Genomic DNA, 42,670 nt, shown 5'->3' with positions numbered 1-42,670 from the left:
CAACCCCTTTTTTACGTTTTTTTTTCGTTTGCTCAGATTACCATCAAATTTGGCTTAAATCACCAGTTTTTGTAGCCTATTGAACCCTTCGGCGGCTAATACAGGTTGTAATGCTAAAGCGGTATCATTCATTAAAAGGCAATATGCAAAGTCTTTTTCTTGACTATCAATCACTTCTTCTGCTTGATTATTAATCAGCCAAACCGCACGTCTCGCGATCGCCGCCCCTGAATCAACAAATCTTGTGCCATCTGGTAGCACTTGTTCGAGTTCTTCTATTAATAGAGGGAAATGCGTACAACCCAAGATCACCGTATCAGGAGGTTCAGGCATTCTTAACCATGGCTTCACTGCATTGGCAATTTCATCTAGCGGAATTTGTTCGCCATGTAATTTTCTTTCCGCTAGTTGAACAAGGTCGGCAGAACCCAGCGAGAGCACTTTGCAATCTGTTGCAAACCGTTCAATTAGCTCTTTAGTATATTCGCGATTCACCGTTCCTTTGGTCGCAAGCAATCCAACAACACCATTTCGCGTTAATTTAGTCGCAGGTTTAATTGCTGGCACGACACCAACCACTGGGAAACGAAAATGGGCTCTAAGGTTCGGTAAGCTCACGGTACTAGCTGTATTACAGGCAATAATTGCTATCGTTAAAGGGTGTTTTTTCGCAATAGCATCAACGAGTTGATACACCCTATCGATAATAAATTCTTCACTCTTTTCGCCATAGGGGAAGGCTTCATTATCGAATGCATATATATAATGTGCGTTAGGGAGTAATTTTTTGACTTCCCGATATACAGATAGCCCCCCCACCCCTGAATCAAACACAAGGATGGTCGGGCGAATAGATAGGTTGTGATTAGAAGTTGTAGCTTCCTGTAAGGAAATATTCTCTTCCAGCGGTGCGATAACCATACGCGGTCTCATAGTCTTTATCGAACATATTAGCTATTTTACCACGAATTGTGAGCTGTGAAGTGATTGGATATGCCGCCGTGAGATCCCAAAGGCTAACCCCCCCTTGTTTTAGACGTTTTGATGGTGATTGGGAAAAGTCATTATCATAACGCGAACCTATATAGTGATAAGTTAGCCCCATATCTACCTCAGCAATATTCCAATCTAATTGGTATTTCACTTGTTGCTTAGCTCGGCGCTCCAATACTTTGTTCGTCTTTTTATTTCTGGGATCGACATATTGGTATGTTAATTGATGATGTAAAAAGCCAGTGCTAAATTCACCAACCCACTCGATACCTTTAATTTCTGCTTTTCCAATATTTTCATATGTATTGATAAAATTGCCATATTTATATTCAATCAGGTTATCAATATCATTATGATAAGCATTAATTTGCCAGAATAGCGGTCCCGTTATTCCTTCAACACCAATTTCCCACTGCTTACTTTCTTCTGGTTTTAAGTTCGGATTACCTTTTGTTGTTCCCCAATTTGATGAAGAATATGCGTACAGTTGACTTAGATTAGGTGCTTTATATGCTGTTGCGTATGATCCAACCAGTTTATACCCATCATAAAATTCCCAACTCAGCCCTGATTGCCATGATGTATGCCAATTAAATTCTGAATGATGATCCGTGCGAACGGCGGCTTCAGCTATAACAGAATCAACAAACGAGTATTGCCCCGTCAAATAGAGCCCCGTGTTATTCATGGTTTCTTTTTTAGTTATTAAAGCATAGCCGTTAGGCTCTATGCTTTGGCGCTGATAATCTATACCCGCACTAATATTACCTTTATCTAAACGATAATTGTTACCCCACTGAATATTATACTGCTTTGATTCATCTAGATTAGAAGAGCTAGCATACTGCCCTTGCCTTGGATCAAAATTGTAATCTTTAACGTAACTATAGCTTCCGGATAGTGAGGTTGAGTATTGGTTTTGATGATATTTAACCCCAGTTTCATATGTACGGCTATAAAGTTTACGGGTATCTACCCGCACACCTGAGTATTCAGAGGCATCATAACGAGTTCTATTATCATATCCATATGCTCTCGCATAAGCTGATATTTCAGATGATAACTGATGCTCCACACCTAGCCATAATGATTTATTAAGAAAACCATCTTTATCGTAGTCACGTGGACTAACGTCCTTAGGTGCTAGATCAAATCCTTTTGTATAGGTATAAGCTGCGGCAGCGGTTACTGTTGTATTTTCACCGATTTTCTGTTGAGTTGAGCCGTTATAATTCTGATAACCATAAGAACCAATACCCGCATTTAATGTGGTTCCTACATTATCTCGGCGAGTAATAATATTAACAACACCACCAATTGCATCCGAGCCATAAACAGCCGATCTTGCTCCACGAATATATTCGATTCGCTGAACTAAAGAGATAGGAATTTGGCTCATATCTGATGAGCCAGAAATACCCGCTTGGTTTAAACGAACACCATCAATTAATACCAATACATGGCGAGACTCTGAGCCTCTAATAAAGAGGGAGCTCTGCTGTCCTATACCACCATACTGCGCAATATCCACACCCGGTAGCCGCCTTAATACATCAATCACAGTATTAGACTGCCAATGATCAATGTCTTCACGCGTAACGACCGTCACAGGGGCCAGTATTGATGAAATGGGCTGCTCAAAGCGATTCGCTGACACCACCATTTCATCTGATTTATTGTTTGCGCTTGCTAAAGAAGAAATACCACACAACACTGCCATAGCAGCAACCGATAGCGGTAGTAACTTACTCTTATTCATTATAATAAATCCGGAATATCAATGAGATTAAAATTCCGCGAGGCCGAATATCAGATCCGCGCTAATATCCAACAAAGCGATTAAACTATGGCAGGTCTTCGGACTGAGAAGTCATACCCATCTGGGTAAAAATTAACTATAGAGGCAACTTCCCATTAATTAATAACAGTGTTGTATCTCTTTTTTCCTTCATCACCGCTGCGCGTCAGTCTCGGACTTACACCGAGTTCCCTATTTACTCTTTACGACCATAGTCGCATTATCCTAAATGGATTGAAGGTATGTGTCTATGCGATGTGGAATCAAAAACTGGACATCTGCCCCACTTGCCCTACAATTTCGCCCCTGATGTTATTTTTTTACTGTTTTCTATGAATAGGGCCACACTAATGAATACTGAACACTATGAACTGCAACTTGCAGAAAAAGTAGAACGTCTGAAAACGATGATGGCCCCCTATACGGCAATGGAACCTGAGATATTTACCTCACCAGAATCTCATTATCGTATGCGCGCAGAATTTCGAGTATGGCATGATGGTGATGACTTATTTCACATCATGTTTGATAAAGAGACTAAAGAGCGTGTGCGTATCGATCAATTTCCTGTAGCAAGCCAACTGATCAACAATATCATGGCTGAAATTTTGCCACTGATAAAAGAAAATGCGCTTTTACGCCATAAACTTTTCCAAATTGATTATCTCTCGACGCTGAGTAATAAATTAATTGTCTCTTTGCTTTACCATAAAAAACTCACTGAAGAGTGGATTGAAGCAGCCAAACAATTAAAAACAACGTTAATCAATAAAGGTTTTGATTTACAGCTTATCGGCCGCGCTTCAAAAACCAAAATCATGTTAGACAACGATTATGTTGATGAAATTTTGCCGGTGAATGGCAAAAATATGATTTATCGCCAAGTAGAAAATAGCTTTACTCAGCCAAACGCTCAAGTAAACATTAAAATGTTGGAATGGGCGATTGATGCCACTCAAGGGGCAACTGGCGATCTACTGGAGCTTTATTGTGGAAATGGCAACTTTTCACTGGCTTTAGCACAAAACTTTGAACGAGTCTTAGCCACTGAAATAGCCAAGCCATCGGTAGCAGCCGCGCAATATAATATTGCGGCAAACCAAATCGATAATGTACAAATTATTCGCATGTCAGCAGAAGACTTTACACAAGCCATGCGAGGAGTGCGTGAATTTAAAAGACTCGATGGCATTAACCTAGCAGATTACCAATGCAACACCATATTTGTTGACCCACCAAGAAGCGGGTTAGATGATAAAACCGTTCAGCTTGTGCAAGAATATGACAATATTCTCTATATTTCCTGTAATCCGGAAACCCTATGCGATAATTTGTCTGTCCTGAATGCGACCCATAAAATCAAAAAACTCGCTCTATTTGACCAATTCCCATATACCCATCATATGGAAAGTGGTGTGCTGCTGACACGCCGCTAAATCTTACTTGCCACCTGTTGTTTTTATTCATTAAGTCAGGTGGCAACCTTGCTATTTTTAATATACACCGTAGCTAACTGGCGATTATTTTATTGCGAGTGGAAGATGAAAATTTGGTTAAGAAATTATTCGTGTTTTGCTCCCATAAAATACACAAACGCCGCAATGTTGGCATAGCGGCGTTATTGGTTAGAGCGGTTTGGAAACGCGATTAAACTTCAGCTTCGTTTTCTTCTGCAAGCTCTTTTTGTTCTTGTTTACGTGCCTTCCAACTTGTGTACATCCACAACGCGAGCGCGACAATAATGATTGAAGGAATAAAACTCGAACCTACGTCAGGATGTTGTACTCGTAAGATAGCTGCATAAGCAAATAGCCCTAAGAAAAAGTTACCTACAACAAACTTAGGTAGACCGATAGGCATCGCATGATGCAAATAACGTTGATGTAAACAATAAATTGCGACGATTAAACTAATAACAGGGAAAATAGAAAACTCTACTAAGGAGTTAAACAGAGCAGAGAAAGTTCCGTGAGTTGATAAGCCAATCACTAATGCTAATAGTAACGTGCTTTTCTCATTGCGATTGTGTTCCGTCATTGATTCTCCTTATATTATTTAGTGAGATCGGGGTCAGTTTGATTTTGTTTTTCTTGTTCACGGCGATACCAGTAATACGCACCTTTTGCGATCATGCGTAACTGAAGTACAAGCCGTTCTTCCAGATGACGCCTTTTTTCTTCATCGATATCAAGCGCTTCTGCACCCGCGCTAAACACGATGGTCACCATAGACTCTGCTTGTAGCTCTGTAAAATAGCGTGGCATATGGCTTTCTTGTTCAAGGTAATCTGCTAATTCAGCAATAAAATGTTGGATTTCCCGTGCAACTGCAGCACGAAACTCAGCAGAAGTACCAGAGCGCTCTCGCAATAATAACCTAAAGGCATTGGGGTTATTACCGATAAATTCCATAAAAGTTGAGATTGACGTTCGGATCACACTACCGCCCTTCGCGATACGTTGCCTTGCTTGTCGCATAAGCTGGCGTAACATCAAACCACTTTCATCAACCATAGTCAGCCCTAACTCATCAACGTCTTTGAAATGACGATAAAATGAAGTGGGTGCAATACCTGCCTCACGCGCAACTTCGCGTAAGCTAAGGCTTGTAAAACTACGTTCTGCACTTAATTGGCTAAATGCGGCTTCAATGAGCGAACGACGAGTTTTTTCTTTCTGTTTTGCTCTAACGCCAATATGATTGCTCACGGTGATCCTGATTTCTATGTCATTAAACAGCCATTAATATACCAAAATATGAAAACTTGGGTGTGACCACCTCTCTAGCATACCTCAAATTTATTAGGCTGTTTGAGGGAAAAAGCGATTAAGTGTACAGATTACCGCTTTTCAGAATTTCACTAAATCATTTTTCAATAGGTGAAGGGGCTTTTTATTCGTAGAACCGTGCTTAATTTCCCGTCATTTGGTTAGAGAACTCGCTAAGCAATAAAAAAGCTTTTTTGTGAATACGCTTCAAAATAAAAACATTAAATAAAGCCATTAATTAAAAGTACATGAGTAAAGCGGGTAAATAATCGGCGGATATGCTAACATCATGTTGTCATTTTGTTTTAGAGCAGGTCTTACCTCATGCAACACATCCATTTTGATGCAATTGTCATTGGTTCCGGGCCGGGTGGAGAAGGCGCCGCCATGGGACTGGTGAAGCAAGGAAAAAACGTCGCCGTCATAGAACGTTATGATAGTGTCGGCGGTGGCTGTACCCACTGGGGAACCATTCCCTCCAAAGCCCTCCGCCATGCAGTTAGCCGAATTATCGAATTTAACCAAAATCCACTCTACAGCGATAATTCTCGCTCCTTACGCTCCTCTTTCTCTGAAATCCTCAAGCATGCTGAAAGCGTGATCAGTCAACAAACTCGTATGCGCCAAGGTTTTTATGAGCGTAATGGCTGCCAAATGTTCTCTGGTGAAGCCACTTTTATTGATGAACGCCATGTGAGTGTTCGCTATTCCGACGGTAGTTGCGATGTTCTCAGTGCAGATAATATCGTAATTGCGACAGGGTCGCGTCCTTATTGCCCATCCGATGTCGATTTTAACCACTCTCGTATTTACAACAGTGATACCATCCTAAATCTAACCCATGAACCACGCCACGTGATTATTTATGGTGCAGGGGTGATTGGTTGTGAATATGCGTCTATCTTTCGCGGGTTAGGTGTCAAAGTTGATTTAATCAACACACGCGATCACTTACTTGCCTTTTTAGATCAAGAAATGTCAGATGCACTTTCTTATCACTTCTGGAATAGCGGTATCGTTATTCGTCATAATGAAGAGTATGAAAAAATTGAAGGTGTTCCTGATGGCGTGATTGTCCATCTTAAATCAGGTAAAAAAGTCAAAGCAGACTGTTTACTGTATGCGAATGGTCGCACGGGGAATACGGATAAGTTAGGTTTAGCGAATGTGGGTATTGAAGCAGATAACCGTGGCTTGATTAAAGTCGATAGCGCTTACCGCACTTCTAATGAACATATTTATGCTGTTGGTGATGTTATTGGCTATCCAAGCCTTGCATCTGCTGCCTATGACCAAGGTCGTATTGCCGCTCGAGCTATAGCAGAAGACTTAGGTAATGCACACTTAGTTGAAGATATTCCTACCGGCATCTATACCATCCCTGAAATTAGTTCTGTTGGTAAAACAGAGCAAGAATTGACAGCGATGAAGATCCCCTATGAAGTCGGACGTGCTCAATTTAAACATTTAGCACGCGCCCAAATTGCAGGTATGAACGTGGGCAGTCTGAAGATCTTATTCCACCGTGAAACATTGCAAATTTTAGGCATCCACTGTTTCGGGGAAAGAGCCGCTGAAATTATTCATATCGGTCAGGCTATTATGGAACAGAAAGGGGAAGGAAATACCATCGAGTATTTTGTGAATACGACCTTCAACTATCCTACGATGGCAGAAGCATTCCGCGTTGCCGCATTAAATGGCTTAAACCGCCTGTTTTAAGCTATTAAGTGATTGCCGAACCTAATACGGCAATCACTTCTCTAGCCACACCCTACTTATTAGCGCGCTTTATTACTGTAATAGCTACTCATCAAATTATAAATAGCCTCAGCAAGCTGTTCATAGCGACCACGTAACGGTGAGCCTGGGCGATAAACTAATACTACTGTACGTTTCGGCTCTGGATGAATACAGTTCAGATAGCAAATACCATCACGGCAGGATTCATGAGGCACGGCCAAATCAGGCAATAATGTAATTCCACTTCCTGCTGCCACCATATTTCTCAGCGTTTCTAGGCTTGTTGCTCGGAAATGTGTATCTTCTTTAGCCCCCGCTTGAAAACAAAAGCCCATCGCTTGGTCACGTAAGCAGTGGCCATCTTCCAACATTAATAATTTCTCGCCAGATAGCTCATTCATCTCGATAGTGTCACGCCCCTGCCATGAGTGACCTTCATAGATGGCGAGCTTCATTGGCTCTTCAAACAAGGGTACAACAATAAAAGGATCTGTTTCTTTCACTTGCGCCAAAATAGCACAATCTAATTTACCGCTATCCAACTGAGCCAACAGTTGCTGTGTCTGTTCTTCATGTAGGTAAATTTCAAGTTTAGGGAAGAGCTTGTGCAATTCAGGAATGATAAGGGGCAAAAGATAAGGCGCGATCGTTGGGATCAACCCTATATGTAAAGGGCCAGACATGCTTTCCCCCTGTAGAGCCGCCATTTCCTGTAATACTTTAATTTCGCGTAAAATCGTCCTTGCTTGTTCAACAAGTAGCAATCCTTGTTGAGTAAATAAAACCTTGCGGCTAGTCCTTTCTAGTAACATAACCCCAAGTTCTTCTTCTAGCTTACGTATTTGGCCACTCAATGTTGGTTGACTCACATGACAAGAGTCTGCTGCACGACTAAAATGCTTATGCTCAGCTAATGCCACTAAATATTCCAGATCGCGAATGTTCATTTTGTCGCCCTTCTTAATATAAACTGCCAATCAGTATACCAGATATCTAATGCTTTTAACTATCAATTAGAATTGACATGTTCAATAATTCTTCATCATTTGCAACGTGACATTTTGTCTCGCTCACTCAATTTATATCAAAATGTAAATTTACGTGACTAATTATGAATTAAAAAAATAGGGATAAAATAATATAATTAATTGAAATAATTATTATTTTTTATATTTTGCATGAAATAAAATTTCACTCTAAATGCAAAAAATAGAAACAATTATTCATCATATAGCAACACATTATTTACATTATTGTTTTTGATTTAGTTACTCAGGCTACGCTCAAAAAAACACCACAAGTGATAAAATATCAAACTAAATTATTAAAAATAAATGAAATTTAACTCCGCAAAAACATCATCAAAGTAATTATTTCCAATATTTTACGCCAATATTTTGCAACATATTATTAACCTAAAAGGACTTTAAATTTATCAAATAGAGCTATATTTATGTAAACAAGAAGGAGAAAAATAGAGACACAAAAGGAAAAGGAAGGTTGACGTTAATGGAATAGTGATTTTCTTGAATGCTGAACACCTGATGTGGGTATAGCTAAAGGAGAAACGCTATGAAAAGCATACAACGTACCTTGAGCCATCAACTAAACCCACTCACATTCATTTATCGAGTGAGTAGATTTCAAACGCCTTGCTCACGACAGAATTACTCGATAAACAACGCATTCATCGTTTTGGGCAACGATTATCTGCCCTAATGATATCTCTCTTAGTCACAAATAGAAAAGCAAACCAAGTTCGATGATTGATGCTATCACTTTCATGATGAGATACACCGCTATGCTAAGAACATGACATCATGCAAAACAAGATAGTGTAAGTATGCAGGCCAACACCGACACATAAACCGTTTAATACAAAAAAGTAGGCCAATTTCATTTTAGTCAGTCAATTTTTATCGAATAGGTATAACGCTATCGTTATATAAAGAAGCTTCATCTAACAATTAAAAAATAAAACAATTAATCGCAATATGCGTATTTCAATCTGTCACCGTTTGATTACGGTGAAAACAGAATAAATCGTAGATAGCGTAATTTAATAATTCACTTACTCGATGAAATATTTAGATACATTATGTTTATTTTTATCATTGTTTTATTAATTTCCATTAAAAAATAAATAAAAAATCATTGCAATTTACTTTATATTTTTAATTAAAAAGACAACCAAAACCACCTCCACACCAACAGATAAAACCATCAAAAAGGAGACAAAAAGAAGCATATAAAGCCAAATACCTACAATGAGTCATTACACACAGAATTAAACTCTAATTAACTAAATTGGGAGGGAATGCGTACAATCAATATTATTAATCAATTTCAAATATATTTACTCACATTTGCTTTTTAAAATTAACACCCAAAGCAAACTTTAATCTATATAATTCGCTTCATCCAAACTTGTGGAAACAATATAAGCGAATTAAGTTACTTAAATATATATCGAGGACTAATACCATGATTAAGAATACAATCAAAACAGCGTTATCTTTTGCTCTGATCGCAACTGCTTTATTTACAACTAACGTTCAAGCAAAAACTAATAGCACAACAATTACATTTAAAGCAATGATTGTATATCCTCCTTGCAACTATTCTTTTAATAACAACAATGCTCAATTAAATTGTTATAATAGTGAAGAGAATAAAGTAAAAACATCAAGTTTTAATTATACAAAGCAATCACCATCTAGCGAATGGAAGAAAACTGAAGACAACCGCAGCATTTATCAATTTAATTGGACTAATAAAGAAAAAGGCTTAGCTATGGTTTCAGTTAAATACCTCTAATATAGTAAAAGGCAATAAAAAACAGTTAGTTATAAACCATAATTCAGCAATAGGTTTTAAGTATGAAAGCGTTACACTTAAATCTGAAAAGAGTCTTATTTGCTCATTAATGGTATTATTACTCGCCCTGCATTCAGCGTTGCTGATACAGGTTCAATAAAATAAGCATACATTAGAGTGACTGTTCTGACAGGCTCTATCCTGTACGAATGGCTCTTGAAATAGATAGTTAATATTTAATTGCTTAAATGACAAAGCAAATATGACCCAAGAAAGATGAGATCTTAAGGAACAATGAGATTCTAAAAATTGGGAAATAATTAACGATGGTCTAGGAGCTTATATTTATAACGGGATTGGCGAAAGGATACTGTTAGGCCTTTTAACAATTAACTATATTTAAGTATTAAACTTTTAATCGCATGTACGGGGTAGTTACCTACCCCGCCATTTTATCCCACTTTAAACACTATCTTGCAAATTCAATGAGTTAAACCCCTAAACGTGCTTTAGCCTCCGTAATTGCCTTAGCGACTTGTTCCTTTGAAACTCCGCCTTTTGCTAAACGCTTATCTAGACAAGATTGCAATGAGAGGATCTGATACACATCGAGTTGGATAGTATCACTGAATTTTTGCAAATCACTTAATGCCATCTCTTCCAATGCTTTCCCTTGGCTAATCGCAGCAACCACCGCCTCGCCGACAATATGGTGAGCTTCACGGAAAGGAACGCCTTTAGCAACAAGGTAATCCGCCAGCTCAGTAGCATTGGCATAGCCTTGTTTTGCGGCTTCTTCACAACGATTTCGACGAATTTGAATACCATCAAGCACCAGAGCCGCCATATGGAGACAGTCTAACCAAGTATCAAGAGCGTCGAACAACCCTTCTTTGTCCTCTTGCATATCTTTATTGTAGGCTAGCGGTAATCCTTTTAAGGTCATCATCATTCCTGTTAATGCCCCTTGTACACGACCACACTTACCACGGATCAACTCAAGTGCATCAGGATTTTTCTTTTGTGGCATTAATGAAGAGCCTGAAGTGACTTTATCTGAAAGTTCAACAAACCCCGCTTCACCACTGTTAAAGAAAATAAGATCCTCTGCAAAACGGGATAAATGCACCATACCAATACTTGCATCGGATAATAATTCGAGAACATGATCCCTATCTGAAACTGTATCAAGGCTATTACGCGTTGCCGATGAGAAACCTAGCCATGATGCCAGTTGCTCACGGTCGATATCATAAGCAGTTCCCGCTAAAGCCCCACAACCTAGCGGACTAACATCTAAACGTTTTAATGTATCTTTTAGACGACTTTCATCACGCGCTAACATTTCACTATACGCTAAACACCAATGAGCAAAAGTCACTGGTTGTGCACGTTGCAAGTGGGTATAACCGGGCATGACCGCATCTTGGTTATTTTCCGCGGTGATCACTAACGCTTTTTGCAGTTCCACCACAGCTTCTAACAATAGCGCGACTTGATCTTTACACCATAATTTTAAATCGGTGGCAACTTGGTCGTTACGACTACGTCCAGTGTGCAGTTTTTTACCTAAATCACCTACTTTATCAATCAGTTTACCTTCAACCCAGCTATGAATATCCTCGGCATCGCTCTGTAAAATGCGCTCAGGATCATCTTGCACCTCTTTTAATAAGGCATTTAGCGCTTGCTCAAGAGATTGCTGCTCTGCCTCTGATAGCACCCCAACAGTGACCAACGCTTTTGACCATGCAACCGAACCAATAATGTCTTGCTGCGCTAAGCGATAATCGAAACGCAATGAATCATTAAATTGTTTAAACCGCTGATCGGCTTCTTGACTAAAACGTCCACCCCAAAGTGCCATAACTGATCCCTATCTGATTGATAAAATAAATGTGATACCCGACAGCAAATGGCTGTCGGGAAGTGTACATCAATAAAACTATTTCGCTTTGTTCTGCCCTTTTAGCGCACGAATACGCGACGAAAGAGAGTACAAACGGATAAAGCCACCAGCATGGCTGTGATCATAAACTTCATCTTCACCAAATGTTGCGAACTCCTCAGAATATAAGCTGTTATCTGCTTTTTTCTGGATAGCAGTTACTTGGCCTTTATACAATTTCAGAACCACTTCACCAGTAACGTCTTGCGCTAAAGATTCTGCTGCTGCTTGCAGTGAATGACGCAAAGGCGCAAACCAACGACCATCATAAACCACGTAGGACATTTCTAAGCCTAGTTGCTCACGCCATTTAAAGCTGTCGCGATCGAGAACGAGTTGCTCAATGCCACGTAAAGCAGCCATCATGATGGTGCCTCCTGGGGTTTCGTAACAGCCACGAGACTTCATACCAACTAAACGGTTTTCAACAATATCAATACGGCCGACGCCATGTTTAGCACCGAGGACGTTTAAAGCTTCAAGACATCCCAGCGGAGATAATGTTTGGCCGTTAACAGAAACCACTTCCCCTTGTTTCACACCGACAGTCACTAGCTCTGCTTCATCTGGTGCATCTTTCGGATCGACCGTCCAGACCCAGCAATCTTGGTTTGCCGCATTCCATGTGCTTTCTAATACGCCGCCTTCGGTAGAAATATGCCATGCGTTTTCATCACGACTATAAATTTTTTCTAAACTGGCTGTCGTTGGAATATGACGCTCTTTCAGGTAATCCAATAGGGCTTCACGCGAACGCAAATCCCACTCACGCCATGGCGCAACAACTTTTAGCTGTGGCGCAAGTGCGCTATAAGTGCTTTCAAAACGCACTTGGTCATTTCCTTTACCTGTTGCGCCATGCGCTACCGCGTCGGCACCAACTTTCAGAGCCAGTTCAACCTGTGCCTTAGCAATAATAGGACGTGCCATTGAAGTCCCTAACAGGTAGCTTCCCTCATAGAGCGCGCCAGTTTTCAATACTGGGTAGATATACTCTTTGACAAACTCTTCACGTAGATCGACCACATGGCATTCCGATGCACCTGATTGCAATGCTTTTTGCTCAACACCAACGAGATCTTCTCTGTCTTGTCCTACATCGGCAACGAAAGCAACCACTTCGCAATCATCATAGTTTTCTTTTAACCATGGAATAATTGCCGATGTATCTAGACCACCTGAATATGCTAATACAATTTTTTTAATGCCCTTTTTCATAACTTACCTATCCCGATTCCGCTCAATTAAAAAGTTTTCATTCATTCTTGGTGGTCGCGCCAACCAAACGCATCCGCTTTAGGATGCTAAAATCCGTGTGCCAATAGCAGTACCGTTAAATAGAGCTGGTAGTTGCTCTGCATGACGCCAACTGGCGATATCGACAGGACGTTGCAATGTTTTGGCTGCCTCTAATGCGGCATTAACTTTTACGATCATGCCGTCCGTGATAATGCCTTGTTCAATTAACTTCTGTGCTTTTTCCGTTGTCATTTCATTAATTTTTTGACCCTTGCCATCAAGGATGCCACTGACATCTGATAGCAATACGAGATCCGCATTTAACGCTTGTGCGATGGCTGTTGCGGCTTGGTCGGCATTAACATTCATCAATAACCCTTCTTCGGTCACGCCGATGGAACTAATGATTGGTAAATAGCCTGCACCGAGTAAAAGTTGTAATAATTTAGCGTCACCCGGTTTTGCATCGCCGACATGCCCAAGTTCGTCATTTAATTGAGTGACAACAGCACTTTGCCCATCCCCCAAAGATAACCCGACTGCTTGTAACTGATATTTCGTTGCCCACGCCAACAATGTTTTATTGGCGGTGCCAGCCAACGCGCCTGTGATAATGTCTATCTGATCAGCAGGCGTCACACGCAATCCTTGCTTTTTAACCACCGGTAGTTGCAGCTTTTGCATTAGCTCATCCACCAAGCAACCACCACCATGCACGATCACTAAAGGTCGTTGATGAGATTGACGATAGGTTTGTAATGCATTAAACAATCTTTCAAGCGCTTCTTCGCTATCGAGTAATACACCGCCCAATTTAATCACTAATGGTTGCATGGGGTTTATCCTTAAATAAGTTCGTTGGCACTAAAATAGTGATTGCGTTTCATTGAAACCGAAACGAATATTCATGCACTGCACAGCTTGCGCGGCAGCCCCTTTTAATAGGTTATCTTCTGTTCCGACTAAGATCAGGTGCTCACCTTTTAACACAAAGCCGATATCACAAAACGGTGTGCCTACCACTGATTTCAGGGCAGGAACACCTTTTTCATACAAACGGACTAATGGCTTATTTTGATAAGCATCTTTGAATACTTGACGAATTTGTTCGTCTGTCACTCCGCGATTCACTTTGCAGGTAATGGTGGCCAAAATACCGCGTGAAAAATTCCCCAAGTGCGGAGTAAAAATAACTTCACGACCTAAATGGGTTGCAATTTCGGGTTGATGGCGATGCGTGAAGATGCCATAGGGTTGTAAACTCACTTCACAAAAACTGTTGGTCATTGACGCCTTACGACCTGCCCCAGAAACACCACTCGTCGCATTAATCACTGGCCACATATGGTCATCGAGTAACTTGGCGTCGATCAGTGGTTTTAGTGCTAATTGAGAAACCGTTGGATAACACCCCGGCACGGCAATTAACTGTGCTTGACGAATTTTATCGGCTTGCCACTCAGCTAAACCGTAAACTGCTTGATTTAACCACTGACTGTTTGTATGTTCGAAACCATAATATTTCGGATAGAACGCGGCATCTTGAACACGATAAGCCCCAGACAGATCAAATACGACACACCCTGCTTCTAGGAACTGAGGCGCAATGTCATGGCTAACTTCGTGAGCGGTTGCAAGAAAGACAACATCAATACCTTGTGCCGCGGCTGCAACATCGGTTAATGGCAACACGGGCATATCGATAATGCCTTTATACTGGGGATGCAACTCAGAGAAGCACTTACCTGCATCAGCACTTTGCGCTGAAACCATCAATCCCTGAAGGTTTATTTCAGGATGACGCTGCAGATAGGCTGCCAATTCCGCTCCAGTATAACCACTGGCCCCGATAATGAGTGTGTTCAACATAGATTTCTACCTTGTGCTCGTGACCCAAACAGTTTAATGTGTATTTTTATTCAAATAAAGTGCATGAATATTGATACTATTATGGATAAAGGCTGTCAACAGTGAATATTAAATTACCTGCATTTATTGAGATTTATCGCCAATTAATTGCCACTCCTTCTATCAGTGCTACTGATGCGCAACTCGATCAGAGTAATAAAGCCTTAGTAGAATTACTGGGTGGATGGCTGGAAACCCTCGGATTTACGGTCAATATTCAACCTGTACCGGATACCCGTGATAAATACAACCTACTTGCCTCAATAGGGGAAGGAAATGGCGGCCTAATGCTGTGTGGGCATACCGATACAGTTCCTTTTGATGAAGGGCGTTGGAGTAAAAACCCTTTTGCGCTATCAGAGCATGACGGCAAGTTATACGGTCTCGGCACTGCCGACATGAAAGGTTTTTTCGCTTTCATTGTCGATGCCTTACGTGACATTGATACCCGTAAATTAACTCGCCCATTGCATATACTTGCAACCGCAGATGAAGAAACCTCAATGGCAGGCGCGCGTTACTTTGCAGCCAGTACACAACTTCGTCCTAATTTTGCCATTATTGGGGAGCCGACCTCATTACAACCGATACGTGCGCACAAAGGGCATATTTCGAATGCCATCCGTATTACGGGGCAATCAGGTCATTCAAGCGACCCAGAAAGAGGCGTGAATGCTATCGAATTAATGCATGAGTCTATTTCACATCTGATGACGCTACGTAATACATTGAAAGAGCGTTATAACAATCCTGCTTTTGTGATCCCTTACCCGACGATGAATTTTGGTCATATTCATGGGGGTGATGCGGCTAACCGTATTTGTGGATGCTGTGAATTACATATGGATATTCGTCCATTGCCGGGGCTGACCTTGCAAGATTTGGATGAGCTATTAAATGAGACGTTGGAGCCTGTAAAAGCAAGATGGCCAGGACGCTTAACAATTGAGTCTCTCCATCCCCCTATTCCTGGGTATGAGTGCCCAACGGATCATAAAATGGTGGCTGTGATTGAACAGTTACTGGGTCAGAAAGCTGAGACGGTCAACTATTGCACTGAAGCGCCGTTTATTCAGGCGCTATGTCCGACACTTGTGCTCGGCCCTGGCTCGATTGAGCAAGCGCATCAACCTGATGAGTTTATCGATATGAAATTTATTGAACCGACTCGCCAACTGCTCAGCCAACTGATCGAACATTTCTGCCTGACTGAATAAAAATGTGTTGCGCGCAATAACTTCGGGTTATTGCGCCATTTGTTAACATGAATTTTTTTCCAGTTACGACTGAAAAACCCTCACAACACTATTTCATTTAAGTGTTGACTCTGCATGAATATCCGGTAATCTTTGTTTAGACGTCTAAACGTATAGACACTTAAATGGATATAATAAACTATCGATACCATAATGGTTTCGCTATATACAAAGTCATGAGGTCAGGGTATGAGTTTCTTTCACGCAAATCAGCGCGAAGCGCTAAATCAAAATTTAGCTGAATTAGATGGACAAATTAATGTCTCTTTTGAATTTTTTCCGCCGCGCACTGAAGAGATGGAACAGACCCTTTGGAAATCTATTGATAGGTTGAAAAACCTCAAACCAAAATTTGTCTCTGTTACTTATGGCGCAAACTCAGGTGAGCGTGATAGAACCCATAGCATTATTAAAGATATCAAAGAAAAAACAGGGTTAATCGCTGCGCCTCATTTAACCTGTATCGATGCAACACGCGATGAACTCAGAGAAATTGCACGTGATTATTGGAACAGCGGTATCCGCCAAATTGTTGCATTACGCGGTGATCTTCCCGATAACAGCCGTAAGCCAGATATGTATGCAGCCGATCTCGTTGAGCTGCTCAAAGCAGAGGCAGATTTTGATATCTCCGTAGCGGCTTATCCCGAAGTGCACCCTGAGGCCAAAAGTGCACAGGCTGACTTAATTAGTTTGAAAAAGAAAATTGATGCAGGAGCCAACCGTGCGATTACGCAATTTTTCTTTGATGTAGAAAGTTATTTGCGTTTTCGTGACCGCTGCGTCGCAACAGGTATTGATGTTGAAATTGTCCCCGGTATTTTACCTGTTTCAAATTTTCGCCAACTTGAGCGGTTTGCCAAACTAACCAATGTACGAATTCCATCATGGATGAGTAGAATGTACGAAGGCCTTGATAATGACCCTGAAAGCCGTAATTTGGTGGGTGCTTCAATCGCCATGGATATGGTGAAAATTTTAAGCCGTGAAGGGGTGAAAGATTTTCACTTTTACACCTTAAACCGTTCTGAACTCACATATGCGATTTGCCACACGCTTGGTGTAAGGCCATAGCCTCTATCTCCAAATAGTATGAAGGCCGCACTTTGCGACCTTCATACATCTTGTTTTATTACCAACTCCCTGACGCACCGCCACCGCCACTGGATCCACCACCACCTCCGCTGGAACTATCACTTGATGAACTCGATGAACTCGATGAACTCGAAAAGTCTGATGAGCTAAAAGAAGAAGAGGGTAAATAATAGTAACGGCAAATATCATGCCATTCCCGTCGTTGTTGTCGGTAAGTAGGCGAAATGGTATGGATCACAAGAAACAGTATTGGAGTAGCAAACATGCTCCCTACCACAAAAAATAGCGCCACAAACAGGAATAAAATAGGGCTAAAATCTCCTTCTAGCCATATCGCCAATAACATGAGTGCTAAATAATAGAGTATCGTCATCAACAAGGTACTAAATAACGAAGGAAAGTAGTATTTATATTGATAATACTTTTTCAGCTTGGCTAACTGTTTCTGTTTCTTTGCCCGTTTGGATTTACTCGCATACTCTATGCTATAAATTTCTTTTTCAAGATATAGCCGACGCTTTTTAGTACCATAAAATAACATCGTAAAATAAGCTGCGATAAATGATATAAAATAGAAAAGCTTATAATGTTCTACACTCTTTGGTAGCACAATTCCATTATGCACTTCCCCCATTTGATAGTCTGGTGCCTCATTCATCACATTAATCGCACGAGATACGCCATTTTGGATCCCAGCGTAATACTGGTTGTCTTTAAAATCAGGTATCATACTTTGACGAATGATACGCCCAGCAATCGCATCGGTCATGACCCCTTCATAACCATACCCAACTTCAAAGCGCATATTGCGATCGTCTATCGATACAACCAGCAATACACCATTATTTTTGCCTTTTTGGCCTAACCCCCAACGATTAAACGCGCGTAATGAAAATTGCTCTATTGTTTCATTGCCTGTAGTTGGAACAATATAAACAACAAATTGTGTGCCATCACCACGCTGCTTTTCAAAATTTAATAACTGGCTATTTAAAGTGTGGTATTGCGACTCACTTAATAGGCCTGCACGGTCGAGCACCCTATCACTACCTAATGCAGGGAGTTGAATTCGCTGCGTAGCCCAGCTTCCACTGCTAAATACACAGAACAATAATAGCCAGATCACATGCCGATATTTCAATTAAAATCCACCGTAGGTACTGTTTTTATCGCCTGTTCGTTATCTGCTTTAAAATTCGCTTTTGCAGAATACCCAAAATAACTTGCAATCAAGTTGCTAGGAAACTTTCTGATTTGTGTATTGTATTGACGAACGGCTTCAATATAACGACCCCTTGCAACGGTAATACGATTTTCAGCGCCTTCCAGTTGCGTCATTAAATCTTGATATAATGGGCTGGCTTTAAGATCAGGATAACTTTCCGATATGGCTAATAAACGGGATAATGATTGCCCTAATTGTGCTTGTGCTTTTTGATACTCCGCTAAAATAGCCGGATCTGATAATGCACTTGCATCCACTTTAATTTGCCCCACTTCCGTCCTTAATTTCACAACTTCCATGAGAACTTTATTTTCATAACCAGAGTAACCTTTTACCGTATTGACTAAATTCGGAATAAGATCAGCACGACGTTGATATTGGTTAATCACTTCGGATGCGGCAGCGTCAACAACCTCATCATTTTGCTGAATACTATTGTAGTTGGTAACGACAATGACCGAAATAATAATGATAAGAGCTAAAATGGAGATAATCAGTTTACGCATTGTGATGACACTCTATCCTTCGTATATCCATTGTTGAGCACAACAGAAATAAATTGAATCTGACCTACATTCATCATTCCATTAATTCATCGATAGAAAGTGAATAGTTTGATATATGAGCGAGCTAGCTCTATTTAGTACAGAACTAATCCCTATTTTAGCAACTTAACATAAATATTGATAAAATTCTTGCCGTCGATTTAAATAAGATAAGCGATATCACGCGGTAAAACGAAATACAGAAAAATGTGTCGGACGCTGTCAATTATTCGTCAATAGATAAATAAAAAAGAAGGCCCCATTTCAACTTGGCAGCCTTCTTACTGTTGTCGTACGTGATGTGATATTGCACATTTTATCGGCCAAACCAGCGCATTGATCTGGCCAAAATATTATCTTCTAGCCGGTATTACGCATCCCCGCTGCAACGCCTGCAATCGTCACCATCAACGCTTGCTCAACGCGAGGATCCGGATGCTCTTGCTGGCGAGAACGGTGTAGTAGCTCGGCCTGTAAAACGTTTAACGGGTCCGTATAAACATTACGTAAAGCAATTGACTCCGCAATCCAAGGTAAGTCTGCCATTAAGGCTTCATCTTTGGACACCGCCAGCACACTCTTAATATCTTCAGAGAGCTGCTCACGTAATTTCACACCCAGAGGCCAAAGGCGCTCCTCCACTAAACGGTGATCATAATATTCAGCCAGCCACAAGTCAGCCTTCGCATAAACCATTTCCAGCATGGCGATACGGGTATTAAAGAACGGCCATTGTTGCCACATTTCATCTAATATGGCTTGTTTGCCTTCTTTCTCAATCACATATTTTAACGCTGCTCCCGCCCCTAACCAAGCAGGCAACATGAGGCGATTTTGTGTCCATGCAAAAATCCATGGGATCGCACGTAATGTCTCAACGCCCCCCGTTGGACGGCGTTTTGCCGGACGAGACCCCAACGGCAACTTGCCTAATTCTAGCTCTGGTGTTGCAGCGCGGAAGTAAGGTACAAAATCAGGCTGCTCACGAACATAATCACGGTACATCGCACAAGAAACGTCAGAGAGGGTATCCATCACTGATTTCCACTCTTGTTTTGGCTCCGGTGGCGGCAGTAAATTAGCTTCTAAAATCGCGCTTGCATACAGCGCAAGGCTGCTAATCGCCACTTGTGGTAGACCAAACTTAAAGCGGATCATTTCACCTTGTTCAGTCACTCGTAATCCCCCTTTCAGGCTGCCCGGCGGTTGTGACAAGAGTGCTGAATGAGCGGGCGCACCACCACGGCCAATAGTGCCTCCACGTCCATGGAACAAGGTTAAAGTGACCCCTTCTTTGTCGCACAACTTAATCAGCGCATCTTGTGCACGATATTGCGCCCATGATGCCGCCATCACCCCAGCATCTTTTGCCGAATCAGAGTAGCCAATCATGACCATTTGGCGGTCATCAATCAGCTCACGATACCACTCAATGCTCAAGAGTTTTTGCATAACACTTTCAGCATTATTCAAATCTTCAAGTGTTTCAAACAGAGGTGCGACAGGCAGGCGAACGGATGCCCCCGCCTCTTTGAGGAGCAATTTAACGGCCAGAACATCGGAAGGAACTTTCGCCATCGAAATGACGTAAGCTGCGATGGAGTCATTTTTCGATTCTGCGATCACGCGGCAAGTTTCAAATACTTCTGCCGTTTCAGGGCTTGGTTGCCAATGACGAGGGATCAACGGCCGACGAGATTGTAATTCAGACAGTAAAAAGGCTTGTTTTTCCTCTTCACTCCAAGCTGCATAATCCCCTAACCCAAGATATTGCGTTAATTCAGCAAGCGCTTCTGTATGGCGAGTACTTTCTTGGCGAACGTCAATGCGAACGAGTTGCAAGCCAAAACTCCGTATACGACGTAACGTATCGAGTAACTGCCCATTAGCAATAATGCTCATACCACAGGCCATTAACGATTGATAACAGGCATATAGTGGATCCCACAATTGGGCATTGTCGGTCAGTAAATCGGCTGGTGGTAGTGCTTGTTCGCCTTTTACCTTGCGTTCTAAATACTCTAATGTGGAAAAGAGTTGGCTACGCAAATTTTTTGCAATTTGCCGGTAAGGTTCATCTACCTCATCTCCCCCAGCGAGCGCCCGTAACTCAGGTGTCGCTTCGGTCATGGACAGTTCAGAAACCAACACTTGGATATCTTTTAAAAAGAGATCTGCGGCTTTCCAACGGCTAAGTAGTAATACATGGCGAGTCACTTCCGCAGTCACATTCGGGTTACCGTCGCGGTCTCCTCCCATCCAAGAAGTAAAACGAATTGGGTTTGCTTCGACGGGCAGTTCAGCACCAATTGAGTCTTCTAATTGCTCATTAAATTCACGTAGGAAAGCCGGAACCGCTTCCCAAAGTGAGTTTTCAACTACGGCGAAACCCCATTTGGCTTCATCAATTGGCGTTGGACGTATTTTACGGATTTCGTCAGTGTGCCACGACTGAGCGACCAACTGGCGTAAACGACGCATGATATTGTTGCGTTCGTAATCAGCCAGATCATCATGATCGAGTTGTGATAAGCAGGTATTCACTTCAACCAATTTATGGATCAAGGTGCGGCGTGCGATTTCAGTAGGATGGGCCGTTAGCACCAATTCGATCGACAGTTGGTTAACCGCTTGACGAAGATCACTATCGGTAAAGTTTTTCTCTTTTAAACGACTAAACAGCTTTTTAAGTGCCACAGGGTTACTCGCTGCTTCACCATGTGGCGAAATGCTATGATATTGTTCGGCAACGTTTGTCAGGTTCAAAAATTGGTTAAATGCTCTTGCAACCGGTAATAGTTCATCATTAGATAGGTTTTGCAGTGTCATCAACAGCTTTTGGCGTTGTACTTCATTGCCTGCACGCGATGATTTTGACAACTTACGAATTGATTCGACTTTATCGAGGATATCCTCACCTAATGCTTCCTTGATTGTGTCGCCAAGTAGCTTACCCAGCATACTGACATTACTGCGCATTGCGGAATATTGCTGATTCATGAGACTCCTGACCTTGTGCTTTTGGCAGAATGCTACCCCGACCTAAGTTTGCTGACGGTTAACAAACTGCGACCTAATTTCCTGTAATTAAATTTCAACCAACTGCGATAGAATTATTGTTTTGTGATGCAGTCGCCAAATTTTACCCTTGCCTCTATATAGATATCAGAAAAAAAGCGCTTTGGGGGATTTTTCTGAAATTTAATTACACCCTCATTCTTATTAGTTTTTCTTATTTAAGTCTTGTTTTAGCGCAATATATTGTCGATTCAGCACTTTTAAGACATGAATCTTGCTTAAGATTTAAATCATCAGAACAAAAAGGCAAAAAATAAAGAGGAAAAAATTAAGCGGTAGATAGGCACCGTCGCCGATGCCTATCTTTAAACGAAATTAAAGTAGTTGTGAAAGGCGATTAAGGTCGGATTGGATCGCCCCCGCGGTAACATCACGACCGGCGCCGGGCCCCCGTATGACTAATGGATTATCACGATACCAACGACTTTCAATAGCAAACACATTATCACCCGGCAGCAGCGATGACAGTGGATGATCAGGCTTAACTGCCTCTACACCAACCCGAGCACGCCCTTTTACCGCATCAAACCGTGCAACATAACGCAACACCATTCCCATTTCTTGAGCCGCTTCTAAACGTTGCTGCATCTGCTCATTGATAACTGCACTATTTTCAAAGAACTCATCCAAAGAGCCAGACTCTGCTTGGGCAGGTACTAATGATTCAACACGCACATCACTCGGCTCAATTTCATAACCTGCTTCACGCGCTAAGATGATCAATTTACGCATCACATCTTGCCCTGAAAGGTCAATGCGGGGATCTGGCTCCGTCAAACCTTGCTGCCATGCTTGTTCCACTAATTCACTAAACGGCACTGAGCCATCGAATTGTAAAAACAGCCACGATAACGTCCCTGAGAAAATACCACTTATCGCTAAGATGGCATCACCACTCTCTTTCAGGTCACGTACTGTATAGTTAATGGGTAACCCAGCCCCAACTGTCGCGTTATATAACCAATGGCGGCCAGTTTTCGTAAAAGCATCACGTATTTGACGATATTGTTGGGTTTGTGCGGCTCCCGCAATTTTGTTCGCACTGATGACATGGAACCCATAGCTGGCAAAATCCACATAGCTTTCAGCAAGAGATTCGCTCGCGGTCACATCAAGCACGACTAGATCATCATATGGATGGGCGCGCATCCATAAAAATAGATTATCATCTTCATGCTCGACAGCTTCATCATCAAAGAAAGCGAGTGCTCGGCTTGGATCAATGCCTTGATAATTCAGTAAACTACGGCGGCTATCGACTACCCCTGCTAGGACAAAATCAAAATCACTGCGTGCCGAGATATTTGGTTGCTCGGCAGCAAAAAGCTCCAACCAACGCGCACCAATATTGCCCTTCCCAAACAAGACTAAGCCAATGCGTTTTTCAGCACGGAAGAGGCTTTGGTGCATACCTTGAATTAAAGGGTCGGTCTGGTTTGAACGCAATACTGCGACGAGGCTGATCCCCTCTTCTGAGTGCCAAACAAACTCGACAGGTTGATCTTTTAACTCCTCATAGAAACGATGGCTATGCAGTGGGTTCTTGCACACCCCAGCCCCCACCAATGCAACTAATGAAAAACCTTCACGAAGTGATAAGGTGCCCGGTAACCCAGCTTCTTCTAAAACATTCAGTGCACTTTCAACCACTTCTGAGGTATAGCAGAATTGTAATAAGTTCCTATCTGAGTGGATGCCATGCGCCAGTGGCCGTAACTGAGTACGTTTTAATAATAAGTCGATATCTTTATATATCTGATTAAAATCGCGCCCCTGTGCCAGCCTCAACTCAATTAGGCAAACATCATCATGGCTAGTGACTATTTTAGCACCTGTTCCTGAAGCCAAAACACGCTCAATCTTTGTCGAACCCTGCTCAGGCTGATAGCTACATCTTAACTGTAGATCGATATTACTGACGGAAACGGGTTGCAACGTGCGAGTGTGCAGCACCGGCGCAGCAAGACGAGCCAACTCACTTGCCTCATCCAGCCGCAACAATGGCAGTAAACATGCGTCTTTGATTTTACGAGGATCCGCACTGTAAACCCCCGCCACATCACTCCAAATGGTGACTTTCTCGACCCCTGCTAATGCGCCGACTTGTGTTGCAGAGTAATCGCTCCCATTACGCCCTAGTAGAACAGTCTCTCCCGCATGGTTACGAGAAATAAACCCTGTAACAACAAGGCGATGCTGAGGATATTGCACTAAAATCTGTTGTAATAAATGGCGTGATTGCGATTCATCGACCTGAGGCTGAGCCGCTCTTTCTGCACGTAAAAACATACGTGCATCAAGCCAAGCACTTTGCATACCCGCCTCTTCTAATACTGCCGACATGAGACGAGCAGACCAAATTTCACCATGACCGACCACTTCAGCGTAAGAAGCATCATTAATAGGTTTATCTAACAAAGCGCTTAAGCGTTCGAGATCTTCAACAAACTGGCGATTTAATTGTTCTGCTTTTTCTTCAGGCAATAGCCCATGGATCAATTCTTGCTGATAGCGACGTAAATATTGTTGAACTTGATGAGCCGAAATGCGATCACTTTGACTCAATTTCAACCAATTAATAAGCTGATTTGTTGTACTTCCAGCGGCGGACACGACCATTAAGTCACCAGATTGGCTATAATTCGCCATAATGTTGGCAACTCGCTGATAACATTTTACATCGGCTAAACTACTCCCCCCAAACTTATGTAACTGGCGATGGCATGGCCCCGCCTCGACTGCTGTCAGTACACTCATCAAATACTCCACTAACGTTGTGCTGCTATCCTAAATGCATTGTCTAAATCTGCAATGAGATCTTGGCTATCTTCGATGCCCACAGAAATGCGCAATAAACTATCTGTGATCCCTGCTGCCGCCCGAGCCTCCGCCGACATACCTGCATGTGTCATGGTGGCAGTATGCGAAATAAGCGTTTCAACACCACCTAATGACTCAGCAAGTGTAAATAATGACAGTGTACTCAAAAACCGACGTAACTGTTGTTCATCGCCATTAAATTCAAAACTCAACATCGCCCCAAAACCTTTTTGCTGTTTCACAGCAAGATCATGGCCGATATGATCTGCTAACCCAGGATAATATAACTTTTTCACCAACGGTTGGGCTTTAAGATAATTGACGATTTCTTGGGCGTTCGCCTGCTGCTGCTTAATTCTGGGTGACAGCGTTCTCATTCCTCTTAACAACAGATAACTATCAAATGCCCCACCAGTGACGCCAATATTATTCGCCCACCATGCTAATTCTATGGCCCATTTTTCCTCTTTGGCAATCACTGCCCCCGCAATAATATCTGAATGACCATTAAGATATTTTGTACAAGAATGCACCACAAAATCGGCACCTAACGCGATAGGTTGTTGTAAGACAGGGCTTAAAAACGTGTTATCTACAACAACAAACGCCCCTGCATCATGCGCTAATCGTGCAATCTGCTCAATATCATAAATACTTAATAGTGGGTTACTTGGTGTTTCAATTAAGACTAACTTCGGCTTTTTCGCTAACGCCGCAAGAAGCTCTGATCGGTTATTTTGATTAATAAACTGAACCTGATAGGCTCCCCGTTGGTGCTGGCTATTAAATAAACGATAGCTCCCCCCATAACAATCATGTGGGGCTACCAAGAGATCACCCGGTTGCAGAAAAACAGTGCATAAAAGATGTAATGCCGACATGCCGCTGTTGGTCATTACCGCACCGCTGCCGCCTTCAAGTTGTGCAAGTGTCCTTTGCACAATATCGCGCCCAGGATTACCTCTACGCGAATAGTCATGAACTCGAGGCTCATTAAAGCCGGTAAAATTATAAGTACTCGATAGGTAAATAGGGGGCACGACGCAGCCAAACTGCGAGTCTTCATTTAATCCATTGTGAATAGCGATAGTCGACGGTTTGAGGGCCATAAACGCTTCTCCTGATTGACGGTGAGTCAAATAATACCCACTGGATGTTTGGACGTCAATATATCTAGACGTCTAAACCTCTTTACGTTTATATCAAGTAATGGAATAATCATCCCTAATGATTATGCGTAAATTGATTGTAATTTGCGCAATGTAAATTAACGCATTAATTTAAAACAGAAATTATGATAATTTATGTGATGCGTATACTAACTTATATGTCGGTTTGAGATCTGAGATTATTCATATTTGTTCTTTGAAAGATGACGGGCATATTATTTTTTTATTATTGATGAAACTAACCAAGGTAACTCATGGCTGAATGGAACGGTGAATATATCAGTCCGTATGCTGAGCATGGCAAAAAAAGTGAGCAAGTTAAAAAAATTACAGTCTCTATCCCATTAAAAGTGCTGAAAATTTTAACTGATGAGCGCACTCGTAGACAAATCAATAACTTGCGTCATGCAACGAACAGTGAATTACTGTGTGAAGCTTTCTTGCATGCCTTCACTGGACAGCCGCTGCCAAATGATGAAGATTTGCGTAAAGAGCGCAGTGATGAAATTCCTGAGGCTGCAAAAGAGATTATGCGTGAATTAGGTATTGACCCAGAAACTTGGGAATACTAAACGCTATCCCCTTATCTTATTCGTCTTAATTGGCGAAGAGTGATCAATCACTAAGATAAGGGGAATTATTCCTATTTATTTCTATTTCAGACTTTCCTTCAAGCTTTATTTTTTGTGCTTATTTACACTTTACGTGCTTCTTCCATAGAAAATAAAATACGTAAGGATTAAAGTCATGAGCTCCTATTTTCAAGCTACTGCGACGTTATTCGGTGCCGCTTTGTTGGTCACTACTGGCTGCTCTTCTTATCCACGACAAGTGGTAGACTCTCGCTCAGATGTGGCATATGAAGCACAATCTACATCCAGTGCAAAAACATTGGGTACACAATGGGGTGAAGATATCCGCTCTTCCGTCCAAGGCGTGACAGCCACTCGCATGACGAATCAACCCTATGATACTGTCACTATTTATTATCAAGGTGAACGCGTACCAAATCATGCTTACACCCAACCTTATATCAAGGTATTTCCTCTCTCTGTCGCAGTAATCAATGAGTATGGGCAACCAATGCCAATTTACCGCAATTCCCAAGGGCAATATAAACTGCCAGCCACTGAGGGTATGCGCTATACATTGCGGATCCTAAATAGCGATAGAAATAAAACTTATGAGGTAGTGACAACGGTCGACGGCCTTGATGTCCTCAATGGGCAAGCAGGTTCTTACCAAAATAATGGTTATTTAATTCGACCAGGCAAAAAACTGACCATTGAAGGTTTTCGCAAGAATAACAACCAAGTTGCCGCATTTCGTTTTGCAGCGCCTGAATCATCCTACGTGAATCAAAACGTACAAGGCGATGAACGAAATATTGGCGTTATCGGTATCGCTTTTTTTGAAGTGCGCGAAACCTTACCATTATGTGACGCTAATCCGTTCCCAGCGGATACACAATATGCACCGGCACCTTGCCGCAAGTATTAATAGCTATATAGGACAATTAGCGTATTAACCAATACGCTAATATTGGTGTAATATAAATTACTCATAATCTCCAAATTAAAATTAATTGTTCCTCATTAAAAACAAAAAAAATGACTTTGTTAGATTAAAATTCAAAGTCACAAGCGATAAGTATCATTATTACTGATTTAATATTTTTCTTATTTACATTTCTATTATATAAAAAATACGCTTTTCTTTAGAAAAAAATATTTATATTGAGCACTATTCTTTCATAGACATCCTAAAACACAATATTCAACACCCTGATTCAGCTTATTATTTTGATTTAAACCCAAACTCAACATTAAACGTTTTGTTTATTTTTCATTCTATTATAATGAGCTAATAATTGTCGAGGTAATATTAGAACATTTACTTAACAAGTAATTTGATAACTCATTATCTCATTCTACTTCCTACTATTATTACGTAATAAATTATGAGAAAAAATAAAATCAGCACATTTGTCGCTATTGGTATTTCATTACTAGCAGCACAAAGTTATGCGGCAGAAAAACCACTTGAAATAGAAAAGAAAATAAATTTGGATAACCGAAAAGGATTTTATTCTGAGGCATTGCATATTTCTGCAGATGGCAAAATCATTGTTATGAATCTTGCTAGCGATACGCAAAGAGACAATCTTTTCCGTTGGACTGAAAAAAGTGGTCTGGTGAGCTTAGGAACACTGAAATCAGATAATAGTGGCAGCATATCAACCAATGGCATATCAAAAAATGGTTCAGTTATCATCGGTTATTCAGAGACTGACGATGGGCAAGGTAATGCATTTCGATGGACTGAAAAAACGGGGATACAAAGCTTAACCCCAAATGCACACTCCTATGCACAAGCTGTTTCTGATGACGGAAGCGTTATTACGGGCCAGATATTTACAAATGATGGCAGTCACTTAGGAAATGCCTTTATCTGGACTGAAGATAAGGGCATGCGTAGCTTAGGGACACTAAAAAGCGATAATTCAGGCCGTTCCGATCCTAATGGCATCTCTGCGGATGGTTCTACTATTGTCGGTGATTCAAGCACTGACAGTAATGCGATGAATGCTTTTAGATGGACAGAAAAGACAGGAATGCAGGGGTTAGGCACCTTAAAATCTGATGGTTCCGGTAACTCTGCAGCCAATGCGACTTCTGCAAATGGACTCGTTGTCGTTGGCTTCTCAGACACCGATAACAACCAAAATAATGCTTTCAGATGGACAGAAACCACAGGCATGATTAGCCTCGGTACACTTAGAGCGGATAAAAGTGGTCAGTCCAGTGCTGATTTTGTCTCAAAAGACGGCTCTGTTGTGGTTGGGAGTTCAGATAGTGAGTTTGCCCATGAACAACAAACTTTCCGTTGGACAGAAAAAACAGGCATGGTTAGCCTTGGTTCATTAAAAGCCGATAATTCTGGATTCTCCGAGGCTCTTGATATGAATGGGAGTGGTTCTGTGATTGTTGGCGAAGCCTATAATGATCACAATGAACTTAGTGCGTATCGCTGGTCTGAAAGTACAGGGATGGTTGGTTTAGGCACCCTAGCATCTGATAATAGAGGCTCCTCAACGGCATATGCCGTTTCCGAAGATGGCTTGATTATTGTTGGTGCCGCTCAAACAGATGAAGATGATATCCATGCAACCCTTTGGAAGATCAAGGGTTCAGAAACTGAACCGAATATCGTGACCGTTGACGCCACTCATTCAAGCTATGCAATGTCACGCACGGCAAACCGAGGGTTTAAAGTTCTCGATTTTTATCAAAGTAGTTTAAATCATTTAAGTAATAGCCGTTGCCAATTAGGCGACAGTAGCTACTGTGTTGGTCTTTTCTCTCAATATGATAGCCTAAGTGATAATCATCGCGTTGCAACTGGTCTGTATAGCGCATTACGTTTACCTGCTGAAAATTGGACTGTCGGTGCAGCAGTGAATTTTGCTCATAATACGACCTTAGCGGATAATTATGACACCCGAAACAATAGCCGCCCTGCTATTGGTTTATTCACTCGCTATCAACAAAACCTGAATAACAACGGTCTATATGCAGACTTATCCGCTTCATATCTAAATCAAGATGTCCGTATCACTCGTGATACATTGAAAAATACAGAAGCAGGGGAAGGAAATGCAACCATCAAAGGCTATCAAGCACGCCTAAGTATTGGTTATGGTCTTCCATTAACCTCTCAGACGCGGTTAATGCCTGAAGTTGCTTTATCCTATAAAAAAATTAGCCGTAGCAGCTATACCGAGACCAAAAATGCTGAATTTGCAGCAGAATATGGCCGTATGGGTAACAAACGTACCGACCTACAATTAGGAATGAATATCAAACATAATCTCAATGAGGTATTCCAAGTAGATGGTAAGATTGGTACAGATATTAAACTCAATAGTGATCGTGATGCGTTTACGGGTTACATCCCTTATGTCGGTGCGTATACCTACGATAAAGGTGATGAGCGTACTGTTAACCCTTACGCAGTTGCAGGGCTCAATATTAACGTTACCCAAAACTCAACAATACGCACCAGTGTCGGTTGGCAACAAACTGACTACAAACATGACAGTGTAAATGTAGGTTTAGGCTATTCTTATCACTGGTAAGAACCCAATGGCTGGAAGGCGTTAAATGATTTTCAGCCATATTACCCCCATTAAAAAAGGGAAACTGAGTTTCCCTTTTTTTTGCATTTCACAGGCTTGATTACTTCTTCGCGCCTGGGATGCTGAAACGTTTGTTAAAGCGATCAACACGACCACCGGTAGCAACGTCACGCTGTTTACCAGTATAGAACGGGTGGCAGTTACCACAAACGTCCAGGTTCAATGAGTGACCTGCAGTTGAATTGATTTTCATAACATTACCGCAAGAACAAGTTGCAGTAACTTCTTCGTATTTAGGATGAATACCTTTTTTCATGGGAAAACCTCTATTAAGGCCGTGTCGCCATTCCAGCCCTAACGCCGGACACCACACGTCGTGTTGATTAAAAATGTTTTATTGGCAAAATTAGATACCAAAGGCGGCGGATCATACAGAAAATCTCTGTATCACGCAATGAAAACCACATAGTTTTTATGGTACCCTAACAAAATAATGAAACTATTCTCGCACAAAAACCAGACGGAATTCCAGTTATGATCGTCGTTCAGGTGGCTTTACCTGTTCCTTTAAACCGCGCATTTGATTACCGCTTAGCGGATAACATGCCAATTCCACCGATTGGCAGCCGTGTTTTGGTGCCTTTTGGTAAACGGCAAGCACTCGGTGTTGTTGTGGATCATAGCCATAGCAGCGAACTTCCTGAAGATCAGCTAAAAACCGTTGACCTTGTGCTCGATCATGAAACCTTATTCCCTGATGACCTCTGGCAGCTATTGCTGTGGTCTGCACAATATTACCATTACCCTATTGGCGAAGTGTTGTTCCACGCACTCCCCATTTTGTTACGTCAGGGGAAACCGGCTGAATTTTCACCTATTTGGCAATGGCAAGCTACACCGCTCGGGCAAGAGTGTGACCTAAATACTTTAAAAGGTGCACCTAAGCAACAACAGGCACTCGCCCTACTACGCCGCCGCCCTGTGTATCGTCATCAAGTCAGTGAACTTGAATTGAGTGAAAATACGTTACGGACTCTAAAAAAGAAAGATTATATCGAGCTTTACCCCGTCCAACCCGTCACCGAAAAATGGCAGTCACAATTTGCCGTATGTGGCGAGCGTTTACGCCTTAATAGCGAGCAAGCCACCGCAGTTGGGGCCATTCGTGCAGAAGATGATCACTTTTCACCTTGGTTACTTGCAGGGATCACTGGTTCGGGTAAAACAGAAGTGTATCTCAGTGTATTAGAAAATATTCTCGCTCAGGGTAAACAAGCGTTAGTACTCGTTCCTGAAATTGGATTAACGCCACAGACCATTAGCCGATTTCGCGAGCGCTTTAATGCCCCCGTAGACGTTCTTCATTCAGGTTTGAATGATAGTGAGCGCCTTGCTGTGTGGTTACGTGCGAAACAAGGTACCAACGCAATTGTGATTGGCACACGCTCCGCACTTTTTACACCGTTTTCCCGTTTAGGGATCATCATTATTGATGAGGAGCACGATAGCTCTTATAAACAGCAAGATGGATGGCGTTATCATGCACGTGACCTTGCTGTATTTCGAGCCAAAAAAGAAAATATTCCCATTATTATGGGCACGGCAACGCCCTCTTTAGAAACCTTATATAATGTTCAGCAGAAGAAATATCGTCAGTTAAACTTAACATTACGGGCGGGTAATGCACGTCCTGCGACACAGCATCTTATCGACCTAAAAGGGCAGCCACTAAAGTTTGGTTTATCCCATTTATTGATTAAACATATCCAAGATCACCTCGCACAAAATAATCAGGTGATCCTTTTCCTAAACCGCCGAGGATATTCACCTGCGTTGCTCTGCCATGAGTGTGGCTGGATAGCTGAGTGTCAACGGTGTGATCACTATTATACCTTGCACCAACAATTCCATCAGTTACGCTGCCACCATTGTGATAGCCAAAAACCTATCCCCCGACAATGCCCTCAATGTGGCTCAACCCACCTTGTTCCTGTGGGGATGGGAACCGAGCAACTCGAAGAAGGGATCAATACGTTATTCCCCAATGTCCCTGTTACGCGTATTGACCGAGATACTACTAGCCGCAAGGGTGAATTAGAGCAGCATTTGAATGAGGTACACGCGGGTGGCGCGCGTATTCTCATTGGCACACAAATGCTAGCAAAAGGGCATCACTTCCCTGACGTCACCTTAGTTGCCTTACTGGATGTCGATGGGGCACTGTTTTCCAGTGATTTTAGAGCTGCCGAGCGCTTTGCTCAGCTTTATATACAAGTATCAGGTCGTGCTGGCCGAGCAGGTAAACAAGGGGAAGTATTTTTACAGACTCACCACCCTGAGCACCCACTATTACAGGCCTTATTAGAAAATGGTTATGATGCGTTTACCCGTGAAGCGATGGACGAACGCCGCATCGCCATGTTGCCACCCTTTTCCAGCCATATTTTAATCCGTTCAGAAGATCACAATAATCAGGATTCAAGGCAGTTCTTACAGAAAGTCCGTCACTATATTTCTGAGCATCCACACAGTGATTCACGCTTATGGATTTTAGGCCCCACCCCTGCCATTCAAGCTAAGCGTGGCGGGCGTTTCCGCTGGCAACTGCTTTTACAGCATCCATCACGAGGTTATTTGCAGCAATTTGCCGCACAAATTTTACCAGAGTTACAGAGCCAGCCAGAAAGCCGCAAGGTGAAGTGGAATATTGACGTGGATCCAACGGACTGCTAGGGGATGGTGAAAGGTATTCAGCGCTTCGCCTCTCCTACTGCCATGATAAAATATCATTTCTCGATATTATTTAAGAGCTTGATCTCTAAAAATGACCAATATCCCATCATGCACCAACGCTATCACGACTAAAATAACGTCAGCAAAAACCCGTTAACCTAACTGTGCGCCTCCCCCAATAATTAGTGATAGATATCAATCAATTAAAAAATAAGGGGAGAGATAGGCAATATCCGCCCAAACACTCTCCTCAAGCAATAGCAATAACCTAACGCTTTGTTTATAAATATTTAATACTTAATGACAGAATAATAACTCAATTTATTTCGCTTTATTAGAGATAAAAATTGCGGTCGTTAAAAAATTCCGTTCCTTTTATCTCGTTTTTAGATGATATTTTTTTATACTGATAAAACAATAGGTTAAAGCAATTAAACGTTAGGAATTTTCTGGAACGTTTTTTCGCTCAATGTACATAGATTTTTGCTAATATTTTCGATAGTTAAGCGTTTTTCATCAAAATAACGAACAAAAGCGAAAATATTTCATTCTGTTTTCACGCCTAAAATGCCATTTCGAAAGTAGCAAATATCGTCATGACAATTATTTTACGCTAAGTCACTTATCCTAGGCCGTTCGGATTATTCCGATATATTTACATCCCTACCCCCGATATATATCATCCCCCCTAACCGAAATCACCGTGCGCATTGGCTGATATTAATGATATTGAGCAAGGAATATATTGCTCTTGTTGCAATAAACCATCGTTACTCATCACCTGACTTATTATGATAACTCAGGATAATAAAAGGACGCATTATGCCAACTCCATGTTATATCTCTATCGAAGGTAAAACGCAGGGCAACATCACTGCGGGAGCATTTACCCCTGAATCCGTCGGTAACATCTATGTACAAGGTCATGAAGACCAAATGCTGGTGCAAGAGTTTTCCCACATTGTGACCGTACCGACTGACCCCCAATCCGGTCAACCTTCAGGCCAACGTGCTCACAAGCCATTCCGTTTTACGGTGGCATTAAACAAAGCGGTCCCTCTGCTGTACAACGCACTGGCGTCTGGTGAAATGCTGCCAAAAGTGGAACTGAAATGGTACCGCACGTCTGTTGAAGGGAAGCAAGAGCACTTCTTCACCACCACGCTGACCGATGCGACTATCGTCAACATCGATTGCCAAATGCCACACTGCCAAGATCCGGCCAAAGCGGATTACACGCAGCTCATCGAAGTGTCGCTTTCTTACCGTAAGGTGGACTGGGAGCACACCGTGGCAGGCACTTCCGGTGCTGACGACTGGCGTGCACCGCTGGAAGCGTAATCGCCTCATTCGACGAGCTCACCCGGGCTCGTCCTTGTCTGTTTTAACGTGATGCACTCTCCCCGTTAACCCGGAGCCTGACCATGTTCTCAAAAGATCCGAAAAAATCATCCCCTGATCTGGCGTCGATGCTGAAGGACGAAGCCATTAACCAAGCCAAGGAAGCGGCGATGTCAAAGGCATCTGCGCGAACACAACAAGCCGTCAATTTGGCCCAACAAGCGGCCAGTGCGGCGTCCTCGTTGCAGGCCTCCGCCGCGATGTTGACCCCCGGCGGCGGGCTGACGGGGGGGCTCAACCCTGCCGATCCGGATACCGCGCAAGCGGCCTTACGCAGCGCGTTAGGGTTAACCGCCGAGCCGAGCGGTTTAGTGTTTACCTGTGAAATCGGCTTATTTCCTGCGGGCACCTTTCAAGTCACCGATTTTACCCTCACCGAAGGGCTCTCTTCCTTATATCACCTTAGCCTGAATGTGGTGAGTTTGTTGCCTTATATTGAATTCCAAACGCATTTAGGCCAAGCCGCCTCACTGACGGTCTAACGGGATGGGCAGATTGTGCGCACCGTCAATGGCATTCTTGCGGGCGGTGTCCAAGGCAATACCGATGGCGTGAAAACGTGGTACCATTTTGATATCCGCCCTGAAATGTGGATCATGACCCTCAATCAGGACAGCCGTATCTTCCAAGACCAAAACGCCCCCGCGATTTTAAAGACGTTATTGGATGAAGCGCACGTCAAATCAGACTGTCTTTTTTACCGTGAAGCGCTGCATCCGGAACGGACCTACACCACGCAAAAACGGGAATCCGCCTATGACTTTTGGTGTCGCTTAGCCTTTGAGGAAGGGATCAACTTCTGGTTTGAAGAAGATCAGATGTTCTACAGTGATGAGCACATGGGCATGACCGCGGGGATCTCGTTGACTTACAACCCGCAAGCAAACACCGATATCACCGACAGTACCGCCACCACCTGGCAGTACGGAGAGTATCTGTGCCCCGATCAACTGATCCAAAAAGACAACAACTACGTGCGCCCCTCTTACCCGCTGATGCACCAAGATCAGCAAGCAGGCGGTGGGCAGCACAGTGTGTTTGAAAGTTACGGGCGTTTTCAATTGGATGCCGAAGGGGAGCCCCTGACCAAAGCCCGTTTTGAGCAATTACGCAGCGGCAGCCGCGTGGGCAATGCCACCACGAACTGCTTTGCCTTGCGCCCAGGCAAAATTTTCACCCTGCAAAATCACCCACACGCCCCGATGAATGACAGTTGGCAAGTCATCACGGTCACCCATCACGGCGTGCAACCCTTAGCCGACAATGGCGGGGGCGAAGGAACGCAATTAAGTAACACGGTCTCCTTTATACCGGGTCGTGAGGAGTGGCGTCCGCCACACCGTTATAAACCGACGGCCGATGGGGATGAATTGGCGACCGTGGTGGGGCCGCCGGGGGAAGAGATTTACGTCAATGAGTACGGCGCCGTCAAAGTGCATTTCCATTGGGATCGCTACGGCAAGCCCGATCACAGCGCTTCCTGTTGGGTGCGTGTCGCCATGGGATGGAGCGGCAACGGTTACGGCTTTTCGGCCGTGCCCCGTATCGGCACCGTTGTGCAAGTCAGTTACCTGAACGGGGATATTGACCGCCCCATTATCACGGGATGCACTTACGATGGCCGCAATGCTCCCCCTATTCGTTTTCCTGAGAACAAAACACGCACCACGTTCCGCACTCAAACCCATAAGGGCGAGGGCTTTAACGAGTTACGTTTTGAGGATGAGGACGGTAAGCAGGAAGTGTTTATTCATGCGCAAAAAGACATGAATACGGTAGTACGGGATAATCGTTCGACGACCGTGGGGGCCAACCACAAAGAAGTCATCCTACAAAACCAAACGGTTTCAGTGCATGGCTCTCAATCGACCTCAGTACAGTCTGACCAAAAGAATGTCGTCTTTGGGAATCAACAGTCTATTGTCGATGGTGAAGTGGTCATCGCTTCCGCAAAAGGGATCCGTCTTATCAGCGGTACGTCCGTTCTTCAATTGAGTCCCTCGGGAAGGGTCACCATCGCATGTGAAAATTTTGATTTTTATGCCAGTGGTTCAGGGCAAATTGCCACGGGTGAGATCCTCGATCTCAATATGGACAATGCCGCGCCAGGGATCACTAAAATAGATCCGAATACCGACACCATTGCCAGCACAAAATCCCAATTTTTTCCTGAAAAATAAGGTTGAGTATGCATTACTTATTTCAAGAGGGTCGCCTCACACTACCCAGTGATAAATATCAAGATAATACCGTGAATATGCTGCGTTTTCCTGCCCTAGAAGGCAGCATCTCCATCACCCGTGAGGCACTGTCGCCAGACATCGAGCTAAGTGATTATCTCGCCGGACAGCTAAGCGCCATTAAACGTGAAATAAAAAATGCCGTCGTTAAAGCGCCAACCGCTTTTCGCACAGAGCAAGGTCTCACGGGGAGTGAAATTTACTGTGAGACCAAACAAAAAGGCATCAGTATTTATCAATGGATAGCGGCATTTCACGTGGAAGACAACGTCTTAGTCGTCACTTATAGCCAAATTAAACCGTTTTCAAATGCAGAGCTCGCACACTGGCGCGCCCTGCGGGACAGCTTTACACCGCACTCAAATTAACCGAAAGCAGACTTGAATTCACAATGACCATACTGACGATTGAATAAGGACATACTCATGGGAAATGAATTTTTCGCGGCGAAGCAAGGCGATAAATTGATGCACTCGTCAATATGGGCAGATATTGTCTGTGGTGTGGTTAAAGGGGCGGTCTATGCGGCGGTAGGGGCTGCTGCAGTTGTATTGACAGGCGTAACTGGCGGTGCAGCAGCGGCTGTTTTTATTGGCGCGGGATTGGCGACCGGTTTTGCTCTCGGCAGTGTTATTGATGCTGCTGCGGATTGGGTCGCAGATGGGATTGATAGCCTCTTTGGGCTCAGTTCGCCTGATGGCGAAATAAAAACCGGCTCACCCAATGTGCGTATCAAGGGAAAACGGGCAGCAAGAGCGGCAGGAAAACTCCCTACCCCCTTGTTATTAGCGTCTATTGCAGAAGACAATGCGCCCCCTAAAGAAAAAAAAGGGCTCGATATTGCCTTGAGTATTTTGGAAAAATCCACAATGCTTATTCCGGGCATGCTTCCCTTTGCGTTAGCCAAAAAAGCACTTAGCACCCCGAATAATGCGGCGCCTATTGACCCCCTGTCTGACGAATACCCAGAATATCCATCGCCTAAGCAAGGCTTTTTTGACAGCATACTGTCCCCCGTTAAGGCGAATAAGCACCCTCATGCTGAACCGATGCCCCTCGATATTATCAAATGTGATAAATGGCATTGTGCAAGTGAGCCCTACTTTTTAGCGGAAGGATCAAAAAGGGTTCAAATCAATAGCCAGCCGGCGTGCCGTAATGGGGATAGAAGCACCTGTGAAGCCAAAATCGATGACAATCAAGAAAAAGGGATTGTGCGCATTGGTGGGAACAGTGTGGTGGTACGCGACATCATGAGTGGCCGCAACCCGTTTGCAGAGATGTTCGGTGAAATTCTTGGCGGCCTCTTTGTGGGGGGGCTGCGAACCTTAATGCGAAAAGGCGGAATGGCTGCCATTAAGCAGTGTTTAAATAAAGTCGGTTGTACGCTGGTAAGTGAAATTGTCGGCACCGCGGTTGGTTCGATGGTGACGGCAACGGTGGTACAAGCTTTCAATAGTTTACACCATCCCGTTCATGCCGCTACGGGGTCGAAAGTCCTCAATGGTGAAAATGATACGGACTTTATTATTGAGGGGGCTTATCCGTTAGTCTGGTCACGTATCTACCAAAGTCGGAACCAACGCGAGAGCCGATTGGGCCGTGGTTGGGCAATGCCGTTTGATGTGTCCTTGGAAATCGAGTCAACTGGCAAGGGGCTTGAAAATGAAAATATCTACTACCATGACGCATCGGGGCGCCGTTTAGCCCTGGGGAAAATAGCCCTCGGCCAAACAGTGTTTTATCAGGATGAAGGGTTTAAAGTTTATCGCACCGTGAATAATATTTTCCTTGTCGAATCCACTGACGGTGACTATCAACTGTTTGAAGCCAACCCCCATAAAATCAATACCCTGCGCTTAATGAAAAGCGCTGACCGCCATAACAATGCCTTAAATTACCGTTATGCCAATGACGGTGAACTGGTGCAAATTCATGATGATGCGTATTTAACGGATATCCGCTTGCACTATGACGCACTTTCACAGCGATTAACGTCGGTAACGCGTCATCAAGGGCAAGCTGAAAAAACACTGGTGACCTATGATTACGATGAACAGCAGCGGTTAATTCAGGTCACTGACGCGGATAACCGTATCACGCGCCGTTTTGGTTGGGATGAAGAGTCCGGCTTAATGGCAATGCACCAATATGCCACGGGGTTGAGTAGCCATTATCGCTGGCAACGCTTTGACACCTTTACCCTTGAAGACAATGAACCGGAGTGGCGGGTCGTTGAACACTGGTTAAAAGAAGAAGGCCAAACGTGTTTAGAGCACACAGAACTCATCTACGATTTAGCCGAGCGCACCGTCAAAACCATTCAGCATGGTTTAGGAAGCACCTTCCGTCGCTGGAATGAACAACAGCAAATCATTGAATACACCAATGAGCTCAATGAAACTTGGTACTTTGAGTGGGACACCAATCGCCACTTAACCAAAGCCATTGCGCCAGATACCAGTGAGTGGGTTTATACCTATGATGAACGCGGAAATTTAACGCAATCGACGGATCCCGAAAACCAATCCACTTGCTACGATTGGGACAAGGATTTTGCCTTTCCGACCGTGCAAACCTTGCCCAATGGGGCGGCGTGGCATTGGGAATATACCGATAAAGGCGATGTCCGCCGTGTGATTGACCCCTTGGGGCACATCACGGCGTTTGTTTGGGACGAGCAAGGCAATTGCATCGGGCAAGTGGATGCCAAAGGCAATGAAACCCACTATCGCTATAACCCACGCGGTCAGCTTATTCGCCAAACCGACTGTTCCGGTTACCCCACTACCCTCACCTATGATGAGTGGGGGCAATTGCGCAGTATCACTAATGCGCTCAATGAAACCACCTATTACACGTTCAGTGAAACAGGCTTATTGCTGTCAGAAAAGTTGCCCGATAACACGGAAAACCGCTACGACTATAATGATGCGGGGCAACTGGTCGGATTAACCGATGTGGGTGACCAGCACACGCTACTGCGGCGTAATCGTCGGGGGCAAGTCATTGCACGTCGTGACCCCGCGGGGCATTGGCTGCATTTTCACTATGACGCGTTAGGGCGCATGAATGCATTAGAAAATGAGCACGGCGAACAGTACCGCTTTGGCTACGATGCCCTTCATCGCTTGACCCAGGAGCAAGACCTTATTGGTCAACAAAAACAGTATCAGTATGACGAGGTGGGAAACCTGACGCAGATACTGACTACCCCCGCCAAGCCGCAGAACGGAAGTGCCGCCCTCGCGCCAGTCCTGATGCAACTGCATTACGATAAGATTGGTCGTTTACGGTCTCGTGAGAACGGGGAATACCGCACGGAATATGGGTATAGTCAGAACCAAGTGACCGTGCGTCAAGTGCCAATCGCGCGCTGGTATGAGGCGCAACGGACGGGGACGACGGTGAGTTATGACGATGAGTTGACCCTCACTTACGACACACTGGGGCAGTTAGTCAGTGAGCGCAATGCCACCGGGGAATATCATCATCAATACGATGTGTTGGGGAATTTAACCCAGACACAACTGCCGAATAACCGGGCTTTTGAGTACCTCTACTACGGCTCCGGTCACTTACAGCAAACCAACTGGCGTGATAACGACCAACTCACCGTCTTAGCGGAATATCAGCGAGACCGTTTGCACCGTGAAACGGGCCGCACCAGCGGGTTATTGGACAATGAAACGGGGTATGACACCCGAGGGCGTATCACCCATCAAGTCGCCCGTCGGATGAATGAATCGGTGTTCACGATGCCGGTCCTTGACCGCCGTTACCGCTGGGATAAGCGCAATCACTTGATTGAACGCAGTGTCAGTTACGGCCAAGGGAATGATTTATTTACGTCAGGGCACTGGTACTATAACAGCTATCAGTATGACCCCTTAGGGCAATTAACCCAGCATTTAGGCTCGGTGCAAACGGAACATTTTCGCTACGATGAAGCGGCAAATTTATTTAAAGATCGTCAGCAAAGTGCCCTGCATAACCAAGTGTACCACAGCGACCAATTTGATTATCAGTATGACGGTTTTGGGCGCATGGTTTCACGTTGTGAAAAAGGCAGCACTTCCGGACAGCATTATCATTACGATGCAGAAAACCGGATTATTGCGGTCGATATTCACCAAGGCCCACTGGGTTATGAGCGTGCGGAATACCGTTACGATATCCTCGGGCGGCGAATTGAAAAACGCTTATGGAAAGCCAGTGCCATAGCCAATACCATCACTTACCCCACCCGTGAGCCGGATGAAGTGCAAACCTTTGGCTGGGTGGGGATGGTGCTTACCCATGAGCACAGTAGCACCAAACCGCACACCACGGTGTACCATGCGTATAATGACCACAGTTATACCTCCTTAGCCCGTATTGAGTGCACGGATACCCCCGCCAATCCACGGTGCGCCATCTATTACACGCACAGTGGCTTAAACGGATTGCCGGAGGCGCTCACCAACGGTGACGGTCATCTCGTTTGGCAAGGTCAATATGGTGTTTGGGGGAATTTACAGCGTCAGGCCCGCCCTACCGGTGAGTTTAACAGTGAACAAAACTTGCGTTTTCAAGGGCAATATTTCGACAAAGAAACCGGCCTGCACTATAATACCTTCAGGTACTACGCCCCAGATTTAGGTCGCTTTACCCAGCAAGACCCCATCGGGTTAGCGGGTGGGTTAAATCTGTACCAGTATGCGCCGAATCCGCTGACGTGGGTGGATCCGTGGGGTTGGGCCTGTGGAACACTAAATTATCGGCATAAGTTAAAGGCAGATAAAGTAACAAATATGAGAGAACTTCGTCGCCAAATTAGAGGTCAAATTAGAGCCTTCAATAAAATATTAAAAGCAGAAGGAATGGAAGGACTTAAAAAGAGAATAAATGATTATAGCTCCGAGTTAGAAAAAAAGGGGCGCAACTATGTAAAAAAATTAGGGTCTGCAGGACAGGGGAAAGTATGGTTACATGAACCAGACATGCGTACTGGCGGTTTACCTAGTGATGTGAAACGTACTGGTTTAGATAGAGAAAACTCTATTATTGGAGGTAACGCTCTTAGTATTGTTAGGCAAATAAATGAAATGTCGAATGATATAACTAAACTGTCTTCAAAACTATTTATAGATTAAGGTATTAATATGAGTGACGTTGATGAAATTATTAAAAGTTATGAACGATTAAATGATAGTGGAAAAATTAATTTCCTTCGAAACTTTCATAATGAATTGAGTAAAGAGTTAGCACTTTTTTTTCTTTCTATATTTACTGATAAAAATATAAATTCCATTTTAAGGATTGAGGCCATTAAAGTAATAGGATTATACGACGGTAATTATGACAAAGAAAATATAAAAAAGAGCATAATTAATACAATTAAAGAAGAGGATGATGATGAAATTCAAGTCTTTGCTATAAATGCATTATCAAACATAATTGATGATAACGATAGTTATTCAATTAATGCCATGTATGATATTATTATGGGCGATTATTATATCTTATGTAAAGAAGCTGCATTTGCTCTAATTGTAGCCCATAAAAAGTCTGAAGTGAGTAAACTGATTTTATCTAAACTCCTCAATGATAGGGAGTTTGGACGCTCCGCAAAGCGAGAGTTAGAATCTGCTTTGTAGATATCAAAGCAATTCAGCATAAATTTCCAACTAAGTGTTATTAATTGAGGAGCGTTTCATTGGGGACATTTGACGAGCCTGTAATTTAAATTGTGTATTTGCCTTGTCCACTTCCCC

Annotated in this window: 28 protein-coding genes, 1 pseudogene and 1 riboswitch; of the genes and pseudogenes, 14 read left to right on the top strand and 15 right to left on the bottom strand. The window is 43.2% G+C overall.

Features of this window, described 5'->3' with window-relative positions; translation table 11 throughout:
• Positions 1–54: 54 nt before the first annotated feature.
• Both murI and btuB read right to left on the bottom strand, forming a co-directional pair.
• Positions 55–921 (bottom strand): glutamate racemase, encoded by an 867-nt coding sequence (gene murI / locus PR833_RS18815; protein WP_053110222.1) that lies wholly within the window; start codon positions 919–921, stop codon positions 55–57.
• Complete coding sequence (btuB, locus tag PR833_RS18810) at positions 866–2,755, bottom strand: TonB-dependent vitamin B12 receptor BtuB (protein WP_181710205.1); 1,890 nt, start codon at positions 2,753–2,755, stop codon at positions 866–868. Before btuB ends, murI begins: the two co-directional genes overlap by 56 nt.
• Before the next feature lie 69 nt (positions 2,756–2,824).
• Positions 2,825–3,020: riboswitch (cobalamin riboswitch) on the bottom strand.
• 121 nt (positions 3,021–3,141) lie between these two features.
• Between btuB and trmA the strand changes: the two genes are divergently transcribed.
• A complete protein-coding gene (trmA, locus tag PR833_RS18805) occupies positions 3,142–4,227 on the top strand; it encodes a tRNA (uridine(54)-C5)-methyltransferase TrmA (protein WP_272526418.1) in 1,086 nt (361 codons plus the stop codon).
• A 211-nt stretch (positions 4,228–4,438) separates the two neighbouring features.
• On the opposite strand, the gene PR833_RS18800 is transcribed toward trmA, so the two are convergent.
• Positions 4,439–4,828: a YijD family membrane protein gene (locus tag PR833_RS18800; protein ID WP_004924454.1), complete on the bottom strand. Its 390-nt coding sequence runs from the start codon at positions 4,826–4,828 to the stop codon at positions 4,439–4,441.
• A 14-nt stretch (positions 4,829–4,842) separates the two neighbouring features.
• Entirely contained in the window at positions 4,843–5,499 is a 657-nt protein-coding gene (gene fabR, locus PR833_RS18795) for an HTH-type transcriptional repressor FabR (protein WP_004924455.1), read from the bottom strand.
• A gap of 384 nt (positions 5,500–5,883) precedes the next feature.
• Between fabR and sthA the strand changes: the two genes are divergently transcribed.
• Positions 5,884–7,281, top strand: coding sequence for a Si-specific NAD(P)(+) transhydrogenase (gene sthA, locus PR833_RS18790; RefSeq protein ID WP_004924458.1), 1,398 nt, complete (start codon positions 5,884–5,886; stop codon positions 7,279–7,281).
• A 59-nt stretch (positions 7,282–7,340) separates the two neighbouring features.
• On the opposite strand, the gene oxyR is transcribed toward sthA, so the two are convergent.
• On the bottom strand, positions 7,341–8,249 hold the full coding sequence (oxyR, locus tag PR833_RS18785; RefSeq protein ID WP_272526417.1) for a DNA-binding transcriptional regulator OxyR: 909 nt from the start codon (positions 8,247–8,249) through the stop codon (positions 7,341–7,343).
• A gap of 1,537 nt (positions 8,250–9,786) precedes the next feature.
• On the opposite strand from oxyR, the gene PR833_RS18780 reads away from it, so the two are divergent.
• On the top strand, positions 9,787–10,119 hold the full coding sequence (locus tag PR833_RS18780) for a hypothetical protein (protein ID WP_004924557.1): 333 nt from the start codon (positions 9,787–9,789) through the stop codon (positions 10,117–10,119).
• 490 nt (positions 10,120–10,609) lie between these two features.
• Here PR833_RS18780 and argH read toward each other — a convergent pair whose 3' ends face one another.
• The 4 genes from argH to argC all read right to left on the bottom strand — a co-directional run bounded on the left by argH (position 10,610) and on the right by argC (position 15,175).
• Entirely contained in the window at positions 10,610–11,986 is a 1,377-nt protein-coding gene (gene argH / locus PR833_RS18775) for an argininosuccinate lyase (protein ID WP_004924562.1), read from the bottom strand.
• A gap of 78 nt (positions 11,987–12,064) precedes the next feature.
• Complete coding sequence (locus PR833_RS18770) at positions 12,065–13,285, bottom strand: argininosuccinate synthase (RefSeq protein ID WP_004924564.1); 1,221 nt, start codon at positions 13,283–13,285, stop codon at positions 12,065–12,067.
• Positions 13,286–13,363: 78 nt separating this feature from the next.
• Positions 13,364–14,140, bottom strand: coding sequence for an acetylglutamate kinase (gene argB / locus PR833_RS18765; protein WP_004924569.1), 777 nt, complete (start codon positions 14,138–14,140; stop codon positions 13,364–13,366).
• A 30-nt stretch (positions 14,141–14,170) separates the two neighbouring features.
• The gene (argC, locus tag PR833_RS18760; RefSeq protein ID WP_102781204.1) at positions 14,171–15,175 is read right to left on the bottom strand and encodes an N-acetyl-gamma-glutamyl-phosphate reductase; all 1,005 of its coding nucleotides are present in this window, start codon (positions 15,173–15,175) and stop codon (positions 14,171–14,173) included.
• 101 nt (positions 15,176–15,276) lie between these two features.
• On the opposite strand from argC, the gene argE reads away from it, so the two are divergent.
• Together argE and metF are read left to right on the top strand one after the other, a co-directional pair.
• Positions 15,277–16,431: an acetylornithine deacetylase gene (argE, locus tag PR833_RS18755; RefSeq protein WP_040132560.1), complete on the top strand. Its 1,155-nt coding sequence runs from the start codon at positions 15,277–15,279 to the stop codon at positions 16,429–16,431.
• A 228-nt stretch (positions 16,432–16,659) separates the two neighbouring features.
• A complete protein-coding gene (gene metF, locus PR833_RS18750; protein ID WP_004924579.1) occupies positions 16,660–17,544 on the top strand; it encodes a methylenetetrahydrofolate reductase in 885 nt (294 codons plus the stop codon).
• Positions 17,545–17,602: 58 nt separating this feature from the next.
• On the opposite strand, the gene PR833_RS18745 is transcribed toward metF, so the two are convergent.
• The 5 genes from PR833_RS18745 to metB all read right to left on the bottom strand — a co-directional run bounded on the left by PR833_RS18745 (position 17,603) and on the right by metB (position 26,342).
• Positions 17,603–18,706: a TPM domain-containing protein gene (locus PR833_RS18745; protein WP_014657258.1), complete on the bottom strand. Its 1,104-nt coding sequence runs from the start codon at positions 18,704–18,706 to the stop codon at positions 17,603–17,605.
• Positions 18,703–19,296: a LemA family protein gene (locus PR833_RS18740; protein ID WP_004924584.1), complete on the bottom strand. Its 594-nt coding sequence runs from the start codon at positions 19,294–19,296 to the stop codon at positions 18,703–18,705. The genes PR833_RS18745 and PR833_RS18740 overlap by 4 nt, the downstream gene beginning before the upstream one ends.
• A gap of 399 nt (positions 19,297–19,695) precedes the next feature.
• Entirely contained in the window at positions 19,696–22,335 is a 2,640-nt protein-coding gene (ppc, locus tag PR833_RS18735) for a phosphoenolpyruvate carboxylase (protein ID WP_004924587.1), read from the bottom strand.
• A 393-nt stretch (positions 22,336–22,728) separates the two neighbouring features.
• Positions 22,729–25,170: a bifunctional aspartate kinase/homoserine dehydrogenase II gene (locus PR833_RS18730; RefSeq protein WP_042117148.1), complete on the bottom strand. Its 2,442-nt coding sequence runs from the start codon at positions 25,168–25,170 to the stop codon at positions 22,729–22,731.
• A gap of 11 nt (positions 25,171–25,181) precedes the next feature.
• On the bottom strand, positions 25,182–26,342 hold the full coding sequence (gene metB, locus PR833_RS18725; RefSeq protein WP_014657255.1) for a cystathionine gamma-synthase: 1,161 nt from the start codon (positions 26,340–26,342) through the stop codon (positions 25,182–25,184).
• Between the two features lie 314 nt (positions 26,343–26,656).
• Here metB and metJ point away from each other — a divergent pair, with 314 nt between their 5' ends.
• The 3 genes from metJ to PR833_RS18710 all read left to right on the top strand — a co-directional run bounded on the left by metJ (position 26,657) and on the right by PR833_RS18710 (position 30,540).
• Positions 26,657–26,974, top strand: a complete 318-nt coding sequence (metJ, locus tag PR833_RS18720) for a met regulon transcriptional regulator MetJ (protein WP_004924597.1) — start codon at positions 26,657–26,659, stop codon at positions 26,972–26,974.
• Positions 26,975–27,149: 175 nt separating this feature from the next.
• Entirely contained in the window at positions 27,150–27,902 is a 753-nt protein-coding gene (locus tag PR833_RS18715) for a hypothetical protein (RefSeq protein WP_004924598.1), read from the top strand.
• Positions 27,903–28,362: 460 nt separating this feature from the next.
• Entirely contained in the window at positions 28,363–30,540 is a 2,178-nt protein-coding gene (locus PR833_RS18710; RefSeq protein ID WP_272526416.1) for an autotransporter domain-containing protein, read from the top strand.
• A gap of 100 nt (positions 30,541–30,640) precedes the next feature.
• On the opposite strand, the gene rpmE is transcribed toward PR833_RS18710, so the two are convergent.
• Positions 30,641–30,856: a 50S ribosomal protein L31 gene (gene rpmE, locus PR833_RS18705; protein ID WP_004924604.1), complete on the bottom strand. Its 216-nt coding sequence runs from the start codon at positions 30,854–30,856 to the stop codon at positions 30,641–30,643.
• 218 nt (positions 30,857–31,074) lie between these two features.
• Between rpmE and priA the strand changes: the two genes are divergently transcribed.
• The 6 genes and pseudogenes from priA (at position 31,075) to PR833_RS18675 (ending at position 42,553) form a co-directional block, all read left to right on the top strand.
• Positions 31,075–33,273: a primosomal protein N' gene (gene priA / locus PR833_RS18700; RefSeq protein WP_272526415.1), complete on the top strand. Its 2,199-nt coding sequence runs from the start codon at positions 31,075–31,077 to the stop codon at positions 33,271–33,273.
• Positions 33,274–34,095: 822 nt separating this feature from the next.
• Positions 34,096–34,614 carry an Hcp family type VI secretion system effector gene (locus PR833_RS18695; protein WP_004924610.1) on the top strand — a complete coding sequence of 173 codons (519 nt, stop codon included), beginning with the start codon at positions 34,096–34,098 and terminating at the stop codon, positions 34,612–34,614.
• Positions 34,615–34,697: 83 nt separating this feature from the next.
• Positions 34,698–36,854, top strand: a pseudogene (locus PR833_RS18690) (type VI secretion system Vgr family protein).
• Between the two features lie 8 nt (positions 36,855–36,862).
• Complete coding sequence (locus tag PR833_RS18685; RefSeq protein WP_014657251.1) at positions 36,863–37,282, top strand: DcrB-related protein; 420 nt, start codon at positions 36,863–36,865, stop codon at positions 37,280–37,282.
• A gap of 57 nt (positions 37,283–37,339) precedes the next feature.
• The gene (locus tag PR833_RS18680; protein ID WP_272526414.1) at positions 37,340–42,049 is read left to right on the top strand and encodes an RHS repeat-associated core domain-containing protein; all 4,710 of its coding nucleotides are present in this window, start codon (positions 37,340–37,342) and stop codon (positions 42,047–42,049) included.
• 9 nt (positions 42,050–42,058) lie between these two features.
• Positions 42,059–42,553, top strand: a complete 495-nt coding sequence (locus PR833_RS18675; RefSeq protein ID WP_053110217.1) for a hypothetical protein — start codon at positions 42,059–42,061, stop codon at positions 42,551–42,553.
• Positions 42,554–42,670 lie beyond the last annotated feature (117 nt).

The organism is Providencia sp. PROV189, from assembly GCF_028480065.1.
In the GTDB taxonomy this organism is placed as follows: Bacteria; Pseudomonadota; Gammaproteobacteria; order Enterobacterales; family Enterobacteriaceae; genus Providencia; species Providencia stuartii.
Note: the sequence above shows the minus strand (reverse complement) of the source record. Positions and strands in the feature narration are given on the sequence as shown.

Bases quoted from the DNA above. Each gene is read 5' to 3' on its own strand.
- murI (WP_053110222.1), bottom strand. From the start codon at position 921: ATGGTTATCGCACCGCTGGAAGAGAATATTTCCTTACAGGAAGCTACA.
- trmA (WP_272526418.1), top strand. From the start codon at position 3,142: ATGAATACTGAACACTATGAACTGCAACTTGCAGAAAAAGTAGAACGT.
- PR833_RS18800 (WP_004924454.1), bottom strand. From the start codon at position 4,828: ATGACGGAACACAATCGCAATGAGAAAAGCACGTTACTATTAGCATTA.
- sthA (WP_004924458.1), top strand. From the start codon at position 5,884: ATGCAACACATCCATTTTGATGCAATTGTCATTGGTTCCGGGCCGGGT.
- oxyR (WP_272526417.1), bottom strand. From the start codon at position 8,249: ATGAACATTCGCGATCTGGAATATTTAGTGGCATTAGCTGAGCATAAG.
- PR833_RS18780 (WP_004924557.1), top strand. From the start codon at position 9,787: ATGATTAAGAATACAATCAAAACAGCGTTATCTTTTGCTCTGATCGCA.
- argH (WP_004924562.1), bottom strand. From the start codon at position 11,986: ATGGCACTTTGGGGTGGACGTTTTAGTCAAGAAGCCGATCAGCGGTTT.
- PR833_RS18770 (WP_004924564.1), bottom strand. From the start codon at position 13,285: ATGAAAAAGGGCATTAAAAAAATTGTATTAGCATATTCAGGTGGTCTA.
- argB (WP_004924569.1), bottom strand. From the start codon at position 14,140: ATGCAACCATTAGTGATTAAATTGGGCGGTGTATTACTCGATAGCGAA.
- argC (WP_102781204.1), bottom strand. From the start codon at position 15,175: ATGTTGAACACACTCATTATCGGGGCCAGTGGTTATACTGGAGCGGAA.
- metF (WP_004924579.1), top strand. From the start codon at position 16,660: ATGAGTTTCTTTCACGCAAATCAGCGCGAAGCGCTAAATCAAAATTTA.
- PR833_RS18740 (WP_004924584.1), bottom strand. From the start codon at position 19,296: ATGCGTAAACTGATTATCTCCATTTTAGCTCTTATCATTATTATTTCG.
- ppc (WP_004924587.1), bottom strand. From the start codon at position 22,335: ATGAATCAGCAATATTCCGCAATGCGCAGTAATGTCAGTATGCTGGGT.
- PR833_RS18730 (WP_042117148.1), bottom strand. From the start codon at position 25,170: ATGAGTGTACTGACAGCAGTCGAGGCGGGGCCATGCCATCGCCAGTTA.
- metB (WP_014657255.1), bottom strand. From the start codon at position 26,342: ATGGCCCTCAAACCGTCGACTATCGCTATTCACAATGGATTAAATGAA.
- metJ (WP_004924597.1), top strand. From the start codon at position 26,657: ATGGCTGAATGGAACGGTGAATATATCAGTCCGTATGCTGAGCATGGC.
- PR833_RS18715 (WP_004924598.1), top strand. From the start codon at position 27,150: ATGAGCTCCTATTTTCAAGCTACTGCGACGTTATTCGGTGCCGCTTTG.
- PR833_RS18710 (WP_272526416.1), top strand. From the start codon at position 28,363: ATGAGAAAAAATAAAATCAGCACATTTGTCGCTATTGGTATTTCATTA.
- rpmE (WP_004924604.1), bottom strand. From the start codon at position 30,856: ATGAAAAAAGGTATTCATCCTAAATACGAAGAAGTTACTGCAACTTGT.
- priA (WP_272526415.1), top strand. From the start codon at position 31,075: ATGATCGTCGTTCAGGTGGCTTTACCTGTTCCTTTAAACCGCGCATTT.
- PR833_RS18695 (WP_004924610.1), top strand. From the start codon at position 34,096: ATGCCAACTCCATGTTATATCTCTATCGAAGGTAAAACGCAGGGCAAC.
- PR833_RS18685 (WP_014657251.1), top strand. From the start codon at position 36,863: ATGCATTACTTATTTCAAGAGGGTCGCCTCACACTACCCAGTGATAAA.
- PR833_RS18680 (WP_272526414.1), top strand. From the start codon at position 37,340: ATGGGAAATGAATTTTTCGCGGCGAAGCAAGGCGATAAATTGATGCAC.
- PR833_RS18675 (WP_053110217.1), top strand. From the start codon at position 42,059: ATGAGTGACGTTGATGAAATTATTAAAAGTTATGAACGATTAAATGAT.